The organism is Paracidovorax sp. MALMAid1276 (assembly GCF_049198005.1).
Classification (GTDB): Bacteria; Pseudomonadota; Gammaproteobacteria; order Burkholderiales; family Burkholderiaceae_C; genus Acidovorax.
In genome coordinates this window covers 1-40,858 of sequence record NZ_JBMIRS010000112.1, presented here as the reverse complement: position 1 = coordinate 40,858, position 40,858 = coordinate 1, and the positions used below count along the sequence as shown (strand labels likewise).

The 40,858-nt window shown below is 67.7% G+C and carries 37 protein-coding genes; 21 read left to right on the top strand and 16 right to left on the bottom strand.

Annotated elements, in window-relative coordinates; genetic code table 11:
* Positions 1-111: 111 nt before the first annotated feature.
* Genes ACOQFS_RS08050 through purE form a run of 3 tightly spaced genes read right to left on the bottom strand, consistent with a single transcriptional unit; the run spans position 112 to position 2,805 of the window.
* Complete coding sequence (locus ACOQFS_RS08050) at positions 112-1,131, bottom strand: L-threonylcarbamoyladenylate synthase (protein ID WP_421562376.1); 1,020 nt, start codon at positions 1,129-1,131, stop codon at positions 112-114.
* A 10-nt stretch (positions 1,132-1,141) separates the two neighbouring features.
* The gene (locus ACOQFS_RS08045) at positions 1,142-2,314 is read right to left on the bottom strand and encodes a 5-(carboxyamino)imidazole ribonucleotide synthase (protein ID WP_421562375.1); all 1,173 of its coding nucleotides are present in this window, start codon (positions 2,312-2,314) and stop codon (positions 1,142-1,144) included.
* Entirely contained in the window at positions 2,311-2,805 is a 495-nt protein-coding gene (gene purE / locus ACOQFS_RS08040) for a 5-(carboxyamino)imidazole ribonucleotide mutase (RefSeq protein ID WP_421562374.1), read from the bottom strand. Before purE ends, ACOQFS_RS08045 begins: the two co-directional genes overlap by 4 nt.
* 165 nt (positions 2,806-2,970) lie before the next feature.
* Here purE and trxA point away from each other — a divergent pair, with 165 nt between their 5' ends.
* A complete protein-coding gene (gene trxA, locus ACOQFS_RS08035; protein WP_421562373.1) occupies positions 2,971-3,879 on the top strand; it encodes a thioredoxin in 909 nt (302 codons plus the stop codon).
* A gap of 85 nt (positions 3,880-3,964) precedes the next feature.
* Positions 3,965-4,777, top strand: coding sequence for an META domain-containing protein (locus ACOQFS_RS08030; protein WP_421562372.1), 813 nt, complete (start codon positions 3,965-3,967; stop codon positions 4,775-4,777).
* Positions 4,778-4,842: 65 nt separating this feature from the next.
* On the opposite strand, the gene ACOQFS_RS08025 is transcribed toward ACOQFS_RS08030, so the two are convergent.
* Positions 4,843-5,763 (bottom strand): phosphoribosylaminoimidazolesuccinocarboxamide synthase, encoded by a 921-nt coding sequence (locus tag ACOQFS_RS08025; protein WP_421562371.1) that lies wholly within the window; start codon positions 5,761-5,763, stop codon positions 4,843-4,845.
* Between the two features lie 203 nt (positions 5,764-5,966).
* Between ACOQFS_RS08025 and ACOQFS_RS08020 the strand changes: the two genes are divergently transcribed.
* The 4 genes from ACOQFS_RS08020 (at position 5,967) to hprK (ending at position 9,389) form a co-directional block, all read left to right on the top strand.
* Entirely contained in the window at positions 5,967-7,244 is a 1,278-nt protein-coding gene (locus ACOQFS_RS08020) for an MFS transporter (RefSeq protein ID WP_421562370.1), read from the top strand.
* 233 nt (positions 7,245-7,477) lie between these two features.
* The gene (hpf, locus tag ACOQFS_RS08015; protein WP_421562369.1) at positions 7,478-7,813 is read left to right on the top strand and encodes a ribosome hibernation-promoting factor, HPF/YfiA family; all 336 of its coding nucleotides are present in this window, start codon (positions 7,478-7,480) and stop codon (positions 7,811-7,813) included.
* A gap of 115 nt (positions 7,814-7,928) precedes the next feature.
* Positions 7,929-8,396: a PTS sugar transporter subunit IIA gene (locus ACOQFS_RS08010; protein ID WP_409828026.1), complete on the top strand. Its 468-nt coding sequence runs from the start codon at positions 7,929-7,931 to the stop codon at positions 8,394-8,396.
* Between the two features lie 36 nt (positions 8,397-8,432).
* Positions 8,433-9,389 carry an HPr(Ser) kinase/phosphatase gene (gene hprK / locus ACOQFS_RS08005; RefSeq protein WP_421562368.1) on the top strand — a complete coding sequence of 319 codons (957 nt, stop codon included), beginning with the start codon at positions 8,433-8,435 and terminating at the stop codon, positions 9,387-9,389.
* A 177-nt stretch (positions 9,390-9,566) separates the two neighbouring features.
* On the opposite strand, the gene fur is transcribed toward hprK, so the two are convergent.
* Positions 9,567-9,983 (bottom strand): ferric iron uptake transcriptional regulator, encoded by a 417-nt coding sequence (gene fur / locus ACOQFS_RS08000; RefSeq protein WP_421562367.1) that lies wholly within the window; start codon positions 9,981-9,983, stop codon positions 9,567-9,569.
* 103 nt (positions 9,984-10,086) lie between these two features.
* Here fur and ACOQFS_RS07995 point away from each other — a divergent pair, with 103 nt between their 5' ends.
* From ACOQFS_RS07995 to lptE, 6 genes are all read left to right on the top strand, one after another.
* Complete coding sequence (locus ACOQFS_RS07995; RefSeq protein ID WP_421562366.1) at positions 10,087-10,647, top strand: outer membrane protein assembly factor BamE; 561 nt, start codon at positions 10,087-10,089, stop codon at positions 10,645-10,647.
* An 84-nt stretch (positions 10,648-10,731) separates the two neighbouring features.
* Positions 10,732-11,583 carry a 4-hydroxy-tetrahydrodipicolinate reductase gene (gene dapB, locus ACOQFS_RS07990; protein ID WP_421562365.1) on the top strand — a complete coding sequence of 284 codons (852 nt, stop codon included), beginning with the start codon at positions 10,732-10,734 and terminating at the stop codon, positions 11,581-11,583.
* Positions 11,584-11,597: 14 nt separating this feature from the next.
* A complete protein-coding gene (locus ACOQFS_RS07985; RefSeq protein WP_421562364.1) occupies positions 11,598-12,290 on the top strand; it encodes a MotA/TolQ/ExbB proton channel family protein in 693 nt (230 codons plus the stop codon).
* A complete protein-coding gene (locus ACOQFS_RS07980) occupies positions 12,287-12,739 on the top strand; it encodes an ExbD/TolR family protein (RefSeq protein ID WP_421562363.1) in 453 nt (150 codons plus the stop codon). The genes ACOQFS_RS07985 and ACOQFS_RS07980 overlap by 4 nt, the downstream gene beginning before the upstream one ends.
* Before the next feature lie 90 nt (positions 12,740-12,829).
* Entirely contained in the window at positions 12,830-15,523 is a 2,694-nt protein-coding gene (gene leuS / locus ACOQFS_RS07975) for a leucine--tRNA ligase (protein WP_421562362.1), read from the top strand.
* Between the two features lie 18 nt (positions 15,524-15,541).
* The gene (gene lptE, locus ACOQFS_RS07970) at positions 15,542-16,045 is read left to right on the top strand and encodes an LPS assembly lipoprotein LptE (RefSeq protein WP_421562361.1); all 504 of its coding nucleotides are present in this window, start codon (positions 15,542-15,544) and stop codon (positions 16,043-16,045) included.
* Between the two features lie 68 nt (positions 16,046-16,113).
* Here the strand turns inward: lptE and ACOQFS_RS07965 are convergent, their stop codons facing one another.
* The 8 genes from ACOQFS_RS07965 to ACOQFS_RS07930 form a co-directional block, all read right to left on the bottom strand.
* The gene (locus ACOQFS_RS07965) at positions 16,114-17,595 is read right to left on the bottom strand and encodes an N-acyl-D-amino-acid deacylase family protein (protein ID WP_421562360.1); all 1,482 of its coding nucleotides are present in this window, start codon (positions 17,593-17,595) and stop codon (positions 16,114-16,116) included.
* 1 nt (position 17,596) lies between these two features.
* A complete protein-coding gene (locus tag ACOQFS_RS07960) occupies positions 17,597-18,526 on the bottom strand; it encodes a MurR/RpiR family transcriptional regulator (protein WP_421562359.1) in 930 nt (309 codons plus the stop codon).
* A gap of 2 nt (positions 18,527-18,528) precedes the next feature.
* Positions 18,529-19,815: an amino acid deaminase gene (locus ACOQFS_RS07955; protein ID WP_421562358.1), complete on the bottom strand. Its 1,287-nt coding sequence runs from the start codon at positions 19,813-19,815 to the stop codon at positions 18,529-18,531.
* Between the two features lie 168 nt (positions 19,816-19,983).
* Positions 19,984-20,985 (bottom strand): ABC transporter ATP-binding protein, encoded by a 1,002-nt coding sequence (locus tag ACOQFS_RS07950; RefSeq protein ID WP_421562357.1) that lies wholly within the window; start codon positions 20,983-20,985, stop codon positions 19,984-19,986.
* A gap of 26 nt (positions 20,986-21,011) precedes the next feature.
* Positions 21,012-22,088 carry an ABC transporter ATP-binding protein gene (locus ACOQFS_RS07945; protein WP_421562356.1) on the bottom strand — a complete coding sequence of 359 codons (1,077 nt, stop codon included), beginning with the start codon at positions 22,086-22,088 and terminating at the stop codon, positions 21,012-21,014.
* Positions 22,085-22,948, bottom strand: coding sequence for an ABC transporter permease (locus tag ACOQFS_RS07940; protein WP_421562355.1), 864 nt, complete (start codon positions 22,946-22,948; stop codon positions 22,085-22,087). Before ACOQFS_RS07940 ends, ACOQFS_RS07945 begins: the two co-directional genes overlap by 4 nt.
* Positions 22,945-23,892, bottom strand: coding sequence for an ABC transporter permease (locus ACOQFS_RS07935; RefSeq protein ID WP_421562354.1), 948 nt, complete (start codon positions 23,890-23,892; stop codon positions 22,945-22,947). Before ACOQFS_RS07935 ends, ACOQFS_RS07940 begins: the two co-directional genes overlap by 4 nt.
* A gap of 260 nt (positions 23,893-24,152) precedes the next feature.
* Positions 24,153-25,763, bottom strand: coding sequence for an ABC transporter substrate-binding protein (locus ACOQFS_RS07930; RefSeq protein ID WP_421562353.1), 1,611 nt, complete (start codon positions 25,761-25,763; stop codon positions 24,153-24,155).
* Positions 25,764-25,880: 117 nt separating this feature from the next.
* Here ACOQFS_RS07930 and ACOQFS_RS07925 point away from each other — a divergent pair, with 117 nt between their 5' ends.
* On the top strand, positions 25,881-26,294 hold the full coding sequence (locus tag ACOQFS_RS07925) for a RidA family protein (protein ID WP_421562352.1): 414 nt from the start codon (positions 25,881-25,883) through the stop codon (positions 26,292-26,294).
* Between the two features lie 94 nt (positions 26,295-26,388).
* Here ACOQFS_RS07925 and rocF read toward each other — a convergent pair whose 3' ends face one another.
* Complete coding sequence (gene rocF, locus ACOQFS_RS07920) at positions 26,389-27,351, bottom strand: arginase (protein ID WP_421562351.1); 963 nt, start codon at positions 27,349-27,351, stop codon at positions 26,389-26,391.
* Positions 27,341-28,456: an ornithine cyclodeaminase gene (locus tag ACOQFS_RS07915; RefSeq protein WP_421562377.1), complete on the bottom strand. Its 1,116-nt coding sequence runs from the start codon at positions 28,454-28,456 to the stop codon at positions 27,341-27,343. The genes rocF and ACOQFS_RS07915 overlap by 11 nt, the downstream gene beginning before the upstream one ends.
* Positions 28,457-28,663: 207 nt before the next feature.
* Between ACOQFS_RS07915 and holA the strand changes: the two genes are divergently transcribed.
* Positions 28,664-29,719, top strand: coding sequence for a DNA polymerase III subunit delta (holA, locus tag ACOQFS_RS07910; protein WP_421562350.1), 1,056 nt, complete (start codon positions 28,664-28,666; stop codon positions 29,717-29,719).
* Between the two features lie 467 nt (positions 29,720-30,186).
* Here the strand turns inward: holA and ACOQFS_RS07905 are convergent, their stop codons facing one another.
* The gene (locus tag ACOQFS_RS07905) at positions 30,187-30,474 is read right to left on the bottom strand and encodes a hypothetical protein (protein ID WP_421562349.1); all 288 of its coding nucleotides are present in this window, start codon (positions 30,472-30,474) and stop codon (positions 30,187-30,189) included.
* A gap of 60 nt (positions 30,475-30,534) precedes the next feature.
* On the opposite strand from ACOQFS_RS07905, the gene ACOQFS_RS07900 reads away from it, so the two are divergent.
* The 7 genes from ACOQFS_RS07900 (at position 30,535) to gshB (ending at position 40,729) form a co-directional block, all read left to right on the top strand.
* Positions 30,535-31,815, top strand: coding sequence for a glutamate-5-semialdehyde dehydrogenase (locus tag ACOQFS_RS07900; protein WP_421562348.1), 1,281 nt, complete (start codon positions 30,535-30,537; stop codon positions 31,813-31,815).
* A 59-nt stretch (positions 31,816-31,874) separates the two neighbouring features.
* Positions 31,875-33,329 (top strand): Trk system potassium transporter TrkA, encoded by a 1,455-nt coding sequence (gene trkA / locus ACOQFS_RS07895; protein ID WP_421562347.1) that lies wholly within the window; start codon positions 31,875-31,877, stop codon positions 33,327-33,329.
* A 103-nt stretch (positions 33,330-33,432) separates the two neighbouring features.
* Positions 33,433-34,899: a TrkH family potassium uptake protein gene (locus ACOQFS_RS07890; RefSeq protein WP_421562346.1), complete on the top strand. Its 1,467-nt coding sequence runs from the start codon at positions 33,433-33,435 to the stop codon at positions 34,897-34,899.
* Positions 34,900-35,009: 110 nt separating this feature from the next.
* Complete coding sequence (gene gshA / locus ACOQFS_RS07885; RefSeq protein ID WP_421562345.1) at positions 35,010-36,305, top strand: glutamate--cysteine ligase; 1,296 nt, start codon at positions 35,010-35,012, stop codon at positions 36,303-36,305.
* A 236-nt stretch (positions 36,306-36,541) separates the two neighbouring features.
* Positions 36,542-38,410, top strand: a complete 1,869-nt coding sequence (locus tag ACOQFS_RS07880) for a potassium transporter Kup (protein ID WP_421562344.1) — start codon at positions 36,542-36,544, stop codon at positions 38,408-38,410.
* 137 nt (positions 38,411-38,547) lie between these two features.
* Positions 38,548-39,735, top strand: coding sequence for a benzoate/H(+) symporter BenE family transporter (locus tag ACOQFS_RS07875; protein ID WP_421562343.1), 1,188 nt, complete (start codon positions 38,548-38,550; stop codon positions 39,733-39,735).
* A gap of 40 nt (positions 39,736-39,775) precedes the next feature.
* Positions 39,776-40,729 carry a glutathione synthase gene (gshB, locus tag ACOQFS_RS07870; protein WP_421562342.1) on the top strand — a complete coding sequence of 318 codons (954 nt, stop codon included), beginning with the start codon at positions 39,776-39,778 and terminating at the stop codon, positions 40,727-40,729.
* The last annotated feature ends 129 nt before the right edge of the window (positions 40,730-40,858 follow it).

Sequence of the window (40,858 nt, the reverse complement as noted above, 5' to 3'; positions counted from 1 at the left end):
CTTGTGGATAGCCGGGCTATCCACTGCGCACCGCGCCTTGCATCCCATCCCGACAAGACCGCTGCGCGACCCCTGGGAGATCGTAAACACGTTCTCAGGAGAGTGATCCCTTCACCCCGCCGCCGCCGCGCGCTGCAGCCGGTCGCGCACGCCTTCCCATTCCGGGGTGGCGGGGGGCGTCTCGATCCAGATCAGCTTCACGCCCTCGTCGTCAAAGCCGCGCAGCACGGCAAACAGCTGCTGGGCGGTGGCGGCGGCGTCGTCGGGCATGCGGCGCAGGACCAGCGCGGAGGACGGGGTGCGCAGCGCCGCGCGCGCGTACACCGCAATGTTGCGGGCCTCGGCGCCCAGCAGGTCCAGGCCGGTCTGCAGCGCCTTGGCGTCCATCAGGCGCACCTGGGCGGCAGGGGCGTAGTGGGCCTCCAGCGTGCCCGAGGCGCGGGGCGTGTGCGCGGGCAGCTCGTCCTTGGACAGCGGCGCCATGCCGCAGGCCTGCGCGATTTGCTCGCGCGTGATGGCCCCGGGGCGCAGCAGCACCGGCACGCCGCGCGTGCAGTCGACGATGGTGCTCTCGATGCCGACCTGGCAGGGGCCGCCGTCCAGCACCAGCAGCGCCTCGCCGAGTTCGTCTTGCACATGGCGGGCGGTGGTGGGGCTCACGCGGCCAAAGCGGTTGGCGCTGGGGGCCGCCACGCCCCACACGGGCGGGCCGCCCTGTTCGGGGCCGTCGCCGGGTGCGGCGCAGGCCAGCAGCAGTGCATGGGCCACGGGGTGGGCGGGGCAGCGCAGGCCCACGCTGTCCTGCCCGCCGGTGGCGGCGGTGGCCACACCCGGCAGGCGCGGCAGGATCACGGTGAGCGGGCCGGGCCAGAAGGCGTCCACCAGCTTCTGCGCAAAGGCCGGCACCTCGCAGGCAAAGTGCGCAACGCCTTCGGCGCTGGCCACGTGCACGATCAGCGGGTGGTCGCTGGGCCGGCCCTTGGCGGCAAAGATCTGCGCCACGGCCGTGTCGCTGGCGGCGTCGGCCGCCAGGCCGTACACCGTTTCGGTGGGCAGGCCCAGCAGCGCGCCGCTGCGCACGGCGCGGGCGGCGGCGGCGATGGATTCGGGAAGGGTGCCGTCCAGGATCATGCGGGGGCCATCAGAAAGCAGCGATGCCCAGCAGCGCGGCGGCCTGCAAGGCCGTGGCGCGGGCGGCCTCGGCCGTGGGGGCGGTGATGTTCAGGTGTCCCATCTTGCGGCCGCGCTTGGCCTCGCGCTTGCCATACAGGTGCAGGTGGGTGCCGGGCAGGGCGAGCACGGCAGCCCAGGGCGGGGTCTGCGCGGTATCGCCGCCCTGGGCGAACCACAGGTCGCCCAGCAGGTTGAGCATGACGGCGGGGCTGTGCTGGCGCGGCTGCGTGAGCGGCAGGCGCGCCAGGGTGCGCACCTGCAGCTCGAACTGCGACACATCGCAGGCGTTCTGGCTGTAGTGGCCGCTGTTGTGCGGGCGCGGTGCGATCTCGTTGACCACCAGGCGGTCGTCCTGCAGCACGAAGAACTCCACGCACAGCACACCCACGTACTGCAGGCCTTCTGCTACAGATTTTGCAGCTTTAACCGCTTGTGCAGCAAGCGCTGGGGGCATATTTTGGTCATGAACTTCGGTCACGGCCAGGATGCCGTCCCGGTGCAGGTTGCGCTGCACGGGCAGGTGCACCATGGCACCGTCGTGGCCGCGGGCCACGATCACCGAGCATTCCAGCGCCAGCGGCAGCATCTGCTCCAGCACGCAGGGCACGCGGCCGACGGCATCCCACGCGGCGGCCAGCTCGGCGGGCGTCTTCACGCGCACCTGGCCCTTGCCGTCATAGCCCATGCGGGCCGTTTTCAGGATGCCCGGGAGCAGATCGGACGAAACGGCTGCCAATTGCTCCGCCGTCTCGATCACCGCGTACGGCGCGCAGGGCACGCCGCAGGCCACAAAGTGCGCCTTTTCGCGCGCCCGGTCCTGCGCCACCGACACGGCGCTGGCGGCGGGTGACACGGGTCGCTGCTGCGCCAGGGTGGCGAGCGCGGCGGCCGGCACGTTCTCGAACTCGGTGGTCACGGCGTCGGCCACGCGTGCCAGTTCGGCCAGGCCCGCAGGGTCTTCGTAGGCGGTGCGGATGTGGTGGTGGCTCACGAGGCCGGCGGGGCTGTCGGCGTCGGCGTCGAGCACGGCCGTGAAGTAGCCCATGGCCTGGGCCTGGTGCACGAACATGCGGCCCAACTGGCCGCCGCCCAGCACGCCCAGCGTCGATCCCGGAAGCAAGGGGGGCATGGGTTCGGTCATGCGACGGGTGGGAGTTGCATGTTGCGCGCCACGTCCGTCTGCTCGGCGCGGAAGGCGTCGAGGCGCTGGCGCAGTTCGGGGTTCTCGTTGGCCAGCAGGGCCACGGCGAACAGGGCCGCGTTGGCCGCACCCGCCGTGCCGATGGCAAACGTCGCCACGGGGATGCCCTTGGGCATCTGCACGATGGAGTGCAGCGAATCCACCCCCTGCAGGTGGCGGCTGGCCACGGGCACGCCCAGCACGGGCACGGGGGTCTTGGCGGCGATCATGCCCGGCAGGTGGGCGGCGCCGCCCGCGCCCGCGATGATGGCCTTCAGGCCCCGGCCGGCGGCGGCTTCGGCATACGCAAACATGTCGTCGGGCATGCGGTGGGCCGAAACCACGCGCGCTTCATGGGCGATGCCGAACTGCTCAAGGATTTGCACCGCGTGCTGCATGGTGTCCCAGTCGCTGCTGGAACCCATGACCACGCCGATCTGGATGGGTTTCATGGTGGTTGGAGGCGGTGTGGCGGCGCCCGGGGCCCGCCGCGTCCGCTGTAGGTGGAACCCGTGATTTTACTTTTTGCGTTTCCCCGCATCGTGCCGGGCTCTGGCAATGGGCCAAAATAGCGCGAACTCCCCCCATTTCCGCCGGCCCCGGTCCGGACACCCGCCATGATTGACGTCACCGTAGAAAACTTTGAAGCTGAGGTGGTTGCCGCCTCCATGAACGTGCCCGTGCTGGTGGACTTCTGGGCCCCCTGGTGCGGCCCCTGCAAGTCGCTGGGCCCGGTGCTCGAAAAGCTCGAAACCGAATACGACGGCCGCTTCAAGCTGGTCAAGATCGACTCGGACCAGGAGCAGCAACTGGCAGGCATGTTCGGCATCCGCAGCATCCCCACCTGCGTGCTGCTCATGAACGGCCAGCCGGTGGACGGCTTCATGGGCGCCCTGCCCGAAGGCCAGGTGCGGGCCTTTCTCGACAAGCATGTCCCCACCGCCGAAGCGGTGATGGCCGAGGCGGAGGAAGAGGAGGCCCTGGACGCACTGGCCGAGGGCGACACCGGCACGGCGCTTGAGAAACTGCAGCACGCCGTGGTGACCGACCCCGCCAACGACGATGTGCGCTTCGACTACGTGAAGCTGCTGCTGCAGCTGGGCCGCGACGACGACGCCAAGGTGGCTTTTGCCCCGGTGATCGCCAAGGCCGCCACCTCGCGCAAGCTCTCGGCACTCAAGGTTTGGATGGATGCTATTGATTTCGTAGCTTCAGAGGCTTATGGAGAAAGCGCTGAGGCCGATTTTGATGCAAAGATTGCCGCCAGCAAACGCGATTTCGACACCCGATTCGCCCGCGCCCGCTGGCTCATGGCCGGCCAGCGGTGGACCGACGCCATGGACGAGCTGCTCGAAATCCTGATGCGCGACAAGGCCTGGAACGACGAGGCGGCGCGCAAGACCTATGTGGCCATCCTCGATCTCATCGAGCCGCCCAAGGTGAAGGTGGCCGACGGCCAGATTCCCCCCGATGACCCGGTGGTAGCGGCCTACCGCCGCCGCCTGTCGAGCGTGGTGCTGAGCTGACGCTGCGCGCACAGGGCTCTGGGCGTGGCGCCTGCCGCGCTGCGTGGCAGGCAAAGTGATGCAGATGCGGGTCTTTGGCGCGACGATGCCTCGGCTTGACGGGGCCACGGTACGGCAGGCGCTGCGGCTGTTGTTGTTGTCGCTACCGCTGGTGCTGGCCGGCTGCGCCACGCGCCCGCCCGAGTCCGATGCCGTGGTCACCGGCATGGCCCTGGCGCGCGAGCGGGTGATGTTCCCGCCCGAGGCGGTGTTCGAGGCCACGCTGCTGGATGTCTCCCAGCCCGACCAGCCGCCCGTGGTGCTGGGCCGCCAGCGCAGCGCCCCGGCCGGCCAGCCACCATTTGCGCTGGCCATTCCCTATCCCTCGTCCCACTTTGCGCCCAAGGGCCGCTACGAGGTGCGCGCCACGGTCTCGCTGGAAGACCGCCTGCTGTGGACCACCCACACCCGCACCCCCGTGCCGCAGGACCCCGCCTACCGCCGCGTGAGCCTGCAGCTGCTGCGGGTGCCGCTGTCCACGGCCACGGTGGAGGCGGCCGTGCCGCTGGCGCTCACGCACTGGCGACTGGTGGAGCTGGAAGGCGAGCCCGTGCCCCCGCCCGCCGAGGGGAGCGCGGCGCCGCATCTGGTGCTGCAGGCCGACGAGCCGCGCGCCATGGGGTCGGGCGGCTGCAACCGCTTTCTGGTGGACTACGCCCTGCGCGGAGGGCAGCTGCGGTTCGGGGGGCTAGTGTCGGGCATTGCGCTGTGCCTCGCATCGGGTGCCACCGAGCAGCGGTTCTTCAAGGCGCTGGGCGCCGTGCAGGGTTTTCGCCTGCAGGGCCGCCAGCTGTTGCTGCGCGACGAAGAAGGCCAGCCGCTGATGCGGCTGGAGGCGGCGGAAACCCCGCTGCAGTGAGACGGGCCGGGCCCCGCAGCCCTGCGGGGGCGAAGAACGCCGAAGCGCTTCAGTGCATCAGTGCATCAGTGCGTCAGACGCTCCAGGGCCTCGCGGTACTTGGCGGCGGTTTTCTCGATCACCTCCTGCGGCAGGCGCGGCGCAGGCGCCGTCTTGTCCCAGGGCTTGCCGCCCACCTTGGCCTGTTCCAGCCAGTCGCGCACAAACTGCTTGTCGTAGCTGGGAGGGTTCTGGCCTGCGGCCAGCGCGGCTTCGTACCCTTCCACCGGCCAGTAGCGCGAGCTGTCGGGCGTGAGCACCTCGTCCATCAGCACCAGCGTGCCGTCCGGCGCCAGGCCGAATTCGAACTTGGTGTCGGCAATGATCATGCCCTTGGCGAGCGCGATCTCTGCCGCGGTCTTGTAGATGGCGATGCTCAGGTCGCGGATGCGCGTGGCCAGGTCGAGCCCGATCATCTCCACCGTGCGCTCGAAGGTGATGTTCTCGTCATGCTCGCCCACGGCCGCCTTGGCAGCGGGCGTGTAGATGGGCTCGGGCAGCTGGGCGGCGTTGGTCAGGCCTTCGGGCAGGGGCACGCCGCAGACCGAGCGCGACTCCTGATACTCCTTCCAGCCGCTGCCGGCCAGGTAGCCACGCACCACGGCCTCCACCGGAATGGGCTTGAGGCGCTGCACGAGCATGGAGCGCCCCCGGATCTGCGCGGCCTCCGCGGGGCTGACCACGCTCTCGGGCGCATCGCCGGTCAGGTGGTTGGGGCAGATGTGGCCCAGCTTGTCGAACCAGAACAGGGCCATCTGCGTGAGCAGCTCGCCCTTGCCGGGAATGGGCTCGCCCATGATCACGTCGAAGGCCGACAGGCGGTCGCTGGCCACCATCAGGATGCGGTCGTCGCCCACGGCGTAGTTGTCGCGCACCTTGCCGCGTGCCAGCAGGGGCAGCGAGGTCAGGGCGGAGGTGTGCAGGGCGTTGGGGCTGGGCTGGGTCATGGTGTGGGGTCGGGGGAGGGCTCAGTCTGCCGTGCGGTGCACGCACGGCAGCGGGCGGGTGGCGCCGTGTTTCGTTCGGCGCAACCTGCGGATTTTACGCGCGGGGCCGCGCCGGCGGGCGGCCGCCCAGCGAAGGCCGAGCCCTTGCGGCACACTGTGCGGCCCTGTGACTCTGGCGGAGCCTGCGCCCGCTGTCCTCCCTCATGTCTTCTGCCGCACCTGCTGCCGCCGACCCGGTGGCCCCCGGCCCCGCCACCGTTGCTGCGCCACAGCTCACGCCACGCCGCGAGCTGTGGCTGCTGCTGACCCTGGCGGGCATCCAGTTCACGCACATCCTGGACTTCATGATCATGATGCCGCTCGGGCCGCAGCTCACCCGGCTGTTCGCCATCAGCGACGCGCAGTTCGGACTGCTCGTGTCGGCCTACACGCTGTCCGCCGGGGCTTCCGGCCTGGTCGCATCCACCTACATCGACCGGTTCGGCCGCAAGCGGCTGTTGCTGGTGCTGTACGTGCTGTTCGGTCTGGCCACGCTGGCCTGCGGGCTGGCGCCCACCTACGGCACGCTCATGGTGGCGCGCATCCTGGCCGGTGTGTTCGGGGGCGTGCTGTCGGCGCTGTCGCAGACCATCGTGGCCGATGTGGTGCCGTTCGAGCGGCGGGGTCGCGCCATGGGCATCATCATGACCTCGTTCTCCGTCTCCACCGTGGCGGGCGTGCCGCTGGGCCTGATCGCGGCGGAGCATGGCGGCTGGCACACCCCGTTCTTCGGCATCGCGGCGATGGTGGCGGTGCTGGCCGTGCTGGCGGCGCGCACCCTGCCCGCGCTTTCGGGCCACGTGCACGCGGCCGGCCGACGCACGGCGCTGGGCGGCATCGCACAGGTGCTGGCAGACGCCAACCACCGCTGGGCCTTTGTGTACTCGGGCCTGCTGATGTCCACCGGTTTCACGGTGATTCCCTACATCACCATCTACATGCAGGTCAACGCGGGGGTGCGCGCCGACCAGATCCCCTGGGTCTACCTCTGCGGCGGGCTGGCCACGCTGTTCACGGCCCGCGTTTTCGGGCGGGCCACGGACCGCCTGGGCAAGGTCGTCACCTTCCGCTGGCTGGCCCTGGCGGGCCTGCCCTGCATTCTGGGCATCACGCTCACCCAGGGGCTGCCGCTGTGGGGTGTGCTGCTGGTGTCCACGCTGATGTTTGCGTTCGTCAGCGGCCGCATGATTCCGGGCATGGCCATCATCACCTCGGCGGCGCAGCCGCAGCTGCGGGGCACCTTCATGACGCTCAACGCCTCGGTGCAGTCGGCTGCCATGGGTGTGGCCTCGTTTGTGGGGGGGCTCATCATCAGCCGCGATGCGCAGGGGCTGGTGCAGCATTACTGGGTGGCCGCTCTGGTGGGCATTGCGGCCAGCCTGCTGTCGATGGTGGTGGTGGGCCGCCTGCACCTGCACGGGGCCACAGCCTCGGCGCGTTGAGGGGGCCTGGGGGCGCGGCGAACTCGGCGCGGCGAACTCGTCCATTGTGCGCTCATTCCGTCCCTTTGGCACCTGGGGCGGCATAACCCAGCGTGCCGGGGCGGTATGGGATTGCAATTCGACAGGGCCAGGGGCATAGTGAACTCACGTCAATGGATGCATCCAAGTTCGCCGGGCCGCCCCTCTGATCCAGGGCGGCGTTTCTTCCACCGAGAGCCACAGGAGACTTATTTATGAACTTGACGATCAGCGGCCACCATCTCGAAGTCACCCCCGCCTTGCGCAACTACGTCACGAACAAGCTGGACCGGATCAACCGCCACTTTGACCAGGTTGTCGATGTCAAGGTCCTGCTGACGGTCGAGAAGCAGAAGGAAAAGGAAAAGAGGCAGCGGGCGGAATGCAACATCCATGTCAAGGGAAATGACCTGTTTGCCGAAAGCTCCCATGCTGACCTGTATGCCGCTGTGGATGATCTCATCGACAAGATGGACCGGCAGGTGGTGCGCCACAAGGACCGCCTGCAGAACCACCAGCACGAAGCCGCCAAGCGCGTGATGCACGCCTGATGCGACCGCCCTGAGCCAGGCACCGCAGCCGCCCCGACCGGGCGGTTTTTTTGTTGCCCGGCGCGGCCCTGTCTCAGGGTTTTCGCCAACATGTGCATAATTGTTACCCTTCACCATGAACCGACTCGCCTCCATCCTGCCCTCCGCACAAGTGCTCGTGAGCCTGGACGCCACCAGCAAAAAGCGTGCATTTGAAGAAGCGGGTCTCTTGTTCGAAAGCCAGCACGGGCTGTCGCGGGCGCTGATCACGGACAGCCTCTTTGCCCGAGAGCGGCTCGGCTCCACCGGCCTCGGCCATGGTGTGGCCATCCCGCATGGCCGCATCAAGGGGCTCAAGGCGCCGATGGCTGCCGTGTTCCAGCTGCTCAACCCCATTGGTTTTGACGCGCCGGACGAGCAGCCCGTGGGCCTGCTGATCTTCCTGCTGGTGCCCGAGGCTGCCACGCAGAAGCACCTGGAAATCCTGTCTGAAATCGCCGAGCTGCTGAGCGATTCCGCCCTGCGCGAAAAGCTCAAGGCCTGCACCGATGCTGCCGAGCTGCACGGCATGATCGCAGGCTGGCAGTCCACGCAGACGGCCTGAATCCGTTTTCGGCCGCCGCGCTTTTTCTGACCCGCCGTGAAGCCCAACGTCGTCAGTGCCGATGTTCTGTTCGAGGAATTCCGCGGCCTGCTGAAGTGGGAATGGGTGGCGGGCCTGGGCGCTTCAGAGCGCCGCTTCGACGAAGTTGCGGTGCGCTCGGCCCGCTCGGGCGCGGATCTGGTCGGCTATCTCAACTACATCCATCCCTACCGCGTCCAGATCCTGGGCGAGCGCGAGATTGCCTACCTCAGCAATGCATCGCCGGACGACTGCAAGCGCCGCATCGCGCGTATCGTTACGCTGGAGCCGCCCGTGCTGGTGCTGGCTGATAGCCAGACGGCACCCGATGCCCTGGTCTCCATGTGCGAGCGCGCGCAGATCCCGATGTTCTCCACCCATGAGTCATCGGCATTCGTCATCGATGTGCTGCGCGCCTACCTGTCCAAGCACTTCGCCGACCGCACCACCATGCACGGCGTGTTCATGGACATCCTGGGCCTGGGTGTGCTCATCACGGGCGAGTCGGGCCTCGGCAAGAGCGAGCTGGGGCTGGAGCTGATCTCGCGCGGCAACGGCTTGGTGGCCGATGACGCGGTGGACTTCTACCGCATCAACCAGACCACCATCGAAGGCAAGTGCCCCGAGCTGCTGCAGAACCTGCTGGAGGTGCGCGGCATCGGCCTCCTGGACATCCGCGCCATCTTTGGCGAAACGGCCGTGCGCCGCAAGATGCGCCTGAAGCTCATCGTGCACCTGGTGCGAAAGGAGACCCTGGAGCGCGACTACGAGCGCCTGCCCTACGAGCCGCTCACGCAGGACGTGCTGGGCGTGCCCGTGCTCAAGGTCGTCATCCAGGTGGTGGCCGGCCGCAACATCGCCGTGCTGGTCGAGGCCGCTGTGCGCAACACCATCCTGCAACTGCGCGGCATCGACACCTACCAGGAATTCGTCGAACGCCACCGCCGGGCCATGGAGCGGGATACGGGTGGCTAGTCTGCTCTGTATTTGATAGCTGTTAGCGATTGATGGACAAGCGCTGGCGGCAATTCAGATCACAATTCTTCAAAAACTGGCGCTCCCAACGCCAGTGCTCCCGCGCAAGGGCCGCCCCGCCGCGCTGGGAGCGTCCCCCCTCTGGGGGGAAGACGCCGAAGGCGGCTCAGGGGGGAGTCATTTCTTCGCACACGTCGCGCACTGGCCGTACAGCGCCATCGTGTGGTCCTGCACCACCCACCCCTTGGCCTTGGCCACGGCCTGCTGGCGCTTTTCGATCTCGGCGTCGTAGAACTCTTCCACCTTGCCACACGATGTGCAGATGAAGTGGTCGTGGTGCTGGCCCTCGTTGAGCTCGTACACCGCCTTGCCGCTCTCGAAATTGCTGCGGATCAGGATGCTGGCCTGCTCGAACTGCGTGAGCACGCGGTAGACGGTGGCCAAGCCGATGTCCGAACGGTCCTCCAGCAGCACGCGGAACACATCTTCGGCGGTCATGTGGCGCTGCGTGCCTTTCTGGAAGATTTCCAGAATCTTCAGGCGGGGCAGCGTGGCCTTGAGTCCCGTGCTTTTGAGTTCGTCGATGTTGGTCATGGCATGGTCTTTCGGGGTGCGGGCTGCGGCCCTGGAGCCTGCGGTCAAGGGGCGCAAGGCCTGCCGCTACAATGGGGCGATCATATCCTCAGCCCCTCTATCCATGCCCGTCAAAGCCCGTTGCAGCGCCCGCCCGGCGGTGGTCCTCTTGATCGGCGCCAGTGTGGCGGCCCTGGCTGGCTGCAGCAGCTTCAATGGTGCCAGTACCCGTATCGCCAGCATGGTCACGCCCTACAAGGTCGACATCGTGCAAGGCAATTTCGTGTCGCGCGAGCAGGTCGAAGCCCTGCAGCCCGGCATGAGCCGCCAGCAGGTGCGCGAGATCCTTGGCACGCCCTTGGTCACCAGCCTGTTCCACGCCGACCGCTGGGAGTACGTGTTCACCCTGAAGCGTCCGAACGAAGAGGCCCTGACCCGCAAGCTGACGGTGTATTTCAAGGGCGACGTGCTCGATCGCTCCGAGGGTGACGAGATGCCCACCGAGACCGATTTCGTCGCCAGCCTCGGCGCGCGCGGCGCCAAGGGCAAGGTGCCGGTGCTGGAGGCCACGCCTGAGCAACTGGCCAAATACCCGCCGTCGCCGCGCCCACCCACACCGCCCACGGCCGCCCCGCTGGAACCCGCTTCCATCAGCTACCCGCCGCTGGAAGCGCCCGCCCGCTGACACGGGCTGCGGCCCTGCGGCGCGGCCTCGCAGACCGGCGCGTGCCGCGCTTTTTCTCCCAGGTTTTCTACGCACAGGACTTTCATGACAGGGACATCTTCGCCCGCCGCCGCATCCCCCGCTGCCGCACCTTGCCGCGTGGCGGTTGCGGGCGCCTCGGGCCGCATGGGCCGCATGCTGATCGAAGCCATCCGCGCCAGTGACGACTGCGTGCTGGCCGGTGCGCTGGACGTGGCGGCCAGCCCCGCCGTGGGCTCCGACGCGACCGCGTTTCTGGGCCATGCGAGCGGCGTGGCCATCACGGCCGACATCGCTGCCGGCCTGAAGAACGCGGACGTGCTGATCGACTTCACCCGCCCCGAAGGCACGCTGGCCCACCTTGCCGTGTGCAGCCAGCTGGGCGTCAAGGCCGTCATTGGCACCACCGGTTTCAGTGATGCGCAGAAGGCCGAGATCGCCACCTTCGCCCAGCGCACCGCCATCGTCATGGCGCCCAACATGAGCGTGGGCGTCAACGTCACGCTCAAGCTGCTGCAGATGGCCGCCCAGGCCATGGCCACGGGCTACGACATCGAAGTCATCGAGGCCCACCACCGCCACAAGGTCGATGCGCCCTCGGGCACCGCGCTCAAGATGGGCGAGGTGATGGCCGAGGCCATGGGCCGCGACCTCAAGCAATGCGCCGTCTACGCCCGCGAAGGCGTGACGGGCGAGCGCGACCCCTCCAGCATCGGCTTTGCCACCATCCGTGGCGGCGACATCGTGGGCGACCACACCGTGCTGTTCGCGGGCATCGGCGAGCGCATCGAGATCACCCACAAGTCGTCGAGCCGCGCCACCTACGCCCAGGGCAGCCTGCGCGCGGTGCGCTTCCTGGCAGACCACCAGACCGGCATGTTCGACATGTTCGACGTGCTCGGTCTGAACCGCCAATAACCATCGGGACCCCCATGGACGCGCTGCACTGGTGGCGACAGGGCGATGCCGTCACGCAGGGCACGGCGCTGATCCTGCTGGCCATGTCCGTCGCCAGCTGGGTGGTCATCGTGTGGAAGCTGCGCCTCATGCGCCGTGCGACGGTGGACGTGGCCCGCTGCACGGCGGCGTTTTGGCAGGCGCCGTCCATCGACCTGGCCTCGCAGCGTTTGCAGTCTTTTGACCGGGAAGCGCTTGTCCTGCCTCTGGTTGTTGCTATCAATTCGGTAGTTGATGCTCCTGGCGCGGGCGCCGGGGCCAGCCTGGCCACCGCCGGCGGCCTGCCGCAGCGGCTCACGCGCGTGCTGCGCAATGCACTGCACGAGGTGCTGGGGCGCCTGCAGTACGGCCAGGTGCTGCTCGCCACCGTGGGCTCCACCGCGCCGTTTGTGGGGCTGCTGGGCACCGTCTGGGGCATTTACCACGCGCTCACGGCCATGGCCGGGGCCGGTCAGATCACCATCGACAAGGTCTCGGGCCCGGTGGGCGAGGCCCTGGTCATGACGGCGGCCGGGCTGGCCGTGGCGATTCCGGCCGTGCTGGCCTATAACGTGTTCGGGCGGCTGATCGGCCGCATCGAGGCCGATCTGGAAGGGTTTGCGCGCGACCTGCGCGAGCTGCTCATCGACACGGCGGCCCAGGAGCACGCCGCGAGCAAGGCCCCATGAGCTTCGGCCGCCTTGAGCGCACGCAGGGGCCGCAGCCCATGAGCGACATCAACATGACGCCGCTGGTGGACGTGATGCTGGTGCTGGTGGTGATCTTCATCCTCACGGCGCCGCTGCTGGCCAGCTCCATCCGGCTCGATCTGCCCCGCTCCGAGGGCGCCACGCCCGGCACCGCGCCGCAGTTCGTCACGCTGGTGGTGGATGCGGCTGGACAGGCCTACCTGGACGACCAACCCCTGGCCCAGGCCGCACTGGCCGAGCGCCTGCGCCGCATTGGCGCCGAGCGGCCCGACACCGAGGTGCAACTGCGGGCCGACGCCGCCGTGCCCTACGGCCGCGTGGTCGAGGTCATGGGTGCAGCGCACCTCGCCGGGCTCTCGCGCATCGGCTTTGTGGCCGAGCCTGCTGCGGCATCCGGCGCTCCCGTGCAGCCCTCCCCATCGCGGTAGCGGCCACCCCTGCCCGGGGGCAGGGGGCACGACCGCCTAAAATCCCCGCAGCGCGGCCAGCGGCTGCACCTTTCTCTCACCCGAGCCCCCATGCAAGACAAATACTCTCCGCAAGACGTCGAGCGCGCCGCGCACGACCACTGGACCGCGCGCGACGCCTACCGCGTGACCGAAGACGCGAACAAGAAGAAGTTCTACGCCTGCTCGATGCTGCCCTACCCCAGCGGCAAGCTGCACATGGGCCACGTGCGCAACTACACCATCAACGACATGCTCACGCGCTACCTGCGCATGAACGGTCACAACGTCCTGATGCCCATGGGCTGGGACGCCTTCGGCCTGCCGGCCGAGAACGCGGCGCTGAAGAACGGCGTGCCCCCGGCCAAGTGGACGTACGAAAACATCGCGTACATGAAAAAGCAGATGCAGGCCATGGGCCTGGCCATCGACTGGAGCCGCGAGGTCGCCACCTGCGACCCCGAGTACTACCGATGGAACCAGTGGCTGTTCCTGAAGATGCTGGAAAAGGGCATTGCCTACCGCAAGACGCAGGTCGTGAACTGGGACCCGGTGGACCAGACCGTGCTGGCCAACGAGCAGGTGATTGACGGCAAGGGCTGGCGCACCGGCGCCGTGGTCGAGAAGCGCGAAATCCCCGGCTACTACCTCAAGATCACCGACTACGCCGAAGAGCTGCTCGACCACGTCACCGGCGACAAGCTGCCCGGCTGGCCCGAGCGCGTGAAGCTGATGCAGGAAAACTGGATCGGCAAGTCTGAGGGCGTGCGCTTCGCCTTCACGCACGACATCGCGGGCGACGACGGCGCGCTGATTGGCGACGGCAAGATGTACGTGTTCACCACGCGCGCCGACACCATCATGGGCGTGACCTTCTGCGCCGTGGCGCCCGAGCACCCGCTGGCCGCACATGCCGCCAAGACCAACCCCACGCTCCAAGCCTTCATCGAAGAGTGCAAGAGCGGCGGCACCACCGAGGCCGAGCTGGCCACGCAAGAAAAGAAGGGCGTGCCCACGGGCCTGTTCGTCACGCACCCGCTGACCGAGGAGAAGGTCGAGATCTGGGTCGGCAACTACGTGCTGATGGGCTATGGCGATGGCGCCGTGATGGGCGTGCCCGCGCACGACGAGCGCGACTTTGCGTTTGCCCTCAAGTACGGCCTCGAAATCAAGCAGGTGGTGCTGGTCGATGGCGAGCAGTTCGACTACCACCAGTGGAACGACTGGTACGGTGACAAGCAGCGCGGCGTGACCATCAACTCCGACAGCTTCAGCGGCATGGCCTACAAGGACGCGGTGGACGCCGTGGCCCATGCGCTCGCGCAAAAGGGCCTGGGCGAAAAGAAGACCACCTGGCGCCTGCGCGACTGGGGCGTGAGCCGCCAGCGCTACTGGGGCACGCCCATCCCCATCATCCACTGCGAAGAACACGGCGCCGTGCCCGTGCCCGAACAAGACCTGCCCGTGGTGCTGCCGCAGGACTGCATCCCCGACGGCTCGGGCAACCCGCTGCACAAGCATGAGGGCTTTCACGCCGGCGTGACCTGCCCCGTGTGCGGCAAGGCCGCGCGCCGAGAGACGGACACCATGGACACCTTCGTGGACAGCTCGTGGTACTTCATGCGGTATTGCGACCCCAAGAACAGTGACGCCATGGTCGCTGGTGGCGCCGACTATTGGATGCCGATGGACCAGTACATCGGCGGCATCGAACACGCCATCCTGCACCTGCTGTACGCCCGCTTCTGGACCAAGGTCATGCGCGACCTGGGCTTGGTCAAGGTCGATGAGCCTTTCACCAAGCTGCTCACGCAGGGCATGGTGCTCAACCACATCTACAGCCGCCGCACCGCCAAGGGCGGCAAGGACTACTTCTGGCCCCACGACGTGGAGCACGTGCTGGACGAAGGCGGCAAGATCATCGGCGCCAAGCTCAAGAACGAAGCCACCAGCGGCGACGGCCTGCTGCCCGTCGGCACGCCCATCGACTACGAGGGCGTGGGCACCATGTCCAAGTCCAAGAACAACGGCGTGGACCCGCAGGACCTGATCGAGAAGTACGGTGCCGACACCGCCCGCCTGTACACCATGTTCACCGCCCCGCCCGAAGCCACGCTGGAGTGGAACGACGCGGCCGTGGAAGGCAGCTACCGCTTCCTGCGCCGCGTGTGGAACTTCGGTCTCAAGCTGTCTGCGATGGATATGGGAGCGGCTACCGCAAGCGTGGCCAGCGCCAGCAGCCTGAAAGATGTGGAATTCGGCAAGGAGGCCAAAGCCCTGCGCCTGGAGATCCATACCGTGCTCAAGCAGGTGGACTACGACTACCAGCGCATGCAGTACAACACCGTGGTCTCGGGCGCGATGAAGATGATCAACGCGCTGGAGGACTTCAAGGCCCTGGATTCGGCCGGTGCCCAGGTGGCGCTGATCGAAGGCTTCGGCATCCTGCTGCGCGTGCTGTACCCCGCCACGCCGCACATCGCGCACGGGCTGTGGAGCAGCCTGGGCTATGCCAACCACCTGGGCGATCTGCTGGATGCCGCATGGCCGCAGGTGGACCCGGCCGCGCTGGTGCAGGACGAGATCGAACTCATGCTGCAGGTCAACGGCAAGCTGCGCGGCTCCATCCACGTGCCCGCCGCCGCCGACAAGGCCGAGATCGAGCGCGCTGCGCTGGCCAGCGAGGCCTTCATCGCCCAGGCCGCCGGTGCCGCGCCCAAGCGCGTGATCGTGGTGCCCGGCCGCCTCGTGAACGTGGTGATCTGAAGATCGGCAGGCCTAGTGATGAACAAGCGCGCACTGCTGCTGTCCCTCGCGCCCATGGCGCTGCTGTCTGCCTGCGGCTTTCGGCTGCGCGGCGTGCCCGAGTTCGGGTTCCGTTCGCTCTACATCGCGGCGCCGGTGGGCTCTCCGCTGGCGCGGGAGCTGCAGCGCACGCTCGAAGGCTCCGGCAGCCCGCTGCAGGTGCTGCGCGACCCGGCGTCCCTGCCCACGGCCGAGGCCATCATGGACCTGCTGCAGGAGCAGCAGGAGCGCGTGGTGGTGGGCCAGAACGCGTCAGGCCAGGTGCGCGAGCTACAACTGCGCCTGCGCATCAAGTTCCGCCTGCGCACGCAGGACGGCACCGAGCTCATCCCCGTGACCGAGCTACTGCAGCAGCGCGACATCAGCTACAACGAAACCATCGCCCTGGCCAAAGAGGCGGAAGAAGCCCTGCTGTTCCGCAACATGCAGACCGACCTGGTGCAGCAGCTGCTGCGGCGCCTGGCGGCGGTGCGCCGGGCCTGAAATATGAATGAAAATGGCCGCTAGCGCTTATCTGGCAAGCGCTGACAGCTATAAAATTCATAGTATTTCTAGCCTTCAGCCCATACTGGCTGCCTGCGCACAAAGCGGCCGGCCCGGCCGCCCGTGGCGCGCTGTGCAGCGGTGTAGCTCAGCACGCCGTTCACCCACACCTGCTCGATGCCCTCGCTGAACTGCTGGGGCTGCTCGAACGTGGCCTGGTCGCGCACGCGCTCGGGGTCGAACACCACCACGTCCGCCATGTGCCCCGCCTGCAGCAGGCCGCGCCCGCCCAGGCGAAACCGGCGGGCCGACAGCCCCGTCATCTTGTGCACGGCCTCTTCGAGCTGCAGCAGGCCCTTGTCGCGCCAGTAGCAGGCCAGCACGCGGGGGAAGGCGCCCCACAGCCGGGGGTGTGGTCGCTCGTCGTGCGGCAGCCCGTCCGAGCCGATCATGGACAGCGGGTGCGCAATCACGCGCTCCACATCGTCCTCGCGCATCTGGAAGTAGCAGGCCCCGCCGGGCTTCAGGCGCACGGCGGCTTCCTGCTGCGGCACGCCCCATTCGCGCGCAATGTCGGCCAGATAGCGGCCGGCCATCTCGGGGTGGGGCTGGCTGCCGGTGATGAGGATGTCGATGATGCCGTCCACCAGGTCCTCGCGCAGCACGGTGGAGCCCGCGGTGTACGGGTACACGTCGAGCGCAATCTCCTGCTGCTGCGCCAGCTGGTCGATCAGCGGCAGCGTCTCGCGCGTGCGGCCCCAGTTGGCGGGCCCGGCGCACTTGTGGTGCGAGATCACCAGCGGCAGGCCCGACTGGCGGGCGGTGAGCGCGGCCTCCTGCAGCGCGGGCAATATGCCCGCCAGCTCGTCGCGGATGTGCGTGGCGTACACGCCGCCGTGGCGTGCAGCGACAGAGGCCACGGCCACCAGCTCCTCGACATCGGCCGCATAGGCCTCGCTGTAGAAGATGCCCGACGACAGGCCCAGCGCCCCGGCCGCCATGGCTTCTTCCATGTCAGCGGCCATGGCGGCACGCTCGTCGGCGGTGGCGGTCTGGCGCAGGTCGGCCAGGTGGCGCATGCGCAGGGCCGTGTGCCCCATCAGTGCGGCCACGTTCACTGCGGGCTGGGCGGCGTCCACGGCGCGGGCGTAGTCGGCCATGCTCGCGTGGCGAAACTGTAGGCGCCCCAGCAGCGAGAGCGGGGCCAGCGGGCTATCGGTGACCACGGGGGCCAGCGAAATGCCGCAGTTGCCCACGATGACGGTGGTGATGCCCTGCGAGAGCTTGGGCAGCATGGTAGGTGCGTCCAGCACGGCGGCGTCGTCATGCGTGTGCACGTCGATGAAGCCGGGGGCGATCACACGGCCGGTGCAGTCCACCTCGGTGAAGTCATCGCAGGACCGGGCGCGGGCCAGGGCAGCGGGGTCGATCTGCCCGTGCGGGGCCAGGGCGGTGATGTGCTCGCCTTCGATCAGCAGGTCGCCCACCCAGCCGGGGCGCAGCGTGCCGTCCACGATGCGGCCGTTGCTCAGCAGCGTTGCAGGTGCCATGTCATTCCTCAGCGGCGGTGCCGGCGTGGCCCTTGCCCGCAGGGCTATCCACAGCGCCCACGTACTCGGCGCTGTCAAAGCCGTGTTTGTGCAGCAGCTGCTTGAACTGCTGCAGCCCGCGCGTGGCCACGGGGCCGAGCTTCTGCGCCAGGCGCACGGTCAAAATTTCGATCACCACCAGGTGGGCCAGATAGGCCTCGGTGCCCACGCGCATCACGGCGTCTTGCGGCACCGACACGGCTAGCACCAGGTCGGCCACCTCGGCCAGCGGCGTGCCGGGCTGGGTCAGCGCCACCACGGTGGCGCCTTGCGAGCGCGCAAACCGCGCGGCCTCCAGCGCATAGGGCATGCGCCCCACGTGCGAGATGACAAAGGCCACGCCATCGGGCCCCAGCGTGCTGGCCGACACGAGTTGCTGGTGCGCATCAAAAATGGCGTTGGCCGTGCAGCCCAGGCGGAACAGGCGGCTTTGCAGCTCGCTGGCCATGAAGGTGGAGGCGGCGCCCACCGAATAGCAGTCGATGCGCCGCGCCTGCGCCAGCCGCTCGGCCACACGGTCGATCACGTCGGCGTCGAGGTTGCGGCCCAGCTCGGTCAGCGACGAGACGGCGGCGTGCACGATCTTGCTGGCCACGTCGTGCGCGCTGTCGTCGGCCAGCACGCTGCGGTGCAGGTGCGATCCGGTCACGGCCAGGTCCTGCGCCAGGGCGACCATGAATTCGCGCACCGAGTCGTGGCCAAAGCTGCGGCAGGTGCGCACGATGGTGGGCATGGAAACGCCCGCCTGCTGGGCGAGCTGCTCCACGGTGGCGACCACGGCGGCGCGCGGGTCGTCCAGCACCACGCGCACCACGCTGCGCTGGGCGTCGGGCAGGTCGGGCTGGCGCTCGCGCAGTTGCTGCAGCAGGCTGGTAGGGGTGGGTTTGAGCATGGTCAGAAACGGGTGCTGATGGCGCGGGTGAGGGTGCCTGCGTCGTCCACCACAGGCAGCCAGCGCCACTTGTCAAACGTGGTACAAGGGTGCGAGATGCCCAGGGCGACGAGATCGCCCACGGCGGGCACCGAGTCTGCCGCAGGGTCAAAACGCAGATAGGCGTGCTGGTCGTTCAGGGCGCTCACGGCCCAGCCCGCAGGCGCGTCTGCCGCCTGGCGCTCGCCCCGGCGCGTCCAGCGCACAGGCACGGGCATCTCCAGGTCGTACGACAGGTCGCGCCGCCCCGCCGTCAGCAGCGCCAGGCCCGGCTCGGGCACGGACTGCACCATGCTCCAGACTTCGAGCGCCGGGCGCAGCGAGGCATCCAGCCCCTCGCGCTGCTCCACGTGCTTCAGGAAGCGCTGGTAGTTGCCATGGTCGTGCGTGATGTAGCAGCCCGATCGCAGCACGCCGCGCACGGGTTTGGACAGCCCCTGTGTGCGCAGCAGCGGGATGACCAGGTCGAACACGGCGGAGCCGCCCGCGGTGAGCAGGATCTCGGGGGCTGCAAACCGGCCCTCGGCGTCGCAGGCGCGGGCCACCTCGGTCACGCGGCGCACCAGGGCCGTGACTTCGCGCGCGTCGTGCTCGCTGTCGCAGCGGGCCACGCCGCCTTCGTAGCATTCCACGCCGCCCAGCTGCACGGCGGGCGACTGCGCCATGGCGTGGGCCAGGGCCAGGGCTTCTTCCAGCGTGCGGCAGCCGGTGCGCTGGCCGGGCACGCCCATCTCCAGCAGGGTGTCCAGGCGCCGTTCACCGCGCGCGGTGTGGCCGCGCCGCTGTGCCCAGTCTTCGATGCAGCGCAGCTGCGCCAGGCTGTCGATGAGGAACCACACACGCAGGTCGGCGTGGCGCTGCAGCAGCATGTGCAAGCCGTCCAGGTCGGCATCGCAGAGCACCTGGTTGGCGATGATGGCGCGGCGCGCACCGGCCTCCACGCCCACGCTGAGCTGGTAGACGGTGGCAAAGGTCAGGCCCCAGGCACCGGCCTGCAGCTGCTGTGCAAACAGCTCGGGCGACATGGTGGTCTTGCCGTGTGGCGCCAGGTCCACGCCCTTGCGCTCGGCATAGGCCTGCATCCAGGTCAGGTTGTGGGCCAGGGCGCTTTCGCGGATGACGGCCAGCGGCAGGGGCAGGTCGCCCGCCAGCACGTTCCAGCCGCGCTGGCCCAGGTCGGCAGGGCGGCAGGGCGCGGCGTGCAGGGGGTAGCTCTTGCAGCGGTGGTCAAGAAGAATTTCGTTGGTCATGGTATGGCGCAAAAGGTTCGTTGGGGCTGCGCCCGTCAGCGCAGAAAAGACCGTTCGGGCGGACCCTGTCGAAGCCTTGCGCGGCGCTTCGACAGGCTCAGCGTGAACGGCTCGGGGCAGATGGATGCCGACTCCATGGATGAATGCCCTTCGACAGGCTCAGGGCGATCAGGTTGATGGATTGGCATGGGACAACGGAACGGTTTTCCAGCAGGCGTGCAGATGGCCGGGGGCCACTTCGCGCAGCTGCATGTCGGCGCTGGCGCAGCGCGCCTCGGCCTGGGGGCAACGGGTGCGGAACACGCAGCCCGAGGGCGGGTGGGCAGGGCTCGGCAGGTCGCCCTGCAGCAGCGCAATGCTGCGGCGCTGGGCCGGGTCGGGGATGGGCGCTGCGGCCAGCAGTGCCTGGGTGTAGGGGTTCTGGGGCTGGGCGTACAGCGCTTCGGTCGGCGCAATCTCCATCACCCGGCCCAGGTACAGCACCACCACGCGGTCGCACAGGTATTCCACCACATCGAGGTCGTGCGAGATGAACAATAGCGTGAGGCCCAGCTGCTCTTTGAGCTCGCCCAGCAGGTTCACCACCTGCGCCTGGATGGACACATCGAGCGCCGACAGCGGCTCGTCGGCCACGATGAACTGGGGCTCCACCGCCAGCGCGCGCGCAATGCCGATGCGCTGGCGCTGCCCGCCCGAGAACTCGTGCGGAAAGCGCTCGGCGTGCTCGGGCCTGAGGCCTACCTGTTCCAGCAGCTGATGGATGCGCGGCAGGCGCGCGGCGCCCCGGGCCAGGCCGTGCGTATCCAGCGCCTCGGCCAGCACGTCGCGGATGCGCATGCGCGGGTTCAGGCTGGCGTACGGGTCTTGAAAGATGATCTGGATCTGCGAGCGCAGCGGCCGGTACTGCGACTGCGAGAGCTGGGCCAGGTCGTGCGGCGCAGCGCCGCCGTGGTAGCGCATTTCGCCGCTGGTCGGGTCCACCAGGCGCGTGAGCAGGCGGCCGATGGTGCTTTTGCCCGATCCCGATTCGCCCACCAGGCCGAGCGTTTCGCCCCGGCGGATGGTGAAGCTCACGTCGTCCACGGCGCGCACGGGGTGCGGACCGCTGCCAAAGTGCTTGCGCAGGTGGGCAATTTCCAAAAGCGGCGAGGCGGTGTCAGTGGGGGCCATGGTGTGGGGCGGGTTCAGGACGGCGTTCATGCGCTGACCTCGGCAGTTTCGGCGGGTTCGGCATGCACCTCACGGTGCAGGCAGCGCACCATGCGGCGCGGGCCCGCGGCTTCCAGCGCGGGCATGGCGCGTTCGCAGTCGGCCTGCCGGCGTGCGCAGCGCGGTGCAAACGCACAGCCCGGCGGGGGTGCGAGGGGGCTCGACACCTGGCCCGGAATCGCCACCAGCTGGCGCCGCCCCGGGCCGGAGGTGTTGCCCGCAGCCAGCGCCTGCCGCCGGGCCACGCCGGGCAGGCAGGCCAGCAGGCCGCGCGTGTAGGGGTGCTCGGGGCGCGCAAACAGGTCGTGCACGCGGGCCGATTCGACGATGCGCCCGGCGTACATCACGGCCACGGCGTCGGCGTACTGCGCCACCACGCCCAGGTTGTGCGTGATGAACAGCAGGCTCATGCCGGTCTCTTTCTGCAGCCGCCCCATCAGCGCCAATATCTGCGCCTGGATGGTCACATCCAGCGCCGTGGTGGGCTCGTCGGCAATCAGCAGCGTGGGGTTGCAGGCCATGGCCAGCGCAATCATCACGCGCTGGCGCATGCCGCCCGAGAGCTGGTGCGGGTATTCGTGCACACGCTGCGCGGCGGCGGGGATCTCGACCAGCTCCAGCATGCGGCGGGCATGGGCCAGCGCGGCGCTGCGGTCCATCTTCAGGTGCAGGCGGGCCGACTCGGCAATCTGCTCGCCCACCGTCAGCACCGGGTTCAGGCTGGTCATGGGCTCCTGGAAGATCATGGCCACCTCGTTGCCGCGCAGGCGGCGCTTGTCGGCCTCGGGCAGTGTCAGCAGGTCGACCCTGCGGCCGTCGCGCTGCACAAACCAGGCCTCGCCCGTGACCTGCGCCTGCGAGGTGCGGGCGTGCAGGCCCATGAGGGTGAGGCTGGTGACGGACTTGCCCGAGCCCGATTCGCCCACCAGCGCCAGCGTCTCGCCGGGGTGGATGGCAAAGGACACATCGGCCACGCTCTGGATGCGGCCGGCATCGGTGGCGAACGAGGTGGACAGGCCGCTGACTTCGAGCCGGGGCGCGGCGCTCATCGTGGGGGTGGTCATACGGCTTTCTTCAGTTTGGGGTCGAGCAGGTCGCGCACGCCGTCGCCCAGCATCTGCAGCGACAGGGCCGTGAGCACGATGGCCACGCCGGGGGCAAAAATGGTCCAGAACGCCTTGTCGGCATAGTCCAGGCTGCCCGCGATCATGGTGCCCCAGGTGGGGATGTCCGGCGGCACGCCCACACCCAGAAAGGACAGGCCCGCCTCGGCCAGGATGGCATAGGCAAAGATGAACGTCACCTGCACCAGGATGGGCGACATCAGGTTGGGCAGGATGTGGCGCCACAGGATGAGGTGCGTGCGCACACCCAGGGCGCGTGCGGCGTCCACAAACAGCAGCTCGCGCAGCACCAGCGTGGTGGCGCGCACCACGCGGGCCACGCGCGGGGTGTAGACGATGACCAGCGCCAGCATCACGTTCCACAGCGACACGCCCAGGATGGATACCAGCGCAATGCCCAGCAGGATGTCGGGGAAGGACATCATCGCGTCCACCAGGCGCATCAGCGGCGCATCGAGCCTGCGAAAGAACCCCGCCAGCATGCCCAGCAGCGTGCCCAGCAGCACGGCGCCAGCGGCCGTGACGAGGCCAATCAGCAGCGAATAGCGCGCGCCGTGCACGATGCGCAGCAGCACGTCGCGGCCCAGCTCGTCGGTGCCCGCCCAGTGCGTGCCCGAGGGCGCGCGCAGGCGCTCGCTGATCGACAGGGCATTGGGGTCGGCGTCGGACACCCAGGGGAAGACGACGGCGATGCTGGCCACCAGGGTTATCACGATGGCGGCGGCCAGCACCACCTTGCGGGCGAACAGTCGGCGCAGCACGGCCCGCAGGCGGTGCCAAAGAGTGGGGCTCGGGTTCATGGGGCTTCCAGACGGATGCGGGGGTCCACCAGCGTGTACAGAAAGTCGATGGCCAGGTTGATGAAGACGTAGATGGCGGCAATCACCAAGAGCGTGCCCTGAATCACGGGGTAGTCGCGCCGCAGCACGGCCCGCACCACCAGGTTGCCCACACCGGGCAGGTTGAAGACGGTCTCGGTCACCACGGTGCCGCCGATCATCAGCGCCATGGTCAGCCCCAGCACGGTGACGATGGGCACCAGCGCATTGCGCAGCACATGCTTGACCATGATGGTGCCCTCGGGCAGGCCCTTGGCGCGCGCGGTGCGCACGTAGTCTTCGCCCAGGATGTCGAGCATGGAGGCGCGCGTGAAGCGAATGATGAGCGCCGAGTTGAGCAAGCCCAGCACCAGCGCGGGCAGCATCAGGTGCTGCAATCGCTCGCCCAGTGTGGCGCTCGGGTCGCCATAGCCCGAGGCGGGGAACCACCCGAGCTTGACCGCAAACAGCTGGATCAGGATCAGCCCCAGCCAGAAGCTGGGCACGCTGGCGCCCAGCATGGCCACGCCGCTCACGGCCTGGTCGGTGGCGCTGCCGCGCCAGACGGCGGCGGCCATGCCACAGGGCACGCCCACCAGCGCGGCGATGCCCACGGCAAACAGCGCCAAAAACAGCGTGGGCTCGGCCCGCTCCAGCAGCGCCTGGGCCACGGGGCGCTGCAGAAACAGCGATTGCCCCAGGTTGCCCTGCAGCAGCTCGCCCACCCACAGCCCGAACTGCACGGGCAGGGGCTTGTCCAGCCCGTACTGCGCACGGGCCTGGGCAATGTCGGCGGCGGTGGCCTGGTCGCCCAGCAGCAGCGCCACCGGGTCGCCCGAGGCCAGCCGCGTGAGGCAGAACACCAGCACCGCCACCAGGGCCAGCACCACCACGGCGCCGCCCAGGCGCTTCAACAGAAATCGCATGTTTGTCTCTTTGAAAAGTCCCATGGGCCTATTGATTCGGCATCCACCCCCTTAAACCGTTCACGCTGAGCTCGTCGAAGCGCTGCGCAAGGCTTCGACAAGCTCAGCCCGAACGGTGGGTTGGCGCATCAGGAGACACCCCAAACCACACGCGACCCCGGCCCCAGACCAGTGCCACCGTGGAACCGGCTTTGCCGGGCCACGGGTGGCGCCCCCTTGAGGGGGAAGCGCCGCAGGCGCATCGGAGGGGAGTCAGTTTTTCAGTTCTTCAAGCCGGTGTTCCAGAAGAACGGCCAGATGGCCGGTGTGTAGCCCGAGAGCTTGGCCGAGCGGGCCGACAGGCCGTTGAACTTGCCCACCTCGATGAAGGGCACTTCGTCGTACACCACCTGCTGCACCTTGCCCCACAGCGGGCCGCGCTTGGCGGGGTTGGTCTCCTGGTTGAAGGCCGCAAGCGCAGCCTTCTTGTCGGCCGAATCCCACCAGCCCGGCGCACCGTCACCCAGCTGTGGGGGCGAGAGCATGGGCTCGGGGAACAGGCCCGAGTGCGTGAAATACACGTCCCACAGCTTGGGGTCGTTGCGGCGCTGCACCAGCGTGGCCCAGTCCACCACCTGCAGCTCGGTCTTGAAGCCCGCCTTTTTGAGCTGCTCGGACATCACCAGCGCCATGTTGTAGTGAAACTCGTACTGGCGGCTGGCCATGATGCGCACGGGCTGGCCGTTGTAGCCGGCCTTGGTCGCCTGGTCCTTGGCGGCCTGCGGGTTGCGCTCGTTGTAGAGCTTGCTGCCCGCGTCAGAGTAATACGGCGTCCCCTTGGGGAAGAAGTTGGGCTCCACCACAAAGAAGCGGTTGTCGCCAAAGCCGGCGGCCAGCAACTCGCCAGAGCCCACGGCGGTCTGCACCGCGCGGCGCAGCGGCTGCGAGGCCAGCACGCCTTCCTTGGTGTTGAACACGATGTACGGGAAGCCGAAGTTCTTGGTCACGATGGGCACCACGGCCGGGGCGCCTTTTTCGATGCGGCCAATGGCTTCCACCGGCAGCAGGTCGGCGTACTGGAACTGGCCCGAGAGTGCGCCCTCGACGCGCGTGTTGGCGCTGGGCACGGGCACGAAGCGCAGTTCGTCGAGCAGCGCCTCGCGCTTGCCGGCGTAGCCGCTGGCGGCTTCCTTGCGGCTGGCGTAGCCGTCAAAACGCACCAGCACGGTGAACTGGTCGGGGCGGCGTTCCTTGAACTGGTAGGGGCCGGTGCCGATGAAGTCCTTGAGCTGGGGCGCAATGCTCTCCTTGGCCATGATGGCGGCCATGCCGCTGGGCAGGGCCAGCTGGGCCAGCAGCGGCGCGTAGGGATTTTTCAGCTTCAGCTCCACCGCCAGCGGGCCCTTGGCGGTGAGCGAGGCCACTTCCTTGCCCACGGCCTTGCCACGGGGGTTCAGCTCCATCCAGCGCTGCAGCGAAGCCACCACATCGTCGGCTGTCATCTCGCGGCCGTTGTGGAGCTTCACGCCCTTGCGCAGGGCGATGGTGTAGGTCAGCCCGTCCTTGGACACGCTGGGCAGGCCCTCGGCCAGCATGGGGGCGATGGCCCAGTTGCCGTCGAAGGTGTACAGCGGCTCGTACACGTGCTGCATGATGGTGCCCACCAGGTCGGCGGTGCTCACCATGGGGTCCAGCCCTTGGGGCTCGCCGACCATGGCGAGGTTGGCAGCGCCGCCCTTGGCGGGCGCCATTGCGGCCGTTTGGGCCCAGCCGGTGCTGCAGGCCAGGGTGAAGGCGGCGGTCAGCGCCGCGGCGCCCAGCAGCGTGCGGCGGCCCCGCAGTTCAGGCATTGGCAGCGGCTGCTGCACCAGGTTGGTTCCAGACGTTTGCATTGCACACCTCGAAGTAATAGGATTACACGAATAAGCACGTTCGATGCCAGAATCGCACAGTGTTTTAGCGTTTCCGCAATGAAGCGTGTAATATTTTTACTAAAAGGAGTGTTTCCCATGCCAGTAGAAACCCTGGGCCAGTCTCCCGTCGCGTCCGACCGGCTGGCCCGTCCGCTCTCGCCCGCCACCCGTGCGGGCGACTTTGTTTTTGTCTCGGGCCAGGTGCCCACCGACGACCAGGGTCAGGTCATCGTCGGCGGCATCGAGGCGCAGACGCGCCAGGTGTTCCAGCGCGTCAAGGACGCCCTGGCCCTGGCCGACTGCACGCTGGACGACGTGGCCAAGGTCAGCGTCTGGCTGGCCGACGCGCGCGACTTCGGCAGCTTCAACCGCGTGTACATGGAGTGTTTTGGCGACCACCGCCCCGCGCGCTCCACGGTGGAGTCGCGCCTGATGATCGACGCCAAGGTCGAGATCGACGTGACGGCCTACAAGCCGCGCGGGGAGGCCTGTTCTGCAAAAAAAGTTTGATTGAAATTCGGCTTCACCGCTTACTGTATAAGCGGTTATAGCTATCAAATTAATAGCTTTTCGTGCCCGGTACGCGCTGACGCGCCCCGCGTTGTCACACCGGCCGGGTGCGCATCAGCGTGCTCTTGCCGAACAGCGACTCCACCAGGTCCACCGCCAGCACGGCGGTCTTGTTGCGCACGTCCAGGGCGGGGTTCAGCTCCATGATGTCGAGCGACGCGAGGCGCCCGCTGTCGGCAATCATCTCCATGCACAGCTGCGCCTCGCGGTAGGTGGGGCCGCCGGGCACGGTGGTGCCCACGCCGGGGGCGATGTCGGCGTCCAGAAAGTCCACATCAAAGCTCACGTGCAGGTGGGTGTCGGCGTTAAGGCCGCTCAGCGCGCGCTCCATCACCGCGCGCATGCCCACCTCGTCGATGGCGCGCATGTCGAACACCTCCAGGCCCTGTTCGTGCACAAAGCGCTTTTCGCCCGGGTCCACGCTGCGGATGCCGATCTGCCGGATCTGCGACGGGTGCAGCGCCGGGCCGCCGCCGGGCATGCCGGCCAGCTGCGTCAACTCGCGCGGGCCAAAGCCGCACAGGCAGGCCACGGGCATGCCGTGCACATTGCCGCTGGGGGTGAGTGCGCTGGTGTTGAAGTCGGCATGGGCATCCAGCCAGAGCACGCGCAGTGTCTTGCCCGCTTCGGCGCAGTGGCGGGCTACGGCGCTGATGCTGCCCAGGCCCAGGCTGTGGTCGCCGCCCAGCAGGATGGGCAGGTGGCCCGCGCGCAGCTCGGCCAGCACGGCGTCGAACACCAGCTGGTTCCACTGCACCACCTCGGCCAGGTGGCGGTAGCCCTCGGTGGGCGGCTGCCAGGGGTTGGTGGGGCCGTTCAGGTTGCCGCAGTCGCGCACCTGCAGGCCGTGGCTGGCCAACGCCGCATGCAGGCCGGCCACACGCAGGGCCTCGGGCCCCATGGAGGCGCCGCGCGCCCCCGCGCCGATGTCGGTGGGCGCGCCGATCAGGCTGGCGGTGCGGGCAGGGGGCTGGGGGCTGGCGTGGTCAGAGTTCATGGGTGCAGGCAACAGGGCCCGGTTGCGCCGAGGCAGGCCGGGTGGATGAAGGTGTAAGGGCAGGCGCTTGTTGCAGCAGCCCGAACAGGTCCTTGGGGTCGTCCATCTGCGGAATCAGGTCGATGGGTGTGGCCAGGTGCGGGTGGTGTTGCAGCAGCGCGTGCAGGGTGCGCAGGGCCGAGAAATCTTCCAGCGCAAAGCCCACCGAGTCAAACACGGTGACATCGCCCGGCGCGGTGCGGCCCGGGGCGTGCCCGGCCAGCACGTCGGCAAACTCGGCCACCGGAAAGTCGGCGGGCAGCTGCTGGATCTCGCCTTCGATGCGCGACTGGGGCGTGAACTCCACCACCACGCGCGCATCCGGGCGGCGCAGGATGTCCGGGTGCAACTCGGTCTTGCCCGGGCAGTCGCCGCCCACTGCGTTCAGGTGCATGCCGGGCGTCACCATGTCGGGCGTGAGGATGGTGGCATTGCGCTTGTCGGCCGTCACGGTGGTCACGATGCCGCAGCCTTGCACCGCCTCGGCGGTGCTGGCGCAGGCCTGCACGCTCAGCCCGGGCAGGGCCAGGCGGGCCAGGTTCTGCTGCAGCTTGGCGGTGGCGGCGGGGTCGGTGTCGAACAGGCGCAGTGTGCGCACGCCCAGCAGGTGGTAGAAGGCCAGGGCCTGGAACTCCGCCTGCGCGCCGTTGCCGATCAGCGCCATGCTCGTGGCGCCCGGCCCCTCGGTGCGCGCCAGGTGCCGGGCCGCCAGCACCGACATGGCGGCCGTGCGCAAGGCGGTGGTCAGCGTCAGCTCGGACACCAGCAAGGGGTAGCCCGTGCCCACATCGGCCAGCACGCCAAAGGCCGTCACCGTCAGCAGCCCCTGGGCCGTGTTCTTGGGGTGGCCGTTCACATACTTGAAGCAATACAGCGTGCCATCGCTGGTGGGCATGAGTTCAATCACCCCGCCCGGCGAATGGATGGCGTGCCGCGCCGACTTGTCGAAATCGGCCCAGCGGCGGTAGTCCTGCTCCAGCGCCGCCACCAGTTGCCGCAGCAGCGGGGCCAGGCCCACCGCCTGCACCAGCTGGCGCACGCTGTTCACGCCGAGGTAGTTCACCATGGTGTTGGTCTCCATCAAACGGTTGTATGGGGCAGTGCGCGGGCCAGCCTGCGCGCTGCGATCCATCGATTCTGCGCACAGGCACAGCCAAAGAAAAGCCAAAAAACTGTGCAATGACACTCATGTTTTGAACACAACGTCAGAGAAAAATGGCGATGTGCCGGGTCGACTCTGGGCCGCATCCCCCCGGCGATAAACTTTGCCCCCATGCAAGTCGCCCTGGCCCAACTCTCCCAGCATCTCCAACGGGGCCTTGCGCCGCTTTATGTGCTGCATGGCGACGAACCGCTGCTGCAGCAGGAGGCGGCCGACGCGATCCGCTCCGCAGCCCGTGCCCAGGGCTACACCGAGCGCAGCAGCTACACCGTGGCCGGTGCCCACTTCGACTGGAGCGCCGTGCTGGCGGCCGGCGGCAGCCTGAGCCTGTTTGCCGACAAGCAGATCGTTGAGATCCGCATCCCCTCGGGCAAGCCCGGCAAGGACGGCAGCGTGGCCCTGCAGCAGGTGGCCGAATCCGCCCGTGGCAACGACAGCACGCTCACGCTGGTGATGCTGCCCCGCCTGGACAAGGCGACCAAAACCGGCGCCTGGTTTGCCGCACTGGAGGGCAGTGGCGTGTCCCTCCAGATTGACCCCATCGAACGTGCGCAGCTGCCCCAGTGGATCGCCCAGCGCCTGGCCGCGCAGGGGCAGCGCGTGGTGGCGGGTGAGGAAGGCCAGCGCACGCTGCAGTTTTTTGCCGACCGCGTGGAGGGCAACCTGCTGGCCGCGCACCAGGAGATCAGCAAGCTCGCGCTGCTGCACCCGGCCGGTGAGCTGACCTGGGCCCAGGTCGAGTCGGCGGTGCTCAACGTGGCGCGCTATGACGTGTTCAAGCTGTCCGAATCCGTGCTGGCCGGCCACACCGCCCGCGTGCAGCGCATGCTGGACGGCCTGCAGGCCGAAGGCGAGGCCGAGGTGCTGGTGCACTGGGCCCTGGCCGAAGACATCCGCGCCCTGAAGCGCGTGAAGGACGCGATGAACGCCGGCCGCCCCCTGCCCATGGCCCTGCGCGAAAACCGCATCTGGGGTGCCAAGGAAAAGCTCTACGAACGCATCCTGCCCAAGGCCAGCGACGCTGCCCTGGCGCGGCTGCTGCAGTCGGCCCACATCGTGGACGGCATCGTCAAGGGGCTCAAGCAGCCCGATTGGCCGCAGGACGGCTGGCAGGCACTGCAAAGGCTGGCGCTGCAGGTGTGCCGTTTGACGCAGGCGGCGCGGTGACGCGTTGATCTCTCGTCCCCCATAACTTCAAAAGCAATGCCATGCGCTTTCGATTGCTAGTCCGAAACGCGTCGCTTGTTGCATTACTTCTTTTGCCCGTCGCTCTGGCTATCGGTTCTTTACTTAGCGGTCTGACGTCGTCTGGATTCGACAAAGGCGGTACGTGGTCATACACGGTGCTGGGGCTGGCTGGAGCGATAGCTGCATTGAACCTTTACTTGGCTTTCACTCGCCCATGGTTCTATTCGCTAAGGACACGCGGCAGCATGGAGGGATACAGACGCGCGTCTGGCGTGCCGCTGGTAGGGACTGCACTTGTAGTGGCCGCGATCATGATGGCTTTCGGTGATTGGTACTTTGCGGCCGGAGGCTTGCTGGTTTTGGCGCTGGATGTTGGTGGGACGCCGTGGCTCCTGGCTGCGATCTCGCGAGATAGCTCTTTTTGGAAGTGAGAGATTCAGTTCGGCTTAGTTTGGGCCGGGCACCACTCCCCGCGCTTTGTCTAACCACATTTGCAAATTTGCCACCAGGTCCTTCTGACTGAACGAGCAGCTCTCTTCCGAAAACAACGCGCCCGATTCCAGCCGGTCCAGCAGGTTCAGCAGCACCTCGCCGTAGCGCGGGGGCAGGTCGGTCAGCAGCGTTGTTTGTTGGCGGGCCAGGGTGCTTAGCGTTGCAGCGGTATGTTCGCCGCGCTCGAAAGCCTGCAAAGCCTGGCTCAGGGTGGCAAGTTGGTGGTGGGCGGTGTCGGTCATGGCAGGGGGCGGCGGGATGCAAAACCGCAAGGGTAAAGCCATCTGCGGCAAAATCGCCGGATGAACGCCCTGAACGTCGCCGAATACACGCAAACCCTGGGTCTGCAGGCCAAAGCGGCCTCTGTGCTGATGGCCAAAGCGCCAGCAGCTATCAAAATCAAAGCGCTCAAGGCGCTGGCGCGGCTGCTGCGCGAGAACGTCGAAGCGCTGCAAGTTGACAACGCCCGCGACCTTGATCGCGCCCGCGCCGCCGGGCTGGCCGAGCCGATGGTGGACCGCTTGAAGCTCAGCCCCAAGGTGCTGGAAACCTGCGCCCAGGGCTGCGAGCAGCTGGCGGCCATGCCCGACATCATTGGCGAAATCATCGGCATGAAGCAGCAGGCGAGCGGCATCCGCGTGGGGCAGATGCGCGTGCCGATCGGCGTGTTCGGCATGATCTACGAGAGCCGCCCCAACGTGACCATCGAGGCTGCGTCCCTGTCCATCAAGAGCGGCAACGCCTGCATCCTGCGCGGCGGCTCCGAGGCCATTGACTCCAATAAGGCATTGGCCAGGCTGGTGCAGCAGGCGCTGGCCGAAGCGGGCTTGCCGCAGGACGCGGTGCAACTGGTGCAGACCACCGACCGCGAGGCCGTGGGCCAACTGATCGCCATGCCGCAGTTTGTGGACGTGATCATCCCGCGCGGCGGCAAGGGTCTGATCGAGCGCATCAGCCGCGACGCCAAGGTGCCCGTCATCAAGCACCTGGACGGCAACTGCCACACCTATGTGGACGACCCCTGCGACGTCGCCATGGCGGTGAAGGTGGCCGACAACGCCAAGACGAACAAGTACAGCCCCTGCAACGCGAGCGAGGGCCTCCTGGTGGCGCGCGGCGTGGCCGCCGAATTTCTGCCGCAGATCGGCGTGGTGTATGCCGCCAAGGGCGTGGAGATGCGCGGCTGCCCCGAGTCGCTGGCGCTGCTGGCCGACGTGCCCGGTGCGCTGCTGGTGCCCGCCACCGAGCAGGACTGGAGCGAGGAATACCTCGCGCCCATCATCAGCGTGAAGATCGTGGACGGGGTGGATGAAGCCATTGCCCACATCAACCGCTATGGCAGCCACCACACCGACGCCATCCTGACGACGAACCATGTTCATGCCCAGCGCTTCTTGCGCGAGGTGGATTCGGCCAGCGTGATGGTGAACGCGAGCACGCGCTTTGCCGACGGCTTCGAGTACGGCCTGGGCGCCGAAATCGGCATCAGCACCGACAAGTTCCACGCGCGCGGACCCGTGGGCATCGAGGGGCTGACCTCGCTCAAGTACGTGGTGCTGGGCGAGGGCGAGGTGCGGGCTTGATTTGCTATCTATTTGGTAGCTGCTAGCGCTTGATGGTAAAGCGCTGAGGGCATATTTCAATGAAAATCATCATCCTCGGTGCGGGCCGTGTGGGCCAGAGCGTGGCGGACAGCCTGGTGTCCGAACGCAACGACATCACCGTCATCGACTCCGATGCCGCGCGCCTGCGCGATCTGGAGTCGCGCTTTGACCTGCGGGGCGTGGTGGGCAATGGCATCGAGCCCGCGGTGCTGGCCGAGGCGGGCGCGCAGGACACCGACCTGCTCATCGCCTGCGCCGCGCAGGACGAGACCAACCTGGTGTGCTGCAAGCTGGCGCAGCTGTTGTTCAACGTTCCCACGCGCATTGCGCGGGTGCGCTCCACCGGCTTTCAGCTGGACGAGCGCCTGGCCGGGCCCGAGGGCTTTGGCGTGGACCGCATCATCTGCCCCGAAGAGTCGCTGACCCGCTACATCGGCAAGCTCATCGACTACCCCGAAGCCATGCAGGTGCGCGAGTTCGCGGGCGGGCGAGCCTGCCTGGTGTCGGTGCGTGCACGCGCCGGCGCCCCCATGGTCAGCCACACCATCAGCGAGCTGCGCGAGAGCACCCCCGACGTGGCCATGCGGCTGGTGGCCATCTACCGCCGCTTTTCCGACGAGCCCGACCGCTTCGTCGCCTGCGATGGCAAGACCCGCGTGGAGCCCGGCGACGAGGTGTTCGTGCTGGCCGCCGCAGGCCACATCGCCGACGTGCTTTCAGCCCTGCACCGGCGCGGCAGCCGCCCGGTGCAGCCGGTGCGGCGCATCATGATCGCGGGGGGCGGCCGCGTGGGGCTGCGGCTGGCGCGCCAGCTCAGCAAGGAAGCGGGCCGCTTTCACATCAAGGTCATCGAGGCCGACCCCGACCGCTGCATCGAGCTGGCGTCCACGCTGCCCTCGGAGGTGCTGGTGCTGCAGGGCGACACCACCGACGAGGACCTGCTCAGCGGCGAGAGCGTCGAGGAGATCGACCTCTTTCTGGCGCTGACCGACGATGACGAGGACAACATCATGTCCTGCCTCCTGGCCAAGCGCATGGGCGCGAGCCGGGTGCTGGCGCTCATCAATCGCCGCAGCTATGCCGACCTGATGCACGGCACGCAGATCGACATCGCGCTGTCGCCCGCGCAGGCCATGCTGGGCGAGCTGCTGGCCTATGTGCGCCAGGGTGATGTGCAGGCCGTGCACAGCCTGCGCCGGGGCGTGGCCGAGGCGCTGGAGATCGTGGCGCGCGGCGACCGCAAGAGCTCGCGCGTGGTAGGCCGCAGGGTCAGTGAGCTGCAGCTGCCGCACGAGGTGCACATGGGGCTCATCGTGCGCGGCCTGCCCGAATCGCCCGATGTGTCGCCCGACGAGCTGCGCGAGCCCGAGGTGATCATCCCGCGCAGCTCCACCGTCATCCAGACCAACGACCACGTGGTGTTCTTCCTGCCGCACAAGCGCCTCGTGCGCGAGGTCGAAAAGCTGTTCCGCGTCAGCGCCACGTTCTTCTGATGCGCCACGCCGAGTCACTTCGCGCCGCCGCGCGGTTGCCACACGCACCATCGCTCCCGGGTCGTTCAGGCCTGCGCCGACGGCTGGAGCCCAGGCATTCACCATGACAGACATGTTTCCGGTTCTGCGGGTGCTGGGCATCCTGATCATGATCTTCGCGCTGGCCATGGGCCTGCCGCTGGCGGTGTCGTGGTTCTGGAAGGATGGCGTGTGGCACGTGTACCCCATGGCCATGGGGGCCACGTTCGCCGTGGGCGGCGGGCTGTGGTGGAAGCTGCGCCTGTTCCGGCGCGAGCTGCAGGCGCGCCACGGCGTGATGCTGGTGACGCTGGTGTGGGTGCTGCTGCCGCTGTTTGCCGCACTGCCGCTGATGCTGGCAGGGCACGCCATCGGTCGGCCCATGTCCTTCACCCACGCATACTTCGAAGCGGTGTCGGGGCTCACCACCACCGGCGCCACCGTGCTGGCCGGGCTCGACAGCCTGCCCGTGTCGGTGAACGTATGGCGCACGTTCTTACAGTGGGTGGGCGGCATGGGCATCCTCATCCTGGCGGTGGCCGTGCTGCCGCTGCTGGGCGTGGGCGGCAGCCAGCTGTTCCGCGCCGAGGCCGCGGGCCCCGTGAAGGACGCCAAGCTGACCCCGCGCATGACCGAGACGGCCAAGGGGCTGTGGGGGGTGTATGCGGTGTTCTCGGTGTCGTGCGCACTGGCGTACTGGCTGGGCGGCATGGATCCCATCAATGCCGTCATGTACATGTTCAGCACGGTGAGCCTGGGCGGCATGTCGCCGCACGACACGAGCTTTGGCTATTACCACTCGCCGCTGCTGGAGGCGATCTCGGTGGGCTTCATGCTGGTGGCCAGCTGCAACTTTGCGCTGTATTTCGTGGCCATCCGCAAGGGGCACTGGCAGGGCTTCTGGCGCGACCCGGAGCTGCGCGCCACGCTGGCCACGCTGATCGGCGGCGGCCTGCTGGTGGCAGCCCTGCTGTGGGCCAAGGGGGTGTATACGCCGCTGGATGCGCTGCGCTACGGCATGTTCAATGTGGTGTCGATCGCCACCACCACGGGCTATGCCACGGTGGACTACCTGGGCTGGCCGGTGTTTGCGCCGGTGTTCATGCTGCTGCTGTCCGGTGTTGCCACCAGCGCCGGGTCCACCGGCTGCGGCATCAAGATGGTGCGCATGCTGATCCTGCTCAAGCAGGCGCGGCGCGAGATGAACCGCCTGGTGCACCCACGCGCCGTGCAGCCCGTGCGGCTGGGCGACGCGGTGGTGGACAACCGCGTGATCTTTTCGGTGCTGGCCTTCATGCTGGTGTACGGCGCCACCATCATCGGCCTGAGCATGGTGCTGCTGGTGACCGACCTGGACCCGGTGACCGCGTTCTCTGCCGTGCTGGCCAGCGTGAACTGCATGGGGCCAGGCCTGGGCAGCGTGGGGCCCGCGTCCAACTATGCGGTGCTGACCGACTTCCAGGTATGGGTGTGCACCTTGGCCATGCTGCTGGGGCGGCTCGAAATCCTGAGCTTCATGGCCTTGCTCACGCCCGCGTTCTGGCGGCGTTGATGCGGCGTTGATCCTGCATTGATGCAAGCCCTGCCCGGCCTGCCTTGCGAAAAGGCCGGGTGGCTCCATATCCCTACAATCCGTCCGCAATTGGCTTCCCGAGGGCATCTATGGTTCCGCATCTCATCACGGCCCTCACCGGGCCGATCAACGAACTCGAACAGCGCATTCTCGACTCGATGCCCGCCATCGAACGCTGGTTCCGGCTGGAGTGGATGGAGCACACGCCGCCGTTCTACACCTCGGTGGACATCCGCAACGCGGGCTTCAAGCTGGCCCCGGTGGACACCAACCTGTTCCCGGGCGGCTGGAACAACCTGACCAAGGAGATGCTGCCCCTGGCCGTGCAGGCGGCCATGGCGGCCATCGAGAAGATCTGCCCCGAGGCGCGCAACCTGCTCATCATCCCGGAGAACCACACGCGCAACACCTTCTACCTGGCCAACGTGGTGCAGCTGCAGCGCATTTTCAACATGGCCGGCCTGAACGTGCGCGTGGGCTCCATCAGCCCCGAGATCAAGAAGCCCACCCCGATCGAGCTGCCGGGCGGCGACACGGTGACGCTGGAGCCCGTGGTGCGCACCAAGCGCCGCCTGGGCCTCAAGGACTTCGACCCCTGCACCATCCTGCTCAACAACGATCTGTCGGCGGGCGCACCGGGCATCCTCGAAGACATTCACGAGCAATACCTGCTGCCCCCGCTGCACGCGGGCTGGAGCGTGCGCCGCAAGAGCACGCACTTCAAGAACTACGAAGAGGTGGCCAAGCGCTTCGGCAAGATGCTGGGCATCGACCCCTGGCTCATCAACCCCATGTTCAGCCAGGTGGACGGCGTGGACTTTGCCGAAGACAAGGGGATGGACCAGCTGCAGGGCTCGGTCGATGCGCTGCTGACCAAGGTGCGCCGCAAGTACAAGGAATACGGCATCAACGAGAAGCCCTTCGTCATCGTCAAGGCCAACAACGGCACCTATGGCATGGGCATCATGACCGTGCGCGACGCGAAGGAGCTGGACACCGTCAACCGCAAGACCAAGAACAAGATGGCCGTCATCAAGGACGGCCAGCCAGTGAACGATGTGCTGATCCAGGAAGGCGTGCTCACCCAGGAGCGTGTGCACGAGGCCGTGGCCGAGCCCGTCGTCTACATGATGGACCGCTATGTGGTGGGCGGCTTCTACCGCATGCATGCCGAGCGCGGCGTGGACGAGAACCTGAACGCGCCCGGCGCCAGCTTTGTGCCGCTGGCCTTCGAGCACAGCACGCACATGCCCCAGCCCGGCGTGCGCCCCGGCGTCAGCGCACCCAACCGCTTTTACATGTACGGCGTGGTGGCGCGGCTGGCCATGCTGGCGGCCAGCTACGAGCTGGAGGCCACCAACCCCGACGCCGAGGTGTATGACTGAGTCCCACTGAGCCGCCTGCGGCGGGGCGGCCCTTGCGCGGCGGCGGCGGGCCGCGAACGCGCCCAGGGCGGAGGCTACCCTGGTGCCGGCTTGCCATGCCCGCGCCCGATTGCCAAGGGCAAGTTGCTGCGCCGCAACATGGGTGTACCTCCCCAGACGCGGCTCGGGGCACGGGCGCACAATAGCGTTCCCAAAAGTAACGGAACCCGGCGCGCCCTGTGTGCCGGGTGCGGTCAGTGCAAAGCTCCAAGTCATCGCTCGCAGCGCTCACGCTGGGAGCCATCGGTGTGGTTTATGGCGATATCGGCACCAGCGTGCTGTACGCGGTCAAGGAGGTCTTCGGATCCGGCCACGTGCCCTTCACCCCGGACAACATCTACGGCATCCTCTCCATCTTCTTCTGGACGCTCACCGTCATCGTCTCGCTGAAGTACGTGGTGCTGGTGCTGCGCGCAGACAACAAGGGCGAGGGCGGGCTGGTGGCGATGCTGGCGCTGGCGTCGCAGGCCGTGAAGGGCAAGCCCCGCCTGCGCGGCGTGCTGCTGGCCGTGGGCATGTTCGGCACGGCGCTGTTTTACGGCGACGGTGTCATCACCCCGGCGATTTCGGTGCTGTCGGCGGTGGAGGGGCTGGAGGTGGTTTCGCCCCACTTCGCAGGCTATGTGATCCCGCTCACGCTGGTGGTGCTGTTCTGCCTGTTCGCCGTGCAAAAGCGCGGCACGGGGGGCATCGGCAAGTTCTTCGGCCCCATCACGCTCACCTGGTTCGTCACCATCGCCGTGCTGGGCGTGTCGCACATCGTGGGCCACCCCGAAATCCTGTGGGCGCTGAGCCCGCACCATGCTCTGGGCTTCATGTGGGCCAACCCGGGCACGAGCTTCATCATCCTGGGCGCGGTGGTGCTGTGCGTGACGGGGGCCGAGGCGCTGTATGCCGACCTGGGACACTTCGGCAAGCGGCCCATTCGCCTGGCCTGGTTTGCCGTCGCCATGCCGGCGCTCACGCTCAATTACTTTGGTCAGGGCGCCCTGCTGCTCGCAGAGCCCGAGGCGGTGAAGAATCCGTTCTACATGATGGCCCCGGACTGGGCGCTGATCCCCCTCGTCATCCTGGCGACCATGGCCACCGTGATCGCCTCGCAGGCGCTGATCACCGGGGCCTTCAGCGTGACCAAGCAGGTCATCCAGCTGGGCTACCTGCCGCGGCTGAACATCCAGCACACCAGCGTGCGCGACACGGGGCAGATCTACATCCCGCTGGTCAACTGGGGCCTGTTCATTGCCATCGTGCTGGCGGTGGTCATGTTCCGCTCGTCGAGCAACCTGGCGGCGGCCTACGGCATTGCCGTCACGCTGGACATGCTGATCACCACCACGCTCACGTTCTTTGTGATCCGCTATGGCTGGGGCTATCCGCTGGCTTTGTGCATCGCGGCCACCGGCTGCTTCTTCGTGGTGGACCTGGCCTTCTTTGCGTCCAACCTGCTCAAGCTGTTCAAGGGCGGCTGGTTCCCACTGCTGATCGGCGGCATCGTCTTCGCCTTGATGATGACCTGGAAGGAGGGGCGCCGCCTGCTCAACGACAAGCTGCGTGCGGATGCGATCGACCTCAAGGACTTTCTGGAATCGGTGTTCATCAGCCCGCCCACCCGCGTGAGCGGCACCGCGGTGTTCCTCACCGCTGACACCGGCGCCGTGCCCAACGCGCTCTTGCACAACCTCAAGCACAACAAGGTGCTGCATGAGCAGAACCTGTTCGTCACCGTGCACAACCATGAAACGCCCTGGATCGGCCTGGACAAGCGCCTGCAGGTCGAATCGCTGGGGCACGACTGCTGGCAGGTGGTGATCCACTACGGTTTCAAGAACGACCCGGACGTGCCTCGCGCGCTGGAGCTGCTGCGCGGCCGGGGCTGTGAGCTGGAGACCATGACCACCAGCTATTTCCTGTCGCGCGACACCGTGATCCCGTCCATTGGCGGTGGCATGGCGCCCTGGCGCGAGAAGCTGTTCGCCCAGATGCACCACAACGCCAGCGCCGCCGCAGACTTCCTGCACCTGCCCAACAACGCCGTGGTGGAGCTGGGGTCGAAGATCGAGATCTGAAAATTTGGCCTTTTTTGGGCCTCAGCGCTTATTGGTAAAGCGCTGATAGCTATCAAATTGATAGTTTGTCTGCGTGGTTCCATCCGCGGCTGCGGGTGCAGGAGCGGCCGTCGCGCGTGGCTGCCAGAATCCAGCCCATGCAATTTTTCAAAGACCTGAGCCTGTCGGCCGCCACGGCAGGGTTTGTGGCGGTGCTCGTGGGCTTCACCAGCTCGGTCGCCATCGTGTTCCAGGCTGCGCAGGCCTTCGGCGCCACGCCCGCACAGATCACCTCCTGGATGTGGGCGCTGGGCCTGGGCATGGGGCTGTGCTCGCTGGTGCCGTCGCTGGTCCTGCGCATGCCGGTGATGATCGCCTGGTCCACACCCGGTGCGGCCGTGCTCGCCACGGCCGGGGCTGCAGGCGGCTTCAGCATGGGGGAGGCTGTGGGCGCGTTCATCCTCAGTGCGGCCCTCATCACGCTGGTCGGGGCCACGCGCTGGTTCGAGCGGGTCATGAACCGCATCCCCATGGAGATTGCAGCGGCGCTGCTCGCGGGCGTGCTGGCCAAGTTTGGCCTGCAGGCGTTTGTGGCCGCCCAGACCGCGCTGCCCCTGGTGCTGCTGATGCTGGTGGTGTACTTGCTCGCCCGGCGCTGGGCGGCGCGGTATGCCGTCGTCATCACGCTCGCAGCGGGCGTGGCCTGGGTCGCCAGCCAGGGGCAGATGGCGTGGTCCGCGGTACACCTGGAGTTGGCGGTGCCGGTCTTCACCGCGCCGCAGTTCAGCTGGGCGGCTGCCGTGAGTCTGGGCCTTCCGCTGTTTGTGGTCACCATGGCCTCGCAGAACCTGCCCGGCGTGGCCGTCATCCGTGCTTCGGGGTACGACCTGCCGGTGTCCCGGCTTCTCACGCTGTCGGGCCTGGCGACGCTGGTGCTGGCGCCCTTCGGCGCGTTCGCGCTCAACTTCAGTGCCATCACGGCCGCCATGTGCATGGGCCCCGAGGCCCACCAGGACCGCAGCCGCCGCTATACGGCCGCCGTGTGCTGCGGCGCGCTGTATGTCGCCATCGGCCTTTTTGGCGCGGTGATCACCGGACTGCTGACGGCGTTCCCCGCCGAACTGGTGGCCGCCATCGCAGGCCTTGCGCTGCTGGGCACGATCGGCAACGGCCTGGCCGCCGCGCTGCGGGAGGACGCGCACCGGGAGGCAGCGCTGATCACGTTCTTGGTCACGCTCAGTGGTATCTCGATCGCCGGCGTGGGCTCGGCGTTCTGGGGCGTGGTGGCGGGCAGCGTTGCGCTATTTGTGCAACAGTACAGGCGTTCGCCAGCCAAGAGCGCCTGAAGGGGCCTTGGCGGCCCGTCCCCCCGACCGACCCGACACCATGCACCTTCTTTTCATTGCCGATCCGCTGCACAGCTTCAAGATCTACAAGGACACCACCTTCGCCATGATGCGCGAGGCCTACCGCCGAGGGCACACGCTGTCCGTCTGCGAGCCGCAGCACATCACTTGGCAACGAGGCAGCAGGGTCAGCGCCCAGGTGCTCGGCATCACGCTGACCGGCGACCCGACCCAGTGGTATGAAGCCCAGCCCCTGCGGCGTGCGGAGCTGAAAGACTTCGACGCCGTGCTCATGCGCAAGGACCCGCCGTTCGACAGCGAGTACTTCTACGCCACGCATCTGCTGGAACAGGCCGAACGCGACGGCGCCCGCGTGTTCAACAAGCCCCGCGCCCTGCGCGACCATCCCGAGAAGCTCGCCATCATGGAGTTTCCGGAATTCATCGGCCCCACCCTGGTCACGCGCGATGCGCAAGACATCCGGCGCTTTCATGCCGAGCACCAGGACATCATCCTCAAGCCGCTCGACGGCATGGGCGGCATGGGCATCTTTCGCGTGGGGCCCGATGGCCTGAACCTGGGCAGCATCACCGAAACCTTGAACCGCCACGGGGCGCAAAGCGTGATGGTGCAGAAGTTCCTGCCCGAGATCGTGGACGGCGACAAGCGCGTTCTCATCATTGGCGGCAAGCCGGTGCCGTTTTGCCTGGCCCGCATCCCGCAGGGCTCGGAAGTGCGCGGCAATCTCGCCGCAGGCGGCAAAGGCGTGGCGCGGCCACTCTCCGACCGCGACTGGGAGATCGGCAATGCCCTTGGTCCCGTGTTACAGGAGCGGGGCCTGCTGCTGGCCGGGGTGGATGTCATTGGCGACTGCGTCACCGAAATCAACGTCACCAGCCCTACCTGCTTCCAGGAAATCTTCGACCAGACCGGCTGCGATGTGGCGAAGCTCTTTATAGATGCGCTGGAGCTGGCGATCTCTGCCGGCGATTGACGCGATTCTTTTCAGAAATCTTGCCGGCCTGATCAAAACGGTGCTATAGTCGAGGGCTTCGCTACACGGAGCGGCTCCTTCGGGAGGGGCGGCAGATAAGACTGCTGCCTTGCTGGATGGGCTGTGATG

Bases quoted from the DNA above. Each gene is read 5' to 3' on its own strand.
- ACOQFS_RS07995 (WP_421562366.1), top strand. From the start codon at position 10,087: ATGCCCGTCAAAGCCCGTTGCAGCGCCCGCCCGGCGGTGGTCCTCTTG.
- ACOQFS_RS08030 (WP_421562372.1), top strand. From the start codon at position 3,965: ATGCCTCGGCTTGACGGGGCCACGGTACGGCAGGCGCTGCGGCTGTTG.
- ACOQFS_RS07930 (WP_421562353.1), bottom strand. From the start codon at position 25,763: ATGCAAACGTCTGGAACCAACCTGGTGCAGCAGCCGCTGCCAATGCCT.
- ACOQFS_RS07960 (WP_421562359.1), bottom strand. From the start codon at position 18,526: ATGCTCAAACCCACCCCTACCAGCCTGCTGCAGCAACTGCGCGAGCGC.
- trkA (WP_421562347.1), top strand. From the start codon at position 31,875: ATGAAAATCATCATCCTCGGTGCGGGCCGTGTGGGCCAGAGCGTGGCG.
- fur (WP_421562367.1), bottom strand. From the start codon at position 9,983: ATGACCAACATCGACGAACTCAAAAGCACGGGACTCAAGGCCACGCTG.
- trxA (WP_421562373.1), top strand. From the start codon at position 2,971: ATGATTGACGTCACCGTAGAAAACTTTGAAGCTGAGGTGGTTGCCGCC.
- ACOQFS_RS07900 (WP_421562348.1), top strand. From the start codon at position 30,535: ATGAACGCCCTGAACGTCGCCGAATACACGCAAACCCTGGGTCTGCAG.
- ACOQFS_RS07905 (WP_421562349.1), bottom strand. From the start codon at position 30,474: ATGACCGACACCGCCCACCACCAACTTGCCACCCTGAGCCAGGCTTTG.
- holA (WP_421562350.1), top strand. From the start codon at position 28,664: ATGCAAGTCGCCCTGGCCCAACTCTCCCAGCATCTCCAACGGGGCCTT.
- ACOQFS_RS07915 (WP_421562377.1), bottom strand. From the start codon at position 28,456: ATGGTGAACTACCTCGGCGTGAACAGCGTGCGCCAGCTGGTGCAGGCG.
- dapB (WP_421562365.1), top strand. From the start codon at position 10,732: ATGACAGGGACATCTTCGCCCGCCGCCGCATCCCCCGCTGCCGCACCT.
- ACOQFS_RS07875 (WP_421562343.1), top strand. From the start codon at position 38,548: ATGCAATTTTTCAAAGACCTGAGCCTGTCGGCCGCCACGGCAGGGTTT.
- ACOQFS_RS08020 (WP_421562370.1), top strand. From the start codon at position 5,967: ATGTCTTCTGCCGCACCTGCTGCCGCCGACCCGGTGGCCCCCGGCCCC.
- ACOQFS_RS08045 (WP_421562375.1), bottom strand. From the start codon at position 2,314: ATGACCGAACCCATGCCCCCCTTGCTTCCGGGATCGACGCTGGGCGTG.
- leuS (WP_421562362.1), top strand. From the start codon at position 12,830: ATGCAAGACAAATACTCTCCGCAAGACGTCGAGCGCGCCGCGCACGAC.
- gshB (WP_421562342.1), top strand. From the start codon at position 39,776: ATGCACCTTCTTTTCATTGCCGATCCGCTGCACAGCTTCAAGATCTAC.
- ACOQFS_RS08050 (WP_421562376.1), bottom strand. From the start codon at position 1,131: ATGATCCTGGACGGCACCCTTCCCGAATCCATCGCCGCCGCCGCCCGC.
- ACOQFS_RS07955 (WP_421562358.1), bottom strand. From the start codon at position 19,815: ATGACCAACGAAATTCTTCTTGACCACCGCTGCAAGAGCTACCCCCTG.
- ACOQFS_RS08010 (WP_409828026.1), top strand. From the start codon at position 7,929: ATGAACCGACTCGCCTCCATCCTGCCCTCCGCACAAGTGCTCGTGAGC.
- ACOQFS_RS07940 (WP_421562355.1), bottom strand. From the start codon at position 22,948: ATGAACCCGAGCCCCACTCTTTGGCACCGCCTGCGGGCCGTGCTGCGC.
- ACOQFS_RS07890 (WP_421562346.1), top strand. From the start codon at position 33,433: ATGACAGACATGTTTCCGGTTCTGCGGGTGCTGGGCATCCTGATCATG.
- ACOQFS_RS07980 (WP_421562363.1), top strand. From the start codon at position 12,287: ATGAGCTTCGGCCGCCTTGAGCGCACGCAGGGGCCGCAGCCCATGAGC.
- ACOQFS_RS07950 (WP_421562357.1), bottom strand. From the start codon at position 20,985: ATGGCCCCCACTGACACCGCCTCGCCGCTTTTGGAAATTGCCCACCTG.
- ACOQFS_RS07985 (WP_421562364.1), top strand. From the start codon at position 11,598: ATGGACGCGCTGCACTGGTGGCGACAGGGCGATGCCGTCACGCAGGGC.
- ACOQFS_RS07965 (WP_421562360.1), bottom strand. From the start codon at position 17,595: ATGGCACCTGCAACGCTGCTGAGCAACGGCCGCATCGTGGACGGCACG.
- hpf (WP_421562369.1), top strand. From the start codon at position 7,478: ATGAACTTGACGATCAGCGGCCACCATCTCGAAGTCACCCCCGCCTTG.
- ACOQFS_RS07945 (WP_421562356.1), bottom strand. From the start codon at position 22,088: ATGACCACCCCCACGATGAGCGCCGCGCCCCGGCTCGAAGTCAGCGGC.
- ACOQFS_RS07935 (WP_421562354.1), bottom strand. From the start codon at position 23,892: ATGCGATTTCTGTTGAAGCGCCTGGGCGGCGCCGTGGTGGTGCTGGCC.
- ACOQFS_RS08025 (WP_421562371.1), bottom strand. From the start codon at position 5,763: ATGACCCAGCCCAGCCCCAACGCCCTGCACACCTCCGCCCTGACCTCG.
- lptE (WP_421562361.1), top strand. From the start codon at position 15,542: ATGAACAAGCGCGCACTGCTGCTGTCCCTCGCGCCCATGGCGCTGCTG.
- gshA (WP_421562345.1), top strand. From the start codon at position 35,010: ATGGTTCCGCATCTCATCACGGCCCTCACCGGGCCGATCAACGAACTC.
- ACOQFS_RS07925 (WP_421562352.1), top strand. From the start codon at position 25,881: ATGCCAGTAGAAACCCTGGGCCAGTCTCCCGTCGCGTCCGACCGGCTG.
- purE (WP_421562374.1), bottom strand. From the start codon at position 2,805: ATGAAACCCATCCAGATCGGCGTGGTCATGGGTTCCAGCAGCGACTGG.
- rocF (WP_421562351.1), bottom strand. From the start codon at position 27,351: ATGAACTCTGACCACGCCAGCCCCCAGCCCCCTGCCCGCACCGCCAGC.